Below are 56,264 nucleotides of genomic sequence, written 5' to 3'. Positions count from 1 at the left end.
TTTCCCTCGCGACAAACGCGGGACGCGTTTGCGCGGAGATCATGCTCAAACAAAGAGCTAAAGCGCGATGACGATTCAACCCAATCTCATCGCGCTTTAATGGATCATGAGGGCTGCGGCGATGCCGAACGCCGTGAGCGTTGCAACCGCCAAACTCATCAAGGTTATCGCTACTGGCCTCGGCATGAATATTAAACCCGCTGACGCAGTAAAAGGTTGCCGGTTGCCGGCATTGCCGCGTTCCGCGAAGACGACAACGCACCCCGTAGCGGCCCCGCGAGCAAGGATCCGGATTCCCGGCGGTCAGTGCACGAAAGCCAGCATCAGCGCAAAGGTGACCAGCGCGTAAGTGCTGGTGACGGTGATGCCCAAGTACAGACGCTCCATTGCGGCCTCCTGCCCTCAAGGCGCCGCCCCCGCGCTATCAACCTAGCGCCCGCTCCGGCGCCGGGCAGTTGGAATTCCGGATCATGGTAAATCTACGGGACCGTCCATCCGGGCTAGCCCCTGTAAGCTGCCGGCGCCAACCCTATGGGCTTTGCGTCCGACCGAAGAAGTAACCCTCTCTTTCCAATTGCCGGCCTGTCGGGCTTATCACCGTGCAGAACGTGAAGATGGAGGGCGGCGGCAGCGCCATCGTCGGCAAACGTCATCCGGCATGCGAACGTGGTCGTGTCGGACCAAGAGCCGGCATCCGCGACGCGGGCACTGAGGCCCGCAGGCGCCCGCCGACGGCATGCTGCCGCCGATGGCAGGCGGGACGCACAGGCATGAGCGCTCACAGACATACCGGCCCGATGCCGGCGAGCCCGCGTTGCGGCGCAAAGACCCGGTGCGGCGGTTCATGCCGCGCGCCGGCGGTGCACGGCAAGACGCGCTGCCGCATGCACGGCGGCGCAAAGGGATCCGGCGCCACGGGCCAACCGGAACGCGCGCGGGGACGGCCTTTCACGGGGGATGCGATCGGCGAGCGGAGGCAGGTTCGGGCGTTGTTGGAGGAGGTGCGGAAGTTGCTGAAGGGGATGAAGCGATTGGTTACGGGAACATTTCGCCAGCTCGCGCTGAATGGCTAAGCGAATTATTGGACAGTCACCGTAGTTTCCGCAATTTCGGACCGCCCGAGTGCGGTCCAGGGCATGGTCTGACCCAGCGCCGCAGCTCTGCGATAAATCGGGCAGCCGCATTCAGAAGGGCAGCAAGGCCAAAAAGAGTGAATGGGTCCATGAGCACGCTCCTGAAGGACCACCGCAAATTTCGTCTACGGAAAATGTGGCCCGACGCTTTGTGCTTCGAGTCCTAGTGTGTCCGTGACCTGTTCCGCAAAGAGTTTTTGGTGGGACAGGACCGTCCGTCAGCGCTTCAATCCATTGTTGGAGCCTTGGTGGCTCGCCGGCCACTGGTCTTGAACAACTCTTTCCATGGTTGTTCTCGTCCGAAATCGAGCCATCGTTGAAAATCTGCATCGCTAAGCCACCGCGCCGCGGTGGTTCGAGGAATCCCGGCAAGCAGCTTCAATCTATTTATCGATAGTCGCTCGTTGGGCTTTAGTTCTTGTGCGACCATCATCGCCACATTCTTCTTACGCTCCCGCAGCCGATACTCCGCATCCAGATCGGGTTGTACTCCGCGTAATTGATGCCGGATCAACACGACGAGTGAGGCCGGAACTCGGTAAACATCTTCATTCCAGTCGTAAGCCTCAAAGATGGTCGCGATCAAATAATCAACGGTGGCATCGCTGATCGCCTTGCGACGTCGATCAATAGACCCGGGTCCCTTCTTTGGAAGCTTCTCCCGCTCTGAAAGAAGTTCTAGCAGGCGCACGCACAACGCATCGACACCTGGCTCGACGGCGTCGAGCGCTCCGGCAATCAGATCGGGGTTTATGCCCTGGTCCCTAAAGTCAGCTTCGAGCGCGAATAACGGATCGATTCCTCCAAAGCGAGAGACCTGAATTTCAACCTCTGGAAATTTCTGCCGAATAGATAAGTAATTTTGGATGCTGGCATCTTTTTCATAAGCGACAACGGCATCTACGAACAACTTGAGCTTTTCCGTCGACCAGCTTAGCGACCCGATTCTCGCATGTATCTCTTGTTGTCGCTTTTCCTTACGTCGTGCAAAGGCTTCTGCATCTACTTCGCGCTTAAAGGTCGCTCGTTTCGTGGCGATCAGCTCTTCTAATTCTTCGTCGCGCCGAGACTCTTCGAAAACTGCGATATGAAGCCGTGGCCTGTTTAGCCATTCGAAACGCTCCCGCTTCGCCTTGACAGCCCAAGCATTGAGCAGGCCGCCAGCAAGCGACCTGCGGCCTGAGTTTCCACGCATTCGTCTATTGTCGCTAGTCGGCTCCTCCGGGCCCGCTTTCTTACGATGCACCCGGGTCATATAGAAATCCTCCTCGATTATACGATCGTTGGTTTAGGACCGCATGAGCTTCCAGATTTGAATCCTCCGAAAATTCGAGCAGCACAACCTTCGCACACTGATGCGCCTCCAAACGAAACACCATTGCGACGGTCAACCGGCTAAAATCAATCTCAAGGATCGCTTGGGTGATAGGGCCACTGGACAGCGTTCAACCTCTGCAACAAGTTCTTGGCGTAAGAATGCTCGATCATGTTTGCAAAATCGACTAACCCTCGAATGTGTCGGTACATACCCCAAATCGAATCGAAGCTTCGTTTCTCCGAATGCATTCGCGGACCATATTTTTCCAAGTAAAATAGATGCTGACGTAACGCTGCTCGAAAGCTGCGCGTCAGCCTCGGTTTAGGCCCATCTACCAAGAGACCTAGAACGACCTTTCGACCACCAGGAGGCACAATAGTGGTTTTGGATCGATTCTCCTTCAAGCCAATCTGCCTGAGAGTCCTCGCAACTCGCCGGATCAGTATCCGCCCGTTTTCTCGGCTGAAGTCACCAGTGGTAGAAAAAGTCAGATCGTCACTGTATCGCGTATATCGAACATTCATGGATTTCGCGATTGCTTCAATCTGCTTGTCTGCATCTCGCATGACCAGATTGGAGAGCATCGGACTCGTCGGAGCTCCTTGAGGAAGGTAGCCGATTGCTCCATTCCAATAGCTCGTTATTGGACTTGGATGATTGCGTGCACGCCATGACGGCAACCGATATCGGGAGCTACCGATCGGAGAGTGAGTCGTCAATCGCGCCAATTCAAAGGCGACAAGCGGCTCATAACCAATCTCTTGAAAAACGCGGTAAACTTGAATTTCAGAAATCGAACCGAAGAACGCAGACACATCCATCTTGATGAGCCATCGTGCCCCCGTGTGTCGACTGGCACACTTCAGAATGGAGGCCCCGGGGCTGAATGCAAAACTGCAATGGTGGACCGATTGCTTGCTAAGAATATGCGCGGCGATCCATCGCTGGACCCTCATGAGAGATGGTTCAGGGATGCTAATAAGCCGATGGCCGCCAGAACGCTTCCGGATCCGAAAATGAGTGTAACTTTCTTCGCCGCGGGCAACAATTTTTCGGAGCTTGAAATAGCTTACCCCTACTCGCGTCGCGAGATGATTCAAGCTCAGAACTGCGGGTAGGTCTGGTCTTGCTATCAGTATTCTTTCAATCTGAGCGGCGGCGTTCTGTAGAATTGCGGGATCGACTCCCGCTTCACGGCCGTCCAAAATGAATTGCTGAGAAGACCACGTCATGGGCTACTTTGATGCCGCCGTAGGCGGATGTAAGCACATTCGCCGGAGTCAACGATGGCACTTGGAATGTGTTTACAACCTCCTGCCAAGCGTGAACTGTCTCTTAGGGTAACAGAAATCTGCACCCCGACAGTCATAGCTGATGACTGCCTATGCGTAAGCCTTGCGGCCGACGCGCACTAGCCATGGACGGGTCTCCTCAGCTGTTTTGGATAATACTCGTTTTCGCCGATCATGGGAATCTTTTCGTAGGTAGGGAGCAACGATTTGGCGTAGCTTAGCTCTGCGAGCCCTGCTTTCGTTGGTCGAAGCTTCGGGGTCAAAAACTTCCAATCCACACACAGCTCCAGGATACGAGTACAGTCTCGTGCCGATATGGACGTTGCATGACTGAGGGCAGATCGCGTCCTAACTCCCCTGGCGGCGAGTGCCATTACCGTCAGAACGGCAATCCCAATTGGGCCACGGCGAGACAAGGCACCGGAACCCGCAAGTTTTTTCTGGCCGACGTCGATCATCGTTGCCGTCGGATCTCGCTGAGGGATTCCAGCAGGGAACGCAGATGCTTCGGGTGGCAGGACGGAGCGTTTGGGAAATAGTGGCTCCCAAATGCTGGTAGCAGCTGATGAAGCCCAAAAGATTACGGGGCAATTGTCGGGGCAACCATGCTCGAAGACCAATGTTGCCCCGGTATTGTCGTAGCCACGCGGATCGAACGGATAAGTGGTTCGAGCCGCATACTTGTAAAACACTCGATCAATGGTTTTCCGGAGCGATGACTGCCAGGGTAACGCATTAAATGTCGGACACTCGCGTTCAATGGTAACTTGCACCTTTGCCTTAGTGCTTTCCACCAGCGATCGACCGCCCTCGGTTGCAGAATAGGCTACAGCATGAAAGCGCAGCCATCCAAATGATGTCCATGAACGGATCGTTTTGTTCTTCCATATCGCATTGACATATTCGCTGGTTCGGTGGCCCGACCCGATAAAGTCATCGACGCAAATCAGCGCCGGGCACTTTGCTAGGCGCATCTCTTCGATGCTGGGGTGATTTAAGAATTTGTTCGGTTCCGCACGTGCCAGATTGCGAATTATTGCGGCCACCCGTGCTTCACTGCCTAGGTCATTTGCCGCATCTACGGCTGCCGGCCGCGTAGTGCGATTTACAAACAAGGGCGCCGCAGGATCAACCTCGCGCGTGGCGAAGAGCGCGACCGGACTACGGAATGAAGAAGCGATTCTGTCAATCAACGCAGACAGGCTCCGTTCAAACTCAGTATGAGACACCAAAGTTAGCGCCGCCAAGGCCTTTTCGGCATGTTGCACGTCGGCGACGTCAAACTGATTTAGCCACGCTTTCCCTCGCGGTGTAAATTTTAGCTGGTCTGCGTTGATCGTTGGCGAGGCGGACATTGCAATAGATGCGGTGATTGGCTTCTAATATCTCTTTACAAACTACCCTAGTCTCTCGCAACCACAAGATGCGCGCAATGGTAATAAGGGATTATGCGGCCTCCCGACCCGAAGGGTGATACTGCGCAAAATCAGAATGAAAGTTTGGGGGAAGCACGAAAACAGAAAGAAAAATCAAACCGATGAACGTCCGCATTATGATCCCTACTAGAATCGTCCCCTGTTTCAGCCTTGATGAGCGCTTGGAGCGAAAGGCAGCACCTTGACGCCCGCCCAGTCGAGACAATAGCTGATATGTATCATATAACAGCAACCGCGGCGCCCGGACGGTTTCGAATCCCGGCCATGCCGGTTCGCACGAAGAGCGCGACAGGAGAGCCATGCGTCGAATTGTTGTGACGGTCCTGGGGACGGTGTCTCCGCTCGGCTGTGGCACCGAACTGGTGTGGTCGAGGCTGCTTGCGGGACATTCCGGGCTCACAGCATTGCTGGCGTGGGCGGCCGCGCTGCCGGGGCGCGTTGCAGGTCAGGCCTGACAAGGCCGAGGATGCCGAGGGCGGGTTCGATCCTGATCTCGCAGCCCCGCGCAAGGACCAGAAGAAGATAAACCGCTTCATCCTGTTCGCTCGCCGGACTGAAGCCGTGGCGCAGGCCGGCTGGATGCCGGCCGAGGCGCTGGCGCAGGAGCACACCGCCACCGCTGATCCGGGCTACGCTCGTTGATCGAGATCGCGAACAAAGCGATCGCCGATTTCCGCCGCGACAGCGATTTCAAGACAGCTCCGCGGTGCCGCAACATCGACGGCGAGCACCGCCGGTAACTGAGTCCGCTGGCCTGTCCCGCGCGTCTCAATCCGGAATCCGTTCTATTTTCAGAAACAAATTTCCGGCGGAAATGGCGGCCCGGGTATGCCATCACTGCAAAATTCATTGCTCGATAGACGGCACGACCCAGGATTAATTTCATGATTGTGCGGGGACTTCTTTTTGTCATCCTCGCCGTTTTCCCGGCAGGCGCAATTGCCAGAAGCTGGTTTCTCAACGGATTGGGGAGCAGCGGTATTTATCACATCTGGGAGTTCGGCGACGATGGCCTGGTGTCGAGCCTGACGCCGGCGCTGTCGCCGCCCGATGGCGTTCTTCATTTGGCGTGGCCATCCGCGATCGCGCCGGATGCGCATACCCGGCGTCTTTATGCGTCAGCCTATACGACCGGCTGGTTTCAGCTGCGGCTCTGGACGTCGACAAACGAAGGCGCCTGGATCCCGCAAGGAATCGCCTTCCAGTCGGACGCGTCCGAGCCTGGCGGGATCGGCCCCGCGCAGGTGGTGTATGAGCCCGGAGCATCCGAACCATACATGATCTATTACCTCGACCGCGCGTCGAAGCAGATCAAGCTGGCCACCAGCGTTGACGGCATGACATTCACGCGCCACGGCGCCGTGATCACCCCCTCACTGCCGGAGGAAGCGTCCGGGCTGTCGATCAGCTATGCCTGCCGGCGCGCGAACGGTGAATATGTCATCTTCTATCACGGCTACTACAACAACACGCAGAATGCAGTCGCGCTGGTTGCCACGGCAGATAACCCGCATGGCCCGTTCACGAAAAAGACCGTCATTGCGCGACCCGATGGTTTTGTATCGACGCTTTCCGCCAACCGTCTCAATGCAACCGCCAGGTCGGACGTCGCGGTGCCGCTGGGGATTCCCCTGCTGGTCGGCGGCGGCACGGCAAGACAGGAGGCCAACGTCGCAATCAAGCAGGATGAGACGACGATCTGGTTCGAGCGGCCATTCGTGTTCGATCACGTATCGGATCGCCTGGTTTCGGTCTCGCGAAACAAGGTGGAGCTGTCCTACGCCCAGGAGCAACAGGACGGCAGTTGGCGCGGGATCTTCTCGTTCTATAATCCAGACCCAGGCGTCGCTTCAGAATATACGACGGAGGGCAGCGCCCGATCCCTGACCGCGCCATGGTCGTATTCGAGAACCGGATTTCGTTTCAAGCCATGGTATCGCGGCGGAGAAAATTCGACCGAGAACCCGACGCCGCTTCTCAGCAACGACGCGTGTTCAAGCTAGAATGGCGGCCGCATCGCGGCTCCGACCTTAATGGTCGAGATGACGCCTCCGCTTTCGGCGTGACCGTCCACGGTTCGGCTGCGGCCGACGAGGCAGCCGCTGGGCTGACCGAGGACCATCCGCTTCAGTCCGACTATTCGCGGAGCTGTTCCTGGAGGCCGTTGCGCAATCGAGGGCGATCTGCCAGTTTTCAACCTTTAATAGACGGGCGATCCATATCGCGGGCACAGGATGCGACATGTCTGTCAGCGTGAGGCCAAGACCCGGACACGGAGCGCGTGAAGACGTCTGATGCCCGAAACAGGTGAATTTCAAAAATCCAGTTCGACCGACTTGCAGCGCGCCTTCGCGCAGGCTGTCGCGCTGCATCAGCGGGGTCAGTTGGCGGCAGCAGAGAAGATCTATGAAGACATTCTCCGACAGCAGCCGGACAATTTCGATGCGCTGCATCTGCTGGGCCTGATTTCCGCGCAGACCGGCCGTAGCGAGCGCGGCGTCGACCTGATCCGGCGAGCGATCAGGCTCAACGGCAACGTCGCGGACGCGCACAGCAACCTCGGCAACGCGCTGCGCGCGTTGCGCCGCTTCGACGAAGCGCTCGCGAGCTTCGACAGGGCGATCGTGCTCAGGCAAGACCTTGCGCCGGCGCTCTACAATCGCGGACTTACGCTCGCGGAGGTTGGGCGCCACGAGGAGGCGCTCGCAAGCTACGATCGCGTGATCGCGCTGGTGCCTGACCATGCGGATGCCCATCGAAACAGGGGCGCCGCGCTGAGAAAGCTGGAGCGGCCTGAGGAGGCCCTGGCGAGCCTGGACAAGGCGATTGCGCTCAAGCCCAACGATGCCGGTGCACACAACGATCGCGGCAACGTGCTCAACGACCTCAAGAGGTTCGATGATGCGCTCGCGAGCTACGACCGGGCACCGGGAATCGCCGGCGCGTGTTACAACCGGGGCAACGTGCTGGTCGATCTGGACCGTCTCGAAGAGGCAGTTGCGAGTTACGACAAGGCGATCGCGCTCCAGCCCGACTATGCCGAGGCGTACAACAATCGCGGCTCGGCGCTGTTCAGGCTCAGGCATCATGACGCGGCGCTCGCCAGCATCGACAAGTCGATCCAGCACAAGGGCGACGATGCGGCTGCCTACGCCAACCGCGGCAAGGTTCTATCCGTTCTGGCGCGCTATCCCGAGGCACTCGCCGCCTATGACAAGGCCGTCGCGCTCAAACCGGACCAGGCCGACATCGAAGGCTATCGCCTGCACGCCAAATCTCACATTTGCGACTGGGCCGACTTTGACGCCGAGTGCGACCAGCTTATCGAGTTGATCAGGACTCGGAACGCGACGACGCCGCCATTTCTGTTTTGTAGCGTTCCCTCATCGACCGCCGACCAACTGCTATGCGCCACGCGATGGACCGCGAAGAATCATCCGCCATCTGCAAGCCAGCGCTGGCGGGGCGAGCGCTACGATCACGATCGAATTCGCATCGGCTATTTCTCGTCGGATTTTTGCAACCACGCGACATCGCTCTTGATGGCAGGGATGTTCGAGTGCCACGACCGGTCGAAATTCGAGACGGTGGCAATCTCATGGTCGCCCAACGACCCCTCGGAGATGCGTCGACGGCTGGAGGCGTCGTTCGATCGATTTGTCGAGGTCCGGGACATCAACGACGATGCGGTCGCCGACCTGATCAGACAATTGGAAATCGACATCCTGGTTGATTTGAAAGGCTTTACCGCGGGATCCCGCACCAGAGTCCTTGGCCGCCGGCCTGCACCCATCCAGGTCAATTATCTGGGTTACCCCGGAACGCTCGGTGCCCCGTTCATCGACTACATCATCGCCGATCGCACCGTGATCCCGGATCACCATCGCGAATTCTACAGCGAAAAGGTGGTCGCCCTGACCAACAGCTATCAGGCCAACGACGACAAACGCGTCATTGCCGATCGCGTGTTTACGCGCGGCGACGTCGGGCTGGCACCGACGGGCTTCGTGTTCTGTTGCTTCAACAACAACTACAAGATCACGCCTGACATGTTCGATCGGTGGATGAGGATTCTCGGCCGCGTCGAGGGCAGCATGTTGTGGCTCCTCGAAGCCAATGCCGACTCTGCCGCAAATTTGCGAAAGGAGGCGGCCGCGCGTGGCGTGGCTGCGGAGCGCCTTGTATTCGCACCGCGTATGTCGTTACCCGACCATCTCGCACGCCATCGCCTCGCCGGCCTGTTCCTCGACAGCACTCCCTACAACGCCCACACGACCGCCAGCGATGCGCTATGGGCCGGCCTGCCGGTGCTGACCATTCTCGGCGACACGTTTGCCAGTCGGGTCGCGGCGAGCTTGCTCCATGCGGTCGGCCTGCCCGAGCTCATTGCGGAATCGCCGGACGCTTATGAGCGCATGGCGGTCGATCTGGCGACCCATCCCGAGAAGCTCGCGGCGCTCAAAGCCAGGCTGGCGGCCAATCGGCTAACGGCACCGCTGTTCGACACCAAACGTTTCACCCGACATATCGAGGCCGCCTACACCGCGATGTATGAGCGTCACCAGGCGGGCATTGCGCCGGACCATATCGTCGTCCCGGCGTGATCGTTGCTGCCTATCTGCAGTCGCTCATCCGCGTAGTCGAGGTCGAAGACACCGCGATCCGGATCAAGGGGAGCAGGAATGGGCTCGAAAAGCCGGTATTGGCGACGCGAAAGGGCCGTTCGCGTTCGCGGCCAATGCAAGAAGCACAGCGCTCTTGGCATTCTGGGTCGCCATTCCAGCCAGCCGGTTTGAGACTGTTCGTCCAACCGTCGAGGCGGCCCTGGTCGAATGCCGTGACGAGCTTCTTTCCCGCGTTACTCGATCGCGCGACGGAGGGAGCGTTTACGGTGACAGTGCGCTAGAGCATTTTCGGTTCTGATTGAATCAGAACCGAAGCTCTAGATTCTTGTTTTGACGCGTTTTCTTCACGCGAACCGGTGTCCACTTCGCTCGAAAACGCTCTAAATCGCCGACGAGGTTAAGTGCACGGCCACCGCAATTGTCCCTGAAGGTGCCCCTATGATCGATTGCCCGACGCATTCTGCTCGTCAGCTTGCGCCCGCCATTGCTTGACGAGATCGCGTCTGCGACCGGGATAGCGCTCCTTCAACGGCTTGATGCGCGCGATCCGGTCTGCGCGGAAGGTTCGGAAATCCTTTCGCAGCTCACACCAGCCCGCGATGATCCGCCGGGCCTCGAAAAAGCCGAGCATAATTGGCCAGATGACGCGCGCAGTCTCCGCTCCCTTTGGGTCCCGATAGACAATGCGGAGCTTATGCTGCTCGCGCATCGCCTGGCGGAGCATCTGAAGATCCACGGACGCAGTCCTGGGCGCCCTGCGGCTGACGTGAAAGCTCCTGTCGTCCACCCTGTCGCGCAGTTCGGCAGGAAGCACCGCGCCGATCTTGGAAAGCGCATTGTGTGCTGCGAATGCCAACCCCTCGTCCGTTTGCCGTTGCACCCATTGTACGCCCAGTGCAACCGCCTGAATCTCTTCTTCGGAGAACATCAGCGGAGGCAGGAGAAAGCCGGGGCGCAAGACGTATCCGATGCCCGGCTCTCCTTCGATCTCCGCCCCCAGCGCCTGCAAGGCGGCAATGTCGCGATAGATCGTCCGCAACGAAACACCGGCCTCGTGCGCAAGGTGCATACCCGATACCGGACGCGAATGACGCCGGAGCACCTGCATGAGATCGAAGAGCCGTTCACTTTTGGACATGGAAGCAGTCTAGCACGCTCATGCCAGGAATTGGCAGCAGCCTGTCAGCCGACTGCGACGAGCCCTTTCCCGGCAATCTTCCGGCCTTTTTCGAGGGTCGTAATCAGCGTGATCGCACCGCCGAGCGGCACGGTTTCAGCAATCGGCAGCCTTAACTTCCCTTCTCCGGCTGCATCGGCAATGCCATCGAGAATGTCCGCGCGCGGCGTACACACGATAGGCTTCAGTCGCCGGTTAAAGGCCGATCGGAGAAACTTCATCGGGGTCGGGTCGATGTCCGCGAAGACGCCGTTCCTGCCCGCGAGGCGCAGACCGACCGCTGTCGGCATGATGGCCGCGGTGTCATAGACGACGTCGAACCGATCACGGAGCGTCGACAGTTCAGTCTTGCGATAATCAAACACCTTCTGGAGGCCGAGATCACGAGCCCTTTGCATGGCTCCCGCGCTGCAACTGCCTGCAACAGTAGCGCCAAGCATCCTCGCAATCTGCACCGCGGCCTCGCCAACCGCGCCGGTACAGCCATTGATGAACACCGACTGGCCGCGCCTGAGGTCCGCCTTGTCTATCAGACCATTCCAGGCCGTGACGCCCGGCGTCCCGAGGCAAGCCGCGTCCGCGAAGGACACGGATTCGGGCTTCTTCGCGAGAAAGCTCTCGCTGGTGACGACCCCTTCGCCAAGCGCGCCACTCTCCTTGAGCCGCGCGAGACCAAAAACGGCATCACCCGGTCTGAAGCGGGTCACCCCGCTACCAACCGAAACCACGATCCCGGAGAAGTCACTGCCCATGGCGCGTGGAAAGACCTTGCCCGTTATCATCTTCAGATAGCCGTTGCGTACCTTCCAATCGATGGGATTGATTGCGGCGAAGTTGACCTTCACCGCGACCTCGCCCCTACCCGGCGATTGGGGCGCGACATCCTCGAGCTTCATGGTCTCGGGGCCGCCATATGCGTAGTATTGAATGCGTCTCACGATACGCTCCGTCGACAAGGTCAGTGGGGCTGGACCGTCGCCGCGTAAGCAGCGAACGGTGCCGCATCATAAATCACGCGCGTGGAAGCGATCTTGCCGTTCTCGACCGTGAGGTGCTCGGCCACGATGGCATTCGCCACGGGATGCGTATCCGCGTCATAAACGATCACAGCCTCCGCATCGTCGCCGAAAGCGGCGAGAAGCGTCAGCTTCTTGATCATTCGCGAAAACCCTTGATGAAAGCCGCGAAACGCCGCGCTCCCGTTGAGTTCTCCGCGCGGCGAGTTGCAAACGATGTCGTCGGCGGAGATGGAGACGATCTTGTCCGCATCCCTGCTTGCCATTGCATCGAAGTAGGTGTGGGCTACAGCCAGCGCCTTGCCGTTACGTTCAGTCATCACGTATTCCTTTTCCTGAGGTGATGGACTGAAGCTAACGGGTACCACTGACAGATTTTGTCAGCATGATATAAAACCATGAAATCGCTTATTTTTGCGCCCAATTGCCAATAAATTACGATCATCATATATAAAAGGAGGACCGGCCACGCCGGCAAGAGCGACAGGAGAACCATGCGTCGAATTGTTGTGACGGGCCTCGGGACAGTGTCCCCGCTGGGCTGTGGTAGCGAACTGGTGTGGTCGAGGCTGCTTGCGGGGCATTCCGGGCTCACGGCATTGCCGGAGTGGGCGGCCGCGCTACCGGCGCGCGTCGCAGGACAGGTTCCTGACAAGAGCGACGATGCCGAGGGCGGCTTCGATCCCGATTCCGCAGCCCCGCGCAAGGACCAGAAGAAGATGGATCGGTTCATCCTGTTCGCGCTGCTCGCAGCAGCCGAGGCCGTGGCGCAGGCCGGCTGGATGCCGACCGAGGCACTTGCGCAGGAGCGAACCGCCACCGTGATCGCATCCGGGATCGGCGGATTTCCGGCGATCGCAGACGCCGTGCGCACCGCGGAAAAGAGCGGCCTGCGCCGGCTGTCGCCGTTCACCATTCCATCGTTCCTGGCAAATCTCGCCGCCGGGCACATCACGATTCGATACGGCTACAAGGGTCCGATCGGCGCGCCGGTAACCGCCTGCGCCGCGAGCGTTCAGGCGATCGGCGACGGGGCGCGCCTGATCAGGTCCGGCGAAGCCGACATTGCGGTCTGCGGCGGCGCGGAGGCCTGCATCGATCCCGTGAGCCTTGGCGGCTTTGCGGCGGCGCGGGCGCTTTCGACGTCGTTCAACGACACGCCGGCGCGCGCGTCGCGGCCGTTCGACCGCGACCGGGACGGCTTCGTCATGGGCGAAGGCGCGGGCGTCCTCGTCATCGAGGAGCTCGAACACGCGCTTCGGCGCGGCGCGAAGCCGATCGCCGAGCTCATCGGCTACGGCACGACGGCGGACGCCTATCACATCACCGCGGGCCCGGAGGATGGCGACGGCGCCAGGCGCGCGATGGAGGCGGCGCTCCGGCAGGCTGGCTTGCAGCCCGACGAGGTCCAGCATCTCAACGCGCATTCGACATCGACCCCGGTCGGCGATCTCTCCGAGCTCGAGGCCATCAAGCGTGTGTTCGGGCGCGAGGGAAAAGTTGCCGTCAGCGCGACCAAATCGGCGACGGGACATCTGCTCGGCGCCGCCGGCGGCGTCGAGGCGATCTTCACGATCCTGGCGCTGCGCGACCAGGTCGCGCCGCCCACGCTCAATCTGGAGAACGCCGATTCCGCAGCACAGGGCATCGACCTGGTCGCGAACGTCGCACGGCCGATGGCGATCGAACACGCGATCTCGAACGGCTTTGGATTTGGCGGCGTCAACGCCAGCCTGGTGTTTCGACGGTGGTCCTGAGCCGGTCGCGTCAAAACAAGAATCTAGAGCCCCGTTCCGATTCCATCGGAGCGGGAAAAGCTCTCGAATTGCCTAACCGCCCGCCGCTGCGTTGCGCACGCCAATCCGTTCCCCGTCCTGCTTGCGGACGTAGAGATGACGTTCCAGCACGGACTGCATGTTCTCGAACATCGAATAGAGATCGTCGCAATAGACCGACGGATTGTCGAAACCGTTCTTCGTGGAGAAGCGGTGCGGAAGATAGCCTCCGCCGCAGGCGTTCATGAACCTGCACTGCCGACATTTCTCGCAAAGATTGACTGAAGCGTCGCGCGCGGCTTTCCAGCGAGGCTCGTTCCTGACGTCGTCGATCGCGTGATCGAAGATGTTGAACCTCGTGTTGGTGAAACCGTCACCCGCAATTCGCAGCACGTCGTGGGCCTCCACCGTGCCGTCAGTCATGACCGTGCAAAGCTCGACCGGCTTGTGGCCCACACCTTCAGTCGGCGCGTTGTTGCCGATCAGGGCAGCGACCATGTCGGAAATGATGCGAACATTCGATGTCGGCGTCGTGCGATTGGCTTCGAGCCACAGGTCGAAAAGACCGTTATAGAACGGGGCAATGGACGACGGCTTCTCGTCCACCGTCGCGTCGGGAATCATGATGTCGTAGTTGGAGATGCCGCACGCCGCGAAAAAATCCGCATACTCCTGCGGCGCGTGAGCCGGGTTGCAAACCGCGAGGGCGATCACGCCGATGTCGCGCGAGACCAGCATGCGGGCGGCACGTTCCACGGCGGCATGGGTGCCGGTACCTTGAAACGTCTTGCGATGAGCGTCGTGAATATGTGCCGGCCCATCGATGCTGATCGCCACCGAAATATTGCGTGCCTCGAAGCAGTCGAGCCATTCATCATCGATCAGGACGCCATTGGTCGTCACCGCGATGGGGATCTCACAGCCGGTCCGGGATGAAACGCCCTCGCAGGCCTCCGCAAAACGGTGAAAGTTATCGACGCCCCAAAGCAACGGCTCACCGCCGTGCAGGATCACGGGAAAGTCGACGAGGGAGTATCTGGCGACGTGCTGCTCAAGGCGCAGCAACAGCTGCTGCAGCACCTCCGCACTCATCAGCTTGGGCTTGTCATAGACCGCAGCGTCGCGAAACCAGTAGCAATAGGAGCAATCGATGTTGCACCTCGCCGCTACCTTGACCAGCAACTGCGTGATCGGCTGCTCCTGGAACGCGACGGAATTTGAAGCGTCAACCGACATACGGATACCAGCGAGCTGCGATCGGCCTAGATCATGATGCGTTTCCACGGAATCGCATCATGATCTCATCTTTGTTTGAGCATGATCTTTTCGGAAAACCGGTTTCCACTTTTCCGGATCATGCTCTAGTAGCCCCTGACGAAGCCACCTCGTCGGAACGCGCCTGCTCCGGGATAATATCCGCCGGCCCTGCGAAATGCGCCGGCGCCCGGATAGTAGCCGCCACCCCTGCGAAAGCCGCCCGCATAGGGCCCCCTGGCAAAGGCCCCGCGCCTGAAGTAGACCTGAGTTGCCTGGGGCTGGTCGGAAATCACCCCCAGCTGGAAGCCCTGTACGTCTTGAGGGCTCTGTTCTTGAAAGCTCTGTTCTTGCGGGCTCTGTTCCTGAGCGCTCTGTTCATGAAGGCTCTGCTCGCGCACACCACTCAGCAATGCGTCGATACCCTGATGATCGCTTTCGATTGTCGCACCCGGCCCGTGCAGTTGCAGCAGGCTCGCCAAGACCGTCAGCGTAATCGCCATCGTCGAGCTCCTTTTCGCGATACCACAATCGAACGAAATGTCGGCGCGTGCCTTACGCCGGTCGAGCAACTGAAAGTATAGCAGCGGATTTGCAGCGGAGTCTAGGTATCGCGTCTGCGCTGATCGGTTCGCACGGGGTGAACGACCAAGGCACGCTCTCGCGCGCGCCGGCTTTCGCGCATCGGGCTCGATCCGGATCGACCTGGCGGTCCTCGCGCGATCCCGTTCCGAAAGACCTGCTTCCGAAAGACCTGCGCAATCGCTCATGCGTTTGATCGCGGCCAACGGCGCCGCAATCTGAAGCGGGAGCCGTAGGCATGCGCTCGCAATGGCCGCTTTTGCAGGCCGAAGCGGGTCAGTCCGGGTTTGCGGATGAGGGCTCAAATGGCGCTCCCTAGGGATGGGGCAGAAATGAGTGATTTCAGTGGGTTAAAGAAAAGTTTGGGCAGCAACTGCCTTATTGCTTTTCAAAGCGCTTCAGAACGGCTGCCCAAACGTACCCTATAGGCGATGAAAGCCGCGCCTCGCCGCCAATGCCGCAAACTCAACGGCGACGGCAGTTGAGCACCTCGCCGCGCCTCATGGCGTCCAGGCGCCGTCGTTACGACTGCAAATCACTTCAAGCGGAAAACTTCACTCATCCAATTTCTTGCTCAGTTCAGCATCGAGCTTGTTCCGGTCGACAGACTGAAAGAACGTGATGGGTCTGCATTTTCCTTCGAAATCCGCGAGGACGACGGCTGTCCACGGACTCGTGGTCTCGCCCGAACCGTCGCGGGTGTCCGGCATGACCTTGCGAGCAGCGATCACATACCAAGCGCGACCAGCCGTTGCCGCCTTCGCAGCCGCAGCGAACTCATCCAATATTCCACGCAGATTTTTGCGCATTTCTTCTTCAGTGTCACCGCGGAGGTATTTTCGAGCCGACTTTCCCGCCTCCCCGTACTCATGATGAATGTTCAACTGCAGTCGGGCATCGTCCACTTCGATCTTGGTCACCCGTGCCACCGCTCCGCCTTCGCGAAGATAGTCTCGCACCCGGACGTCGCAGGCAAAAAATCTGTCCGTGGGAGCGGCGCTGGCAGCAGGGGAGACCGCGGCAAGAGCCCGGGTGCTCCTTTTTCTAGAAGCAGCATCCGCAGGCATCGCGGCGATGGCGGCGCTGATGAGCGCCACGGCAAGCACGACTGGAAGAGGGGCATTCATGGGTGCGCTGCCAATACGGACTTTTTAAAACGCGCTGGCCGCAGCGTTGGTTCCGCGGCGCGGCCGGTCGGAGCAGTGCTGAGGGCCCGGAGAAGCGGGCGGCGGCGCCTCGGGAACTTTTTCCTCAATACAGGCTTATTCAATATTGTTCGGGACCTTACGGGGGCGGCTTTTCGACCGTCGGCAGGTCATGGACTCGATTCTCATCAAGATCTTCGCCACGGCGCTTGCCTTCAGCCAGGTCACTACCCGGCCGGATGGGGTCAAGACTGAGTTCGATGCGGTGCGCGACCGCGTCGAGGTGGCGCAGCTTTTGAGTGCCGGCTGCGTCCACATGCGCAAGGCTTTCGACATCGAGGACATCAACCTGGACGATCTGATTGCCACTGCCATGGATGACAAGGAGGCGTTGAGCAGCGAGATCAGGGCACTCAAAGGACTGAATCTGGCCGACCTCCACGTAGCCTACAGGCAGTTCTGCAAGGTCGAAAAAGTTGAAGGCTCTCCGGTCGATCTCGGTCAGGTCATCGCTTTCTACAACAGCGCGGTCAAGGATCTGCCCGACGCCGTGCAGCTTAAAGACCTCAGGCTTCCTGTCACCAGCGTCATCCTCGACAACAAGAGCCAGCGCCTTGCCGAGATTTACGCGCCGAACAATCGCCGCATCTGGGTCAAGCTTGCGGATATCCCAGAAGCGGTGCGCAACGCTTTCATCGCCGCCGAGGACAAGCGCTTCTTCCAACACACCGGCATTGACGAGCGCGGACTGGTCCGCGCCTTCATCGGCAACTTCACGCAGCCGGGCCGGCCGCAGGGCGGCTCGACCATTACGCAGCAGGTCGCGAAGAACCTGCTGGTGGGCAACGACATCACCTACGAAAGAAAACTGCGCGAAATGATCGTTGCCTCGCGGATCGAGCGCGCCCTGACCAAGGCAGAGATCCTCGAGCTCTATCTCAACTCGATTTATCTCGGTCGCGGAGCCTGGGGCATCGAGATGGCGGCGCGCAGCTATTTCGGCAAACCAGCCAAGGCGCTCTCCGCAGTCGAGGGCGCCCTGCTCGCCGGGCTCGCCAAGGGACCGAATTACTTCAATCCCGACCACCACCCTGAGCGCGCGCGCGAGCGCCTTGCCTATGTGCTGAGCCGCATGCAGGATGACGCCATGATCGACGCCGCCGCGGCGCAAGTAGTATTGCCGCAATTCGTGGAGTACCGGCCGACGCGACGGGACTTCGGCTTTCACTTCGTCGATCACATCGGCCGCGAGGCAAAGATGGTCGCGGGCCTCGATACTCTCACCAATTCCTCCTACACGGTGCGCTCGACCGTCAACTCTGCCTTGCAGCGCGTAGTCGAAGCGACATTGCAGGAGGGCCTCGCGCGGTACGAGCTGAACACCGGTCGTTACAAATTTGAGGGACCCGAGGCGAATATTTCCGATGCTGTCCGTCTGATTGCGGCAGACCCGAGGGCCACCGAACCGGCTTGGCGCGTGGCGTTGAAGACGACGCGGCTACCTCTCTATGACGTTCACTGGGAAGCGGCGGTCATCCTGGAGAATACGCGTGGCAAGCGCGGCCATGCGATCAACGTCGGTCTGACTGACGGAAGCATCCTGCCGCTGAACACCTGGAGCGATGCGATCCGGCGCGGTCTCAAGCCGTACGACGTGGTCTACGTACAGGTGCGCGAAGCCAAGGGTAAGCAAGCGGCGCTTGCCGATCTGCGCATTCGACCGGCCGTGCAGGGAGCGGCGCTCGTACTCGGGAACGAAAGCGGCCGCATTCTCGCGATGGCGGGCGGCTTTTCGTATCCGGCAAGCCAGCTCAACCGCGTCGTCCAGAGCCTGCGGCAGCCCGGCTCCACCTTGAAGCCGCTGACCTACCTCGCCGCCCTTCGCAAGGGATTGCAGCCCAACACGCTGGTGATGGACGAACCCATTACGCTGGCGCCGATCGGGGCGACGGTTCACGCGCGCCAGCGCGATTTCTGGTCGCCGAAGAACTACGACGGCGGCGCTATGGGCCCCATTACACTGCGGCATGCGCTGGAAAACTCTCGGAATCTTGCCACCGTGCAACTGCTCGCGACCGGTCTCGACGACAGCGCCGAGCGAGGCCTCGACCGGGTCTGTGATGTCGCGATGGAAGCGCAACTCTACAAAGAATGCACGCGCCACTATCCGTTCGTGCTCGGTGCCCAAGCAGTGCGGCTCATCGATCTTGCGGCGTTCTATGCAGCGATCGCCAACGAAGGCGCACGACCCCAGCCCCATGCGATCGAAACGATCGAACAGGACGGTCGCCCAGTCTACCAGCACGATCCGCATGCGGTCTCCTGGATCGGCCCCGCCGACCGCGCATCGTTTTACCAGCTGAAGTCAATGCTGCAGGGCGTGCTCGCGCGCGGAACCGCGCGCGTGGTAAAACATCTCTCGCCCTATGTCGGCGGCAAGACTGGTACCACTGATAATTCGGCAGATGCCTGGTTCGTCGGTTTCACAAATGACGTCACCATCGCCATCTGGGTCGGCTACGACAACGGCGACGGCGGGCGCCGCACGCTTGGGCCCGGCCAGACCGGAGCGAAAGTAGCGCTGCCGATGTTCGAGCCGATCGTGCAGGCAGCCTGGGACCTGCACGCTCCGAGGACGGTGTTGAACGGCCCTTCGCGCGAAGCCATGCATCAGCTCGTTGCTCTGTCGATCGATCCTTATACGGGCGATCCGGCATCGGCCGGCTCCGGGCGCGCTTTCACCGAGTACTTGAAGAGGGATCCATCGGGCAGAATCAATGATTCGCGATTTCGGATTGTCTCGCGTGCAGAACGCTACGCCTATCGTGGCGGTCAGGACGAAAACGACGGGCCATTCCAGCAGTGGTCCCACGATAACCGCCTTTACGGCGATAACCGGCCGCCATTTCCATTCCCGACCTGGCGTCTTGGCCCGCGCGAATATCCCTCCTCGCGCGGATATCCCGATGACGAGGACCGCCTCCCGCGACCGCCGCTTCGAGTCGATCCCGATTATTTCTGGCGGCGGCTGAATTGAGCATTGACGCCATGAGACTCTACCGTGCCGCTGCCCTCATCGCCGCCTGCGTGGCCGCCTGCACGGGCGCGGAAGCGCAGGAATTCCAGTTGGAGGACGTGCCCGGAGCCGCCAGCGTTCCGATCACGCAGATCAAACCGCTCACGGTCATCTTCGCCGACCAACGCAACGACAAGCTCGCCGATTCCTCGACCGGGCTCATTCCTTTCGACGATTGGGCTCGCTCACGTCCGGTTCAGCGGCGCTTCCTCTCACTCTTCCCGACCTTCGTTGAGCCCACGCTCAACCAACAAGCGAAGCTAAAGCTCTCGGTCTACCAGGCGGAGGCGCGGTTTCGACTTCCAAGATCGGCAGCGGCAATGGATCTGTCGCGGTATGCGAGTGTCGCGTTCCTCGAGCAGATCGATCCGGCAGTCAAGCACCGGCCGATCACGACGGGCGATGCTGTTCCCAACAAGGACGCGGGCGCCGCGCACAACCGTCCGCCGAATCGCCGCTGGTGCGAGGACGCGAAGGCGATCTGCGTGCAGTCCCGCTACATGTTCGAAGGGAAAATTCCGTCGGGCATTCAGCTTGCCAACAAGCTGCGCGAGGAGAGCAAAAAGCCCATTCCGGATTTCATCGAGTTCCAGAGTGAGATCATGTTGGTCACGCAGCCGCTCCTTGCCGAGCTGCCGAGCCTGACAGGGCTCGATTCCACAGTCACCAGCGCGCTCGAGCAGAACATCTTTTGGGTCAACCAGGTCATCCAGTTCGGCAAGCTTCTCGCGGTTCTGCAACAGCATCCGACCGAGCGGGAAGCCGCCATCGCAACGGTCTATATCCTGATTGCGGTCAGGAACGACGTGCTGAACAAGCAAAGGGAATACAGCAATACACCCATTCTGCGGAACCTCGTGCCCGCGCAACTGCTGATGGGCAAGAGCTCCTTCAACAGCGGCGATTCGCTGAGCGCCGGCCTGCCGAAATACGCCAGAAGCCGCATCAAGGCGATCGCCGACATGATGGAGCGGGAATGAGCAAATCGTGTGTGGCGACGAATGGACGCCGGTAGATGGACAAATCGCGTTGCAGTCGACAGGCGTCTAAGAAACCCCGAAGAACTGGCAAACAGTCACCGAGCCGGGGTAAGACTGCTGCCCACCACCGCTTGCAAGATCAGTCGATCGACGGGTTGACACTCCCGATCGGGACTCACATCGCAAAATGTCGTGGAATATCGCGTATTTGGCGCTCCCTAGGGGAATCGAACCCCTGTTTCAGCCTTGAGAGGGCTGGAAACAGTTTCCGCCGGAGTTCGCAGTCGTTCGTCATAATATAGCCTTTTCAATAGTTTAGATAGACATCGTTCTTCGTTGTTCGGCTTTGTACGCCGATGCTTATTCGACGGATATTCGACGACTCCGGGTTCGTATGCCATGACAAAGACGCTCACTGAGGCTCAGATCACGACTGCCAAGGCGCGCTCGAAACTGGAACTTGGCGTACATTGGCGCCGCCTCGATGCCGGGGCGCATCTTGGCTATCGCAAGGGCAAGCGGAGCGGCGTTTGGTTCGTGCGCTGGCGCAATCACCATGAAGGAGCCAACTACAAGCAGGCGCCGGTCGGCATCGCCAACGACGTCAACGACAAACTTGCCGAAGGCACGCTGACTTTCGAGCAGGCGGTGACACAAGCGCGGGAACACGTCACCCGGTCCAGAACAGAAGCGGCGGCCCAAGCCGCCGGACCGGCACCCACCGTGCGGACGGCTGTAGAGACATACATCAGGGAACGTAATGCCCGTGATAGCCGACGGGCCGGTCGCGAGGTTCGATCCGATGCTGGTCACCGCTTACGGCGTTACGTTCTTGGTCAAGAGCAGCGTGGTAGCCAGGAAGCCGTTGAGGCCGCCTCTCTCGCCGCAGTCCATCTACACGCGCTACAGGAAGATGATCTTTTGACGTGGCGCGAGGGCCTTCCTGTAGAATTAAAGGCGACGACAAAACAGCGGCTCATAAACGACCTGAAGGCCGGGCTGAATGCAGCATGGCCTCGCCTGTCGGCGGAACAAAAGAAGCTGAACCCGACATTCCCTTCGATTGTGAAAGACGGGTTTAAAGCTGAGCGCATCGATGATGATGATGAGGCATCAGTCGCCCGAGATAACCAGGTCCTTACGGATGCGCAAATCGGCACCCTACTTCGAGCCGCGCGCGAGATCGACGATGAGCAGGGATTTGAAGGCGACCTACATCGCATTGTCGTGTGCCTTGCAGCCACGGGTGCGCGATTTGCGCAGGCGAGGCGGATGCGCGTCAGTGATGCACAACGGGAAGAGCAGCGCTTGATGGTACCAGGTTCCTACAAGGGACGTGGTGGCAACGGTGGCTCCGTTCCAGTTCCGGTGGGCGAAGATGTCATCGAACTCCTGTCGCCAGTCATTTTAGATCGCCCAAAAGAGGCGCCGTTGTTCGAGCGATGGAGCTACGAGCAGGAGGCCGGCAGCATCGTTTGGAGAAAGTCAGAACGCGGTCCTTGGAAGACGGCAGAACTTACTCGTCCGTGGCACGCCATCCGCGATCGCGCAGCGCTACCAGGGGCCATTCCCTATGCGTTGCGACATTCCAGCATCGTTCGCGGCTTACGAAACCGGCTCCCTATTCAACACGTTGCTAAGCTGCACAACACTTCCGTGAAAATGATCGAGCGACATTACGCGAAATATATCTCAACGGCGTTGGAAGATCTCGCGCGGGCGGCAGTTGTCCCCCTAGTACCGCGGCACGCCGAAAATTCGGTTGGGCGTGGATGATCAATGAGACGCGCTCGCCGGCGAACGCTCACTCTTAGTGGCTTCCACCACACGCCTGATAGTATCAGGCTTCAAGACTCGCGGCTTTTCGGACTGAGCCAGTGTAGTCGTCCGTGAAGATCGGCTAAGCGATTGAGGCAGAATCGCATTTGCTGGTGTGGACTGTTTTTGGATTGCAAGGTTTTGATGTTTCGAGCCTCGGAACCTTGCAATTTCATTTTCAGGATTCAGTCGAATCGCCAGTCATGATTCCGTGGTCGCGTCGGAGGTGACGATGCGACCGAAGAAGCAAAGGACGACGGGATCTGGCGATCTGTTCCGGGCCAGGCTGGACCAGATCATCAACATGAAGCACGAGCTGGTTCAGCTCGCCGGCAAGGTCGATTGGGACTGGATCGACGGCGAGATCGCGCCGCTCTACAGCGAGAACGGTCGGCCGGGGATCGCGACCCGCTTCGTGATCGGGCTGCTGCTGCTCAAGCAGATTTACGGCCTGTCCGATGAGGGGGTGTGCGAGCGCTGGGTCCACGACCCGTATTTCCAGTACTTCACCGGCGAAGAGTTCTTTCAGCACGCGTTTCCGCACGAGCGCTCGGACCTGAGCCACTGGCGCAAGCGGCTCGGCGACAAGCTGGAGCTGTTGCTGGCCGAGAGCCTGCGGGTGGCGCACGAGGCCGGCGCGTTACGCAGCCAGGACCTCAAGCGGGTCACGGTCGATACCACCGTGCAGCCGAAGGCCATCGCCTTCCCGACCGATGCCAAGCTGCTGCACGCGGCGATCAGGGGGCTCAACCGCCTGGCGAGGAAGCACGGGGTCAGGCTGCGGCAGTCCTATCTTCGCATTGCCAAGACCGCGGCCATGATGGCGGGACGCTACGCCCATGCCAAGCAATTCAAGCGGCATCAGCGGCAGTTGCGTATCCTGCGCAGCCGGCTGGGCCGGATCATCCGCGATATCCGCCGCAAGATCGAAGGTCAGGCCGTGCTCGAGAACGCGTTCGCCCTCCCGCTCGGCCGGGCCTCGCAGATCCGCTCGCAGCAGCAGCGCCAGCGCGGCTGGAAGCTCTATTCCTTCCACGCCCCGGAGGTGGAGTGCATCGGCAAGGGCAAAGCAGCCGCGCCTTACGAGTTCGGTGTCAAAGCCTCCATCGTCACCAACAACCGCCGTGCTCCCGGTGGCCTGTTCGTGCTGCACGCCAGGGCGCTGCCCGATAACCCCTACGACGGTCATACCTTGCGCGACGTCATCGACCGCACCGAGACACTCACCGGCTGCGCGATCGAGCGGGCCTATGCCGACAAGGGATATCGCGGCCACGACGCACAGAACCCGCGCCGTGTCTTCATCTCCGGCCAGAAGCGCGGGGTCTTCGGTATCATCAGGCGCGAGCTGCGCCGCCGCTCCGCCATCGAACCCATCATCGGACACCTGAAGACCGATGGTCACCTCGGCCGCTGCTACCTCAAAGGCCGCGCCGGAGACGCCGCCAACGTCATCCTCTCAGCCGTCGGCCACAACTTCCGCCGCATCCTCGCCTGGCTGAGGGGTCTTTGGCGCCTCTTCCTGGCCACCCTCATCGCAGCCATCAGCGACCGTTCACCGCTGCAATCGGCTTCTTAACGGACGACAGTGTAGGAGCCAATTCGCGATCGATACGGTAGCCGTGCCATAGTATCAGCTTCCGCACCTGCTCGCGTGGCCGTCATGAGGAGCTGCGAACCTGTCCAGTGTCGGCTGGTATCGTATCGACACCCACCAGAGCCAACAGAGATTGCACAATGACCAGACGACGGCGACCGACCGTCGTCGTGGTAACTCGACCATCCCCGATTAGTTCATAGATCTTGGTCCGCCCAAGACCTGTCGCTTCACAGGCCTCCGCGACGGTGCAGGTCAACCGCTGCGCAAACGGGAGGCGACGCAGATGGCTAGGCGCCGGCATATCTGCGACCGCACTACGTTCAACTTGGACACTGCTTTCGAAGTCCTGACCACGCCGTATCAAGATTACGTCTCCTCCATAATAGAACGAGCTAACCTGAGGCGCGCCGCATTCCACGTCAACGGAAGCAAAGGAGCAGAAGGGAGGGCATTAGCGAACGTCAGGAAGTGTCAGAAAAGACTCGGCTACGAAAGGCAACGTAGACTTTTTTCGTAACTAACATTGCAGGAATCAGTGGCGGCGACGGGTCGCATCGCCCAGTTCTTGCTTGCTCGACACGGCGTCCTTTTGCGCGACGGCGCGCAGGTGAGCGCGGGCAAAGGTACCATCGTCACTCCGCGGCTTGCGTAGGGCCGCATCGGCGAACGTGCGCAGACTTTTTGGCGTGATCGCGGGGCCGATACGCTCGATATGCGCGAGAGCGCGACCGGCGTCGCCGCTCGCCCTATCCCGTACCGCCTTTAGCTCGGCGATTCAATCCTTGAGCGACAGATCACTCACGCCATTCTCGATCCCGTCATAGAGGCGCTTCAACTTCGCTTCGGCCTCGGTCGCCCGCCGCTCCATTTCAGCGACGTGCTGACGGAGCCGCTCAAACCTACTTTCCCGATAGCTGGCGGCCCCTAGGCCTCGTCTCGGTGAACGTGTCCGACCGCCGATATCGGATCGGCGGTCGATTTCAGGAGCGAGGAATCAACGCCGAGGGCGCGAAGTGCTCGCGCGGCCACGCCATGCGACATTCCAGCGACGATTCCGGCGACATGAGCACCAGCAACGGACCATGGTTTTTCCGGATTGCGGCCAGCTCTTGCATGATCTCCCGACCAGAGGGGGCGGCATCATAGATACCGGGACTTGCCGGCATCGGCATATCGCGCGGGGCATCCGCTTTCAGACCGATTGAACGAAGGGCTTCGCCGTACTGCCGTTCGATCGCGCCCTTCAGGGCATCGGGCTCCCCCCGCCCAGGTGCCGTCCGGAAGATCGAGTGAGGCCAGCAAGAAGTGTTCGGCCCCAGGCTCCCGCTGCTGATCCTGCAAGGCGTAAGTTTCCGCCCTCTCGCAAAGAAACTTAATGGTGCCCATGTCGTTGAGCTTCGATCCGATGCCTTTGAACATGACAATCCTCTTATATAGAGCTGTTGCGTGTCGCCACGTCTGAAAGTCGTTTGTCGGCGGCCTGTTTGGTGATCCCTAAAGCTTGGGCGATCGTCGACCACGACAAACCTTGGCGTAGGGCCGAGCGGACGGCTTGGCGTTCGATCCTGTCCGCCAGTCGGCGCAAAGCTACGACACCGGCGAGCGCTTCCTCAGGGTCGGTCGGGAGAGAGGGAGGGAGATGTCGCGGCGATGTAGCCACGCGATTTCAAAAGATTCTCTGCCGCCGCACGGACTGGGGCGTGGTTGTCAACAACGGAAATCACAGGCATGGGTAAGACGAGCCTCCTGAAGGAGGAATAGCGGCTGCAAGCATTAGCCGCCTTCGGCGAAAATGGGCTCGACTGATGAAATTGTAAAATCATACTTCGGTTTGTTCAGGACGATTGGCGCGAATTCCCAACGTCCCAGTCATTCTGATCAAGTCGGCCAGCGACCGTGCACGCATCTTCCTCATTACGTGTCCCCGGTAGATCTTGACCGTAATCTCGGCGAGCCCAAGCTCGGCGGCTGCCTTGTTCATCATGCCGGTAGCGACCAGTTTCATCACCCCCTGCTCGCGCGGGGCTTGAGCTCTCAAATCGAGACTGGAGGTTCGCGACGATCTGCTGAGCCTCTCGTCTTTTGCGATCGCGTTCGGTCGCTGCAACCACGGCATCAAGCAGTTCCTGATCGCGAAACGGTTTGCTGAGAAAATCGACCGCTCCTTCCTTCATGGCCCTGACGGTCATGGGAATGTCGCCATGGCCGGTAATGAAATGATCGTAATATGTATGTTCAACCTCGCTAGCTCGGTCTGGTAGTCAAGGCCGCTCAAGCTCGGAAGCCGGACATCGAGAACTAGACAGCTAATAACGTCCGGAATTGTGCTCTGCAGCATTTCGCGCACCGATCCGAATGCAAGACGCCTAACCCTACCGATTGAAAAAGGTTCGTAAGCGAGCGACGCATGGAGATGTCATCCTCGATGATGAAGACAACCGCCTTTGTCGAGGACTCGGCATTGCTGACTTCACCCGGCGAGTCAAATCGTCCTGTCACGAGACGGCCTCCTTATGCAGCGGTAGGGCAAACTGGAAGGTCGCGCCCGGTCCATTTTTGTGGACCATTGACAGCCGTCCGCCATGAGCTTCCACGATCGACCGGCAGATCGAAAGACCCATTCCAAGGCCACTCGATTTAGTGGTGAAGAAAGGATCCAAGACGCGGTCCGCGTCGATCTCGGCGATGCCGACGCCGCAATCGGTCACTGCAAGCTGGATGTGCCCCAGATCGTCCTTTGATGATTGAATCAGCAGGGCGCGTCCGGTCGGTAACTGCGTCCATGGCTTCGATTCCGTTCATCACTAGGTTGATGATCACCTGTTGTAGCTGAATCCGGTCGCCGAGGATCGTAGGCAACCCTGCCGTCAACTCGGTGCGTAACGTCACTCGGTGGCTCACCAGCTCTCGTGTTACCAGCGCAATGACCTCCTTAACGAGCTCATTGATGTTGAGCGGCACCATCTCAATGTCGCCTTTCTTCGCGAGCGCGCGAATACGACGGATCACCTCGCTTGCCCGGATTGCGTCTTCGATGATCCATTCCACCGAAGAGCGCGCAGCGGAAAGATTAGGAGCTTCCCGCCCCATCCAACCGAGGCACGCATCGGCGTTGCTGATAATAGCGGCGAGTGGCTGGTTTACTTCATGGGCGATGGAAGTTGTTAGCTCTCCTAAGGTCGTTACACGCGTTACATGCGCAAGCTCCGCTTGTGCCTTTCGTAGTTCTTGTTCGGCTTGATCGGCGCGAATGGTCGCGGTGATGTCAGTGCTGACGCCCCGATAGCCGAGAAAGTTCCCCTTTCCATCGAAAAAAGGCTTGCCACTCGTGCGGACGTAGATCGGAGAACCTGTCCGATTCACGGTGCGGTAGACGAGATCCCGAAACGGAAGATGGGCCTCCAATGTCGCCCGATGCTGCCGCCGCTTCTCGGGCTCCTCTTCGACGTCGCACGCAAGGTCACAGCGAAGCAGGCCGATCAATCCTGTCGCCAAAAGTCCCGCAGCGCTGGTGTGCTCGGATAAGCGAGTGACCTGAAGATCCGGCCCAGTTTCCCAGAGCCAATCGGAAGCTGTTTCGGCGTAGTCGCGAAAGCGCTGTTCGCTTTCGCGCAGCGCGGCAAGTGTGTTTTCCAGGCGTTCCCTAGCTGCGTGTTGCCCGGTGACATCCATATGTGTTCCGATCAGCTCGCTGACTTTACCATCGCTGCCGACCACCACGTGCGCAACGGAGTGTATGCGTCGTATCCCGCCATCTGGTAGAAGGATACGAAAATCATATTCGAACCGCCCCTCCTTGTGCTCAATCGCCTGGCGCTGCACCTCCTCCAGCCGTGGCAAGTCGTCCGGATGGATGCGCGATCGGATGGTCTCGATCGATACCGGCTCTTGTGGGCGAAAGCCAAACAGACGATCGACCTCGGCGGAGCGATACACGAAATCTAGACCGTAGACGTCCCAGGACCAGCTGCCCGTGTGACTGAGATGCTGAGCTTCGGCTAGATAAGCCTCGTTGCGGCGCAGCTGTTGTTCTGCTCGCCTAGCCGCCGTAATATCCGTAGCTGCCCCAACAAACTCGATCTCACCAGAGGCTGTTCTCGTCGCTCGCGCCTGCGCATGGATGTGCTTTACCGAGCCGTCCGGTAGCAGAAGCCGGTATTCGTGCTCGAAATCGCTCGGGTCTCGCATCGCGCGATCAATAATTTCTTGAACCGAAGCCCTATCATCTGGATGAGTGCGCTCAACGACGAGCTGCGGCCCCAGCGGCACTGTCTGGCGATCTAATTGGAAAATCCGAAATGTCTCCTGTGACCAGAAGGCTTCGCCCGTAGTGGGGTTCCAGCTGAAGCTGCCTGTGTGACTCAACTCCTGCGCCTGGGCCAAATGTGCTTCGCTCCGCTGCAGGGCAAGTTCGGTCCGCCTTCGCTCCGTGATATCTTCGCAGGCGATAAGGACAATGGGCTGCTTATCCGCCCAGAGCATAGCTTTGGCGCTTTCACGTACCCACAAGACCGAGCCGTCCTTCCTGACCTTCTGGACGTCCCAAGTGCGCGTTTGTCCGACGTCCTTCAGGCACGTCCGAACGCACGCGCGATCCTCCTCGAGAAATACCTCCAGCACGGACTGACCGATCAGTTCAGCACGAGCATAGCCGAGTTGTGTCGCGCCGAATGTATTGACGTCGAGGACAGTGCCGGCTTCATCGACCATGAAGTACATGGCTGGATTGTGCTCGAAGATGGCGCGCCACCGCTTTTCGCGATCCTCCAAATCGGCCGCACTCCGCTGAAGCTTGGCCGCAATCACACGCGCAGCCTCTCTTTCCTGACGGAGCGTACCGATCAAGTGCGCTCCCACAATCGAGGCAATAAAGAATGCAACAACCACGGGCAGATCTCGGGGGGCATCGATTCGCAGGCTGAACGCCGGCGGCGCAAAGTAATAAGCGAGAGCAGCAATGGCTACGATGCAAAGCGCGGACGACGCGACGAAGCTGCCCATCAGCGAAAACAGCAAGACCACTAACAAATAGGCGAACGCCGTCGCGGCGAAATGCGCCTGAAGGTACAAGCAGGCTAGTGTTACCACGGCGAGCGTTATGCTGCCGGAGGTAAACTGAAGGGCTGAACGTTCTAAACTGCTGATTTGGCTACGCATTGTGATACGTCCGGCCTATTCTCCGGCGGGAGAGCTATAAGATTTTAGGGCGCGTACTCATAAAGCCGGGACAATACCGGGCGTCAGGTCGGTTGTCCGCGCAGTTCCGGTTCAGGTGATTAAGCGGGTTTGCGGCGCAACCATCCCTTCATTTTGAGACCGTCCCGCCCGTTGAGAGCAAGAAGTGTAATGTTTGTTGCGCCCGCGATGAGCTCGATCGCCTGCACAGCATAGAACATGGCATCGAATTCTGCCGCCTGAGCCTTCGACGCAAGGAAGAGCGCAGACGGAATAAGAATCAGGATGCCGTTTCCTGCAATGAATGGCATGCGCTTGAATTTGGCCCCGATCGGTCCGGCCCGGCGCCCCATTGCCAAGATGACACCTGTACCGCCGGTGGCAGCGAGCGCCGGAATCAGCAACAAGAAGCCCCACGGTATGGTGCTCTTAACCGCGGCAACTGTGGCATGGGACGCGAACAGCTCGCTGAGTACCGTCGATAGCCAAAATGTGCCGATCGTTGCGATAGCCAAGGCACCAGCGATAGGATGGATCAACTTGATCATGAGTATCTTCCCTTCCTAAAAACAGCAGGGCTAGGCAACGCAGATGCCGCGCACGGCAACTTTCTGGAACAGATGAGGGGAAGCTATCGCGGAGGCCGGATAGCTGGCTATTTTTGCTAGAAAGTCAGGATGGGTGAAGGCCGCGCGGAAGTGTGCGGTGGATTCCCAGACGGCGTAGTTCAGATAGGTCGAGCTGTCGCCGAGAGCTCTGTGCAGCTGAGTGGAAATGAAGCCCGGCTGTCGCTTCATGAACGCTGCGTCGTCCTGCCAGGTTTTGAGAAAAGCCGCCTCATCGGCTTTGTCGAGAGTGAATGGGTTCACCAGGACGACCGAATTTGCCTCAATAGCGATCTGGCGGTCGATCGGGAAGGAAGGGTCGAGTGCGCGTAGCAGCGACATGAGTGGCTCCATTGCTATTTAGCATGCGATACCTAATTGGTATTATGCCTACATGACAGATTGACATTATAATGTCAATATAAAACAATGGTGACAAATGAAAAGAGCCAAGCGAACCCCCGAGGGTGACGCCCTGACCGACCTTGTTCTCGATCTCTTCAGGCTCGACAGCCTACTTCTGACGGCCGGCGACCGTCTGGTCGCGCCGCTTGGCCTAACAAGCGCACGCTGGCAGGTGCTTGGCGCCATTGTGTCCGCCGAACGTCCCCAACCGGTCGCTTGGCTCGCACGCGACCTCGGCGGCAATCGTCAAAACGTGCAGCGGATTATCAATGATCTACACAGGGAGGGCCTCGTATCTTTTGAGGTCAACCCGCATCACCGACGGGCGCAGCTCGTCGTGCTCACTGCGAATGGACAGCGCGCCTTCGAAGCCGCAATGGAATTGCAGGCTCCCTGGATCAACGATCTTTCAGAAGGGCTGTCGGTCAAGGATATAAGGATTGTCCATCGCGTGATCACGGCCTTGCGAGATAAGCTTGAGGGCGGCCGTGAGGACAAGTTGGCCTGACATGGCAAAAGCATTGTGCTCGGCCCGGCGCCCGTGATTCAACTTCCCAAACTGGGGCTTCGAATCATTGCGCCATGACCTAAGGGACTACGAATGGGCACTTATCAAGTCTATGCTACCAAACAAGACGCGTGGAGTTCCTCGGGTAAACGACTGACGCGTCCTCATCTTCTGCGTCGTGCGATCTGGGGCACCTTGGCGCGATTTGCCGGATCATTTTGGTCCTTACACTACCTGCTATAACCGCTTTGTTCGCTGGCGTGGGCCGGTCTCTGGAGCCGAATCATAGATACACTCGCCGCTGCTCACGATGCGGCGGTCCAGATGATCGACACTTCTATTGTCCCCGTTCATCAGCACGGAGCGTGCATCGCCAAGAACCAGAGGCAATCGATAGGACGGTTACGGCAGACCAGCAAGATTCGTGCGCTTGTAGATGGCAATGGCCTCCCCGTACGGCTGCCACTGACGCCTGCCGTCGTATTCGGTGGCCGGCATGACGCCGTATCCGCCCCTGCCGGTGCGGAAGATAACGACGCAGACCATGAGGGTGGGCGAGGTTCTATGCATTGGCGAAGGCAAGGCTTTGAGACATCTATCCGGCTCCTGTTCTTAGGCGGGGACCATCCCCGCCCGACAGGCACCAGTCGCGTGGTTGTCAGGGCTGCATGGCTCTCGGCTGGAACGTCGTTGCCGTCACAGTGCGGTGGCTGATCGGCTAGAATGGATTGTAAGTCGATGTGCGGTTGGGAGGTCGACACGGCGGAGTTCAAAGGGCCGCCGACCGTTCACCGATCGCACCACCATGCTGGACATTGGCCTGTAGGAGCGGTGGATAGGAAGTTACTGCAAAATCTATTTCGATCGGACCGAGGTCTATGGCGCAAAGTCCGTCGTTCCCGATCATTTCTGCGCTCTTCTAGGAAAGCGACCGAGCCATCAGGCCGTCGGTCGATGAAGAGGCGGAAAGTTCCAACGTCGTCTACAAGGCGCCCAGAGCGGTCTTGTCGCGTTTGGATCTCTTGGGCTGCCACGGCCAGTACGGCGCGTGAACGGCTGGAGGCTTAGCTCGCAGCGACGCGCGAGACTGGGACGAATACTGCGCCGATGGCGATTGGGCAGAGGAGACGGCCGCGGCACTGCGCTCATTCTTTGTCGAGGATTGGTATCGGCGCGGGCACCCGAAGTGCTGGCGACCCTCTACACGCGCGAGGAGGCGACGGACGAGATCGATCGCCGGATGCGTGATCGCGACGGCGAAGGCCGGCTTTGGTTCGACGGCTATGGATCCTTGATGAGCCTTCGGGCTTTGTTGGATGCCTGCGCTGACGTGCGGCACGTCATCACGGCGCTGATCGGCGGCGGTTGGATCTAGTCGGGCGCCAGCATTTGCGCTGACAAGAGAGCTTCCGCTCCCCTTGATCCCCGTCGGCTGGCAACAACGGTCATTCTTGCCGAGGGCAGCACGGACATTCGGATATTACAACGCTCGCTCACGGCGCTATTTCCAAGCGAAAAGATTACTTCTCGTTCTTTATCCATGCCAAACTGAGCGTGGATGGCGGCGCTGCCTATCTTGTGAAATTCCTAAAGGCATTTGCGGCAGCGCGGGCACCGTTGGCCTCGTAGCCGTATTCGAGAACGACACCACTGCACGTTAGACGTATCGGCAGGCCACCGCCTTGGGACTGCCAGACAACATGATCGTGGTGCTCCCGGACACGGAGCGGAAGAGATACGCTCTTCCTGCACGAGGCCTTCGCCTAGAGAATCGCCCCAATGCCGATTTTTTAAGATCACGTCGCGCGCCTTCTATTGCGCGGCGCATACTCAATTGGCAGCTTGGGCCAATGGCGATTTCCTGGTAGCAGCAGAATTCGTCGGCTCTGGTCTCGACAGCCTTTAGTCGGGAGTCTTTCAATCACTCGGGATCGATCCCGACCACAGCGGCTGCTGACGTTGGTTCTGTAGGAGACGCTGCGGCGATCGAGCACGTTGCTGTAGTCGGAGTAGGCGCGCGCCAATGAGCGAACGGAATGTCGCCGTCTGATCGTCCGGTGCGCTTTGGAGGACGGCGTAGAGCTCCTACGAGGCTTTGATTACATACCGATGTACTTGCGGTGCATCTTTGTCGTGCCCCACCAAATATGGATATCTGGCATCTTCGACGAGGTCGGAACGGTTTAACTTGCCTGCTTTGGCGTGAGACTTTTTCGTAGCCATCGGCTGCGCCCTCGGGACCTCTAACCTTCGGCCGAAAATCCTTTCGGACCCAGATCTTTCATATATGGCGACAGGCATCGCTATCTCCTCGACAGGCCAATTCTCGCTCGTCCCAGGCTATCAAGGAGCCGTTAAAAAGATTTTTCCGGAGCTCGATTCATAAGGATAATTAATTGATCTGATTATATTTTTCTAGTCTAGGCACAAACCTGCGCGTGTTACCGAACGATGACATTTTCAAAAGTCGACGTTCGCTGACATTTTCAGTTGTCGCCGAACGGTGACATATGGTAATGTAAGCGAACGTCAACATTCTGAATTGCCATGCTCATACGCACGTCGGCCGATCTCGGGGCCATCATTCGAGGCACACGCAAACGCCTCAAGCTCGACCAGTCGAGCCTCGCCAAGCGCATTGGCGTCAGCCGTCAGTGGGTTATTGAGGTTGAGCGCGGCCACGCGCGCGCTGAACTCGGCCTAGTGCTCCGCGCTCTTGACGCACTCGGCATCCGTCTAGACGCAGGCAGCGAACAACCCCATGGCCGCGGTTTAGAAAAGCCAGTCGTTGATATCAACGCAATCGTGTCAAAAGCCAAAAAGAGCAGGCCATGACCAACGAACTCATCGCGCTTCTGGACGGCAGGGAAGTCGGCCGCGTGCACAACGACGCTCGTGGCCGTCTCACCTTTGTCTATGACAGCGATTGGCGGCAAACGAGGGACGCATACCCCATTTCGCTCTCCATGCCACTCGCGGCCGAGGAACACGGCCCCGCCGCTGTTCAGGCCTTTCTATGGGGACTGCTCCCGGACAATGAGCGCGTTCTCGATCGTTGGGCGAAGAAGTTTCAGGTCTCGGCCCGCAATGTGTTTGCCCTGATTTCTCATGTCGGCGAAGACTGCGCCGGCGCCATTCAATTCGTCACGCCCGATCGTTTGGAGAAATTGCAAAGCGGTACGGACGACAAGGTTGAGTGGCTTGACGAAGCAGCCGTCGCAAAACGTCTGCAAGCATTGAGAGAAGATCATGCCGCGTGGCGGCTGCCGCGTGATACGGGGCAATTCAGCCTCGCCGGTGCACAGCCGAAAACCGCACTGCTTCTGCAAAGAGGACAATGGGGTATACCGTCCGGACGCATTCCGACAACGCATATCCTGAAGCCGCCGACCGGCTATTTCGACGGCCATGCCGAGAACGAACATATCTGCCTCAATCTCGCGCGTAATCTCGGCTTGCCTGTCGCCGAAACAAAGGTCATGCGGTTTGAGAATGAGGTCGCCATTGTCGTCGAACGCTACGATCGGCAGTTCAGTGGCAATCACGTCATTCGCGTCCATCAAGAGGACGTGTGCCAGGCACGCGGCATCATGCCAACCAGGAAATATCAAAGCGAAGGCGGCCCGTCCGCCACGGATATTATCGAACTCTTACGTACCCATTCCACCGAGAGCGTTGATGATATCGATACGTTCATCGATGCTCTCGGCTTCAATTGGCTCATCGGGGGGACCGATGCGCACGCCAAGAACTACTCATTACTGCTAGCCAACGGCCCAACGGTGCGGCTTGCGCCACTCTACGATATCGCCAGCATCCTTCCCTACGACGATGTTGATCTGCAAAAGATGAAGCTCGCGATGAAGATTGGTGGGGAATACAAGCTTGGTCAAATAGGTGCGCGTGAATGGCGGAAATTCGCCCGCGAAATCCGTTTCGATGCGGAAAAAGTCATTGCGGGACTGAACTCCTTGGCCGATCTGCTTCCGGACAGCGTAAGCGGCGTGTGCGCTACCGCGCAAGCGGAAGGGCTAGATAACGCCGTTATCCAGCGCCTTGCCGCAAAGCTGATCGAGCGAACCAAAGACTGCCAACGCCTTCTGAAAGGCCTCTAAGCTTGCACAACTCACGGTTCGCGGTCGACTAGCGACGGTAGGGAACGGTATTTCCGAGCCTGTGGAGTGCAGGCCGCGAGGCTTTACTCTCCGCCCTCGTAGAACAGTTCCAACGGCAAGCCGACCAGCGCCTTGCCGATCCAGTCGCGTGCGATCACATTGGATGGGCCCATCGCGATCGCGGCGCGCGCGTCTCGATAGGAGCGCTCGATCGGACCGCGATGGTAGCCATAGCCCCCGGTCACGGTCAGCGCGGTGGCCGCGACCTTGTTGGCGACCTCGGCGGCGTGCACCTTGAATTCGGTCAGCGGAATCAGGATCTCGCTCTGCGGCCTGCCGGCGCGCCACAGCACGTCGAGTCGCGCTGCGAGCTCGTTGCGCCACGGCCGCAAGGTCTCGACCAGCACCTTGGCGGCGCCGAGCTCCTGCCGGATCGCCTGGTAATCCGATAGGCTCTTATTCCGATCCTTGTGCACGAAGCTCGTGGTGTGCGCCACCGCCGCGTTCAGCGCTCCGCGCGCCACGCCTTCCCAGACCGCGCCGAGCCCGATCAGATAAACCGGCGACACGCCGTCATAGATGATCTCCTTGCCCTGCCCCTCGGTGCCGAGCCGGTCGCGCTGTGGCACCCGCACATTGCTGTAGCGGATCGGACCTGAATGATTGGCCCGCACGCCGAGCGCATCCCAAGGCCGTGATTCGATCCCTTGGGCCTTGCCGTCGACGATGAAGAACACGATATCGGCCTGGTCCTTTGCGCCGGGCGTGCGCGTCTGTACCACATAGTAGTCGGCCTGACCCGAGCTGGTCGTGAACGACTTCTCGGCATTGACGAGATAATCCTCGCCGTCGCGCGAGGCTTCCGAGAGATTGTACCACCAGTGCCCGCCGGTGGCGCGCTCGCTGGTCGAATAGGTGCCGAGCAGACCACCATTGTTGGATTTGAGCCAGCGCTCCTTCTGGTCGGCGCTGCCGAACAGATTGATAGTTTGGGCCGCGCCGACATGCATCACATAGACGAGGCCGGTCGAGGCATCGGCTTGCCCGATGCGATACGCGGCTTCGGCGAAGTCGACGTGAGCGAGACCGAGCCCGCCATGCTGCACCTCGTTCAGCACGCCGGTCCATCCGGCCTCCGACAGCGCGCGCAGATTCTCGCGCGGAAACCGGCTCTCCTTGTCGTTGCGATCGGCGTTCACCTTCACGGTGGCGTCGATCGCGGCGTCGAGTCTTGCATAGACGTCGTCGTCGATCTTTCGGGCGAGATTTTCTTGGGCCATGGTCGTTCTCCTGTCCGGGTTGATGTCAAGCGACAGCCTGGGTCGGCTGCCGGCTCGGATCGACTTGTGACGATCCGCCGAGATAGAGCGTCTTGATGTCGCCGCGCCGCCGCAGCTCGGCGGCGGCACCCGCGAGCACGCTGCGGCCGTTCTCGAGCACGACAGCGTGGTCGGCGAAGCGTAGCGCCACCGTCGAGTTCTGCTCCGCGACCAGGATCGACAGACCCTGCTCGGCATTGAGCTGTTTGAGCGCGCGAAGAATCCCCTCCACGACGAGCGGCGCCAGCCCCATCGACGGCTCATCGAGCACCAGCAGCCGCGGCCGCGACATCAGGGCGCGGCCGATCGCTGTCATCTGCTGCTCGCCGCCGGAGGTCAGCCCGGCCAGCGAACGGCGCCGCTCCTTCAGCCGCGGAAACAGCGTGTAGACGCGGTCGAGATCATCTGCGGTCTCGGCGCGGGTCGCATCGCGCCCGATCGCGCCGGTGAAGAGGTTCTCCTCGACCGTCAGCGACGCAAAACAGTGCCGCCCTTCGAGCACCGGCACGATGCCGGCCCGCACTAGCGCGGCGGCCGATATGCCGGCAAGATCGTGGCCCTCGAACAGGATGCAGCCCGCAGTGATCTGGCCGCGACGGGCGGGCAGCAGCGCCGACACTGCCTGCAAGGTGGTCGATTTGCCGGCGCCGTTGGCGCCGAGCACGGCGACAATTTCGCCCGGCCGCACCACGAGCGACACGTCGCTGACGGCGCCGATGGCGTGATTGTAGGTCGCGGCCAGGCCGTCGACTGAGAGCAGGACTTCACTCATGGTTCGATCCGTCGAGTTACCGGCTGCGGGAGGCACAAGGCTCCCGCAGCGGCGCGATCGATTACTGGCTGACCGGATCGTCGCCGGAGGTGCGGGGCGTGATGCCATGCTCCTGGGCATAGGCGGCCGCGGACTTCTCGATGATCGGCCGCAGGGACGCCCAGTCCGGCGCGATCCAGTCCGACACCACCTTCCACTTCGCGCCATCCCACTGCTGGAAGGTGACGCGGCCGTCGCCCTCGTGATTGTCCCAAGTGACGTTGATCGAATGGAACAGCCCCTTGGCGCCGAGCGCCTCGACCCGCGCCGGATTCAGTTGCAGATGCTCAAAGCCCCAGCGCACCTCGTCGCCGGTCAGCGTGCGCTCGCCGAACTTGGCCTGCGCGATCCTGATCGCCTCGACGTTGAGGATGCCGTTCACGATGCCGAGGTTGTGGTAGACGCTGCCGATCCGCTTCTTGTCGTCGAGATTGCCCTTCCCTGCGCCATAGACGGTCTTGATCACCTCTTGCAGCACCGGATATTCGGCACCGGAGGCTTGCGTGGTGATCGCGATATAGCCTTTGGCTGCGTCGCCCGCTGGGATCACGTCTTCCTCGGAATTGGACCAGACATTACCGATGATGTGGTCGGCCGGGAAGCCGACCTTCTGCGCGGTCTTCAGCGCCACCGGATTCATCACGCCCCAGCCGCGCAGCACCACATAGTCGGGCTTGGCGCGCCGGATCGAGAGCCACTGCGACTGCTGCTCGTTGCCGGGATGCGGCACCTCGATCTGCTCGACGCTGAAATGATACTTGTCCGCGAGGAGCTTGTAGATCGGGATCGTCTCCTTGCCGTAGGGCGAGCCGTGATAGAGCACGACGATTTTCTTGTCCTTGAGCCTGTCGACGCCGCCTTCGCGGCTCGCGATGTAGTTCACGATACCCGAGGTCTCGCTGTAAGGATTGAGCAGCAGCGGGAAGACGTAGGGAAAGACGCGACCGTCGGTCGAATCGGTCCGGCCATGGTTGACGGTGATCAGCGGCACCTTGTCCTTGGTGATGCGGTCGATCATGGCGTAGGCGATGCCGACCGACAGCGGATTCCAGGCAGCGACGCCGAGCCGGTTCTTCAACCGCTCATAGACTTCGACGCCGCGCTCGACCTCGTACTGGGTCTCGCCCTCGTCCCAGGTCAGTTTTACGCCGTTGACGCCGCCGTCGCGGATATTGATTAGGTTCAGATAGTCGATGAAGCCGCCGAAGAAGCCGGTGCCGCCGGCGGCATAGGGGCCAACCCGATAGCTTTGCAGCGGAAAGAACTGCTCGTCGGCGTGGACCGCCGGTGCTCCAGCAAATGCAAGGACGCCCACTACCCCCAGCGCGAATTTCAAGTGTCGAAACCTCATCGTCAGCTCCTTGATGTGTCAGTTGCAGGAAACGTCTTGCGGAGGCCGGTCCACGCGGCCGACGCCGCGCGAAACCGGTCCCACAGCGCGATCAATCCGCGCGGCTCCGCGATCAAAAAGGCGATGATCAGCGCACCGATCACGATGCGCTGGCTCATCTCCAGCACGCCGGAGTCGAACACGCCACCGAGCAGAGCCGCGCCGAGCCGCGACAGGATCAGCGGAAACACCACGATGAAGGCCGCGCCGAGGAACGCGCCGCGCAGCGATGCCAATCCACCGATGATGATGATGAAGAGGATCTGGAACGAGCGATCGAGATTGAAGCCGGCCGGCTCGACTGTGCGCAGGTAGGCAAAGGCCCACAGCACCCCAGCGACCCCGATCAGGAACGAGGATACGCCGAACGCCAGCAGCTTGGTCCGTAGCAGCGGCACACCGATCACCTTTGCCGCGATCTCGTGATCGCGGACCGCGATGAAGTTGCGGCCGGTCTGCGATTGCAGCAGCAGCAAGGTCAGGATCGTCGCCACCGTCACGACGGCCAGCGAGAACAGGTAGCGGCCCGCCGCGCTGGTGAAGGAATAGCCGGCGATGGTCAGCGCTGGCGCATCGATCACGCCGGACGGATTGTCGTTGGAGAACCAGCCGAACTTGGTCAGCGCCCATTGTACGAAGAACTGCGCCGCGAGCGTCGAGACCGCGAGATAGAACCCGCGCAGCCGCAGGCTCGGCAGCCCGAACACGATGCCGATCGCGGCCGCGACGAGGCCGGCCAGCACCAGGTCGAGCAGCAGCGGCAACTCGGGCAAACGGAGATGCAGATTGTAGGCGGCATAGGCGCCGACCGCGAGGAACGCGGCCGAGCCGAGCGACACCTGCCCGGCATAGCCGGTGAGGACGTTGAGCCCGACCGCGGCGAGCGCCAGCGCGAGGAACGGCGTCAGAACCGCGTCCATCAAATAATCCGAACCGGCGAGCGGGATCACGCCGAACGTAATCACTGCGCCGATGCCGATCAGGATGCGGTCGATGACGGGGAGGGTCTGGCGCGGGTTCGAGGTTGCGTCCATGTGCTAGACCCTCTCGACCAGCTTCTGCCCGAACAGTCCCGAGGGCCGCACCAATAGGAATACCAGCGCGACGACATAGCCCGCCCAAGCCTCGATGCCGCCGCCGACCAACGGGCCGACATAGACCTCGGCGAGCTTCTCGATCGCGCCGATTAGGAGGCCCCCGACGATGGCGCCGGCGATCGAATCGAAGCCGCCGAGCACGAGCACCGGCAGCGCCTTGAGCACCACCAGCGACAGCGAGAACTGCACGCCGAGCCGCGCGCCCCACAGCAATCCGGCGACCAGCGCAACGATGCCGGCGACCGTCCACACGATGGCCCACACCCGCGGCAGGCGAAGGCCGACCGCAAGTGCTGCAAACGGATCGTCGGCGACGGCGCGGAACGACAGCCCTGTCCGCGTGGTGCGGAAGAACAGCGCGAACAGCGCAACCAGGCTGCCCGCCACCGCCGCCGCGAACAGATCGAACCGGCTGATGAAGACGCCGACGATATCGAGCGGCACGTCGCTGATGCCGATGTCGAGGCCGTGGACTTGGGTGCCCCACAACAGCTGCGCCGCGCCTTCGATCACATAGGACAGCCCCAGCGTCGCCATGAACAAGGTGATCGGCGGCTGGTTGACCAGCGGCCGCAACACCGTGCGCTCGACCGCGACACCGAGCGCGACCATGATCGCGAGTGTCGCCAGCAGCGCAAGCGGAAGCGCGACGCCGCGCTCGACCAGACTGACGAAGGTCAGCGCCGCGAACAGCAGCATCGCGCCCTGCGCGAAGTTGAGCACCCCCGAAGTCTTGTAAATCACCACGAAGCCGATCGCGACCAGCGAATACATCACGCCCGACAGCAGGCCGCCCACCAGCACTTCGATGAGGAATTGATAGTCAAACATCAAAGTGCGAGCTCCGTTTCGTCCGCATGCGCGACGCCGAGATAGGCATCGACCACCGCCTGGTCGGACCGCACCTGGTCCGGCGTGCCGTCGGCGATTTTGCGGCCATAGTCGAGCACCGCGACGCGATCGGACAGCCCCATCACCACACCGATGTCATGCTCGATTAGGACGATGGTGGCGCCATAGCTGTCGCGGGCGTTGCGGACATGCGCGGCCAATTCGTGCTTCTCGCCGAGCGTGACGCCCGCAAAGGGCTCGTCGAGCAGCAAAAGCGACGGCCGCGCCACCGGCGCACGCGCCAACTCGACGCACTTCTGCAAACCATAGGGCAAGGTTCCGGCGGCGCGGTCGCACACCTCGCGAAGGTGCAGGAAGCCGATGACGTCTTCTGCGGCGGCGCGGTTCTCCGCTTCGATCCGCCGTGCCAGAGGCGAGCCGGCGATCTGGCGCAGAAAGCCGGCGCGGACCCGGTGCGCCACTCCCATCAGGACGTTGTCGCGCACCGAGAGGCCCTTGAACACAGCGAGATTCTGGAACGTCCGCGCCACACCATGCTGCGCCAGCCGCGCCGTAGGTACATGGCCGAAGGAATGCTCGCCGAGCCAGACCCGGCCCCGGTCCGGCCGGTAGAGCCCGCTGATGACATTGAGCAGCGAGCTCTTGCCGGCACCGTTGGGGCCGATCACCGCGCGGATCTCGCCTTGTGCGACCTCGAGATCGATGTCGCGCAGTGCGGCGACGCCGCCGAACGAGAGCGAGATGTCAGCAAGCGCGAGCACCGGCTGGATCTCGCCACTGCCTCGTTTCACGAGCGCACGGTCCGCGACGTCCGCGCGCGCGGACAAGGGCGCAGAGAGAGCCGGCTCGACAAGGGCGCCATCCAATGGAAGCACACCCGCGCTTGCTGCGATCATGGTCACGCCAATGTTTCCCGAATCACTCGGCGGCCTGGACGTGCCGCGCCGCGTCCGCTTCCAGTGCACGCACCAGCGGAATGACGCGGCGGCCGAAATACTCGACCTCTTCCTGGAAATGGAGGAAGCCGAGCAGCACCAGGTCGACCCCGATCTTCTTGAGCGCGATGATGCGCTCGGCGATCTGCTCGGGCGTGCCTATCAGGTTGGTCTTGAAGCCGTCATTATACTGGACGAGATCCTCGAAGCTCGATTTGGCCCAATTGCCCTGACCTTCCGGTGAGGCTTTGCCGGCGTTCTTAACTCGTGACCGAAGGCGTTGACGGCCTCCGGATCGGCCTTGGCGATGATCTCGTTGAGGACGCTGCGCGCCTCAACCTCGCTGTCGCGCGCGATCGCGAACGCATTGACGCCGATCCTGACCGAATGGTTGTTGGCCCTTGCCTTGGCCCTGATGTCATCGACCTGCTTCTTGATCTCATCGACCGAATTGCCGTTAGTGAAGTACCAGTCCGACACCCGCGCGGCCATGTCGCGCGCCGCGCGTGAGCTGCCGCCCTGGAAGATCTCGGGCAGCGGCTGGGCCGGCTTCGGCTTCAGCGTGTAGTCGCTGAAGCGATAGAAATCGCCGCGGAAGGTGAAGCTGTCCTGGGTCCAGATCCCGCGCAGCGACCGGATGAACTCTTCCGAGCGCCGGTAGCGTTCGTCGTGATCGAGCCAAGGTTCGCCGATCGCGGTGAACTCGCCACGGAACCATCCAGAGACGATATTAACCGCAACGCGGCCCTCGGTGAGCTGGCTGATGGTGGCAATCTGCTTGGCGGCAACCGCCGGATTCCAAGGCCCGGGCAGCAGCGCCGCGATCACCTTCAGCTTCGTGGTCGCCGCGAGCAGCGCGTGGCTGAAGGCGACCGGCTCGTGCTGGAACTCGGCGCCATAGCCGGCCGTGAAGCGGATCTGGCTCAGGGCATAGTCGAACCCCGCCTGTTCCGCGATCTGCGCCAGTCGGCGATTGTAATCGATATCCCAGCCGGTTCGCTGCTCGAGCTTGCTGATCACGAGGCCGCCGGAAACGTTCGGCACCCAATAGGCGAATTTGATCTGATCATGGTTCGCGGTCATAGGAATGTCCTTCTGAAGTTTGGATTTGCAGTGTGACGCAAGCAGCACGATGCATTCACGCTGCGGCTGGTCAGCGGGTTACGACACAGCTCGTTCAAGCCGTCACTGAGATCGGGATGATGGGAAACTTTGCGCGATCAGCCCTGATCCGCGCCGGCGCGCAATCGGTGCGTCAACAACACGGTGCGCGATACGACATCAGCTGCGCAACGCAGGTTCGAGATCGGTCAAAGAGGCCCCTGAAAGTCATCCGCGTTCCCCTCGCAAGCATCATCGGCGAGCAACCAATACTGTCAGAGAAAGTTGGGACCAGCGAGTCCAAGCCAAACTCTTTTTCAGCGCGTCCGGGAAAGCGGTATTCTTTTGTTGACGCGAAACGCGACGATTGTTGCCATGCGGGCGAAAACTCGGCTGCGAATACTCACCTGCTGAAGTTAATGGCAAGCGGTTTTGATAGCAAAATCGAGAGCCGTCCAACAAGTGTATCGCTGGACCTCCATTGCATCAGCAGTTGAATTTCCTGCCGTCGGAATAACACAAGCGCGAAGACTGTGGTTATCCATTTGCCAAATCCAAGCAGTTCCTTGCGATGCGGTGTCGCTGGCATAGTTTATCCAATAGGAGGTTGCGGCCGCCGTCGATCGATAGGTTGGATTGGACAGATTACGTTGCCCCCCTCTATTCAGAAACGAAATGATCGGCGCCGTCGGGCAGCGAGGGTCTACTTCGCCGCTGAGTCTCCCTCATAAAGCGAGGCACGTTTGTTTTTCATTTGGTATGCTATCTCGCGGTGAGATCCTTCTCCGTCGAGGCTGGTTCGAAGAACGCCTTTGCCTTTAGATGATTTCGCAGAGCGACTGGCCTGTACGGGCCAAAGCTCGTAAAGTTGCGGACCGAGCTCATCGCAAGCCTTTGATAGGCCGTCTCGTGAAGTAGCGCGTTTTCTAGCACGTCGCGGATCACTTTCGACCAACGGAATGCGGTTCGGTGTTGAATTCCACCATCCAGTCGAGTGTGATGTCAGACAGCCGAGAGGAAAGCTTCGGCTGTCACAGGTTGTTGAGATTGCAGAACCTGCGATAAGGCGGCGCCACCTCAAGCTCGAATAAGATCCTCCCGCCTATTGAGCTGCTCCCCACTGTCCCCGGAGCAAAGGGCCGCCGCCACTCCACTGCGCTTCAGGGCTGCAAGCAAAATTGTCCGATTCGCAGTCGTAAGCCGCCGATTACCCCATCCACGCGCCGGTAGGACTGCTCGACGAGTGGTTTTCGTCTACACTTAGGACCTAACGCTCTGATCCAAAGGCAGCGCCCCCCCACGAGCAACGCGTTCAAGGAATGCCGAAGCGCAAGATCGACAAGCTCGCTCGCGCAAAAGCGCGGCCCGATCCTGCCCAATGGGGTGAGGATGAAGTAATGACCCTTGTCGAGGCCGCGGCAGTGTTCTTCCCACTCGGTCCGTTGACAATATCATCGTTGCGCAGAGCCGCGGCCACCGGGACTCTTGAAATCGCCAAAGTTGCGGGCAAGGATCTGACAACCCCTCGAGCGATCTGCAAATTGGTCAAGCCGTCATGCCGGGCCGCAGAGCCAAGCCGCCACGACTCTGGTTTAGAGAGGACGATGAAACCTGGATCATCCTCGATCGTGGCCGGCAAATCCGCACAGGCTGCAGCCGCGACGACATTGACGGAGCTGCGAAGGCGCTCGAGACCTATATCGGCGAGCGACATACCAGCACCATCGGGGCAACTGACCCGAACGTCCTCGCGATAGCCGACGTCCTCACAGCCTACGAAATTTCAAAGCGGCCCAAGGACACGAGCGATGAACGCGCGTGGGCACAACATGACCTGCTGCTCATTCGCTTGCTCGATCTTAACAACTTTTTTGGCGATAAAACCGTCAGTCAGCTCAAAGCTCAGCTTTGTCGCGACTTTGTCGATTGGTCCACCGGTACTGCGAACGACAATCATAGGAAAGCCGGCATCAAGCCACGCAACGGGACAGTCTCTGATCAAACCGCACGACGCCGACTCGAAGATCTACGCGCTGCCGTGAACGCCTACCACGCCGAGCATACGCTCACCGTCGTTCCAAAGGTCACTCTTCCTCCTAAAGCCGAAGGACGACACCGATGGCTAACGCGCAACGAGGCAGCGCGCCTACTCGGAGCAACAATCGGCTACGTGTGGGACACGGAGCAGGAAACGTGGAAGCGCAGCGAGGATGGCGAGCTCGCGCGCCGGGAGCGGTGGATCATTCGTCGTCGCTATCCCGCGGCGCGCTTCTGCCTGATCGGTATCTACAGTGCTCGTCGCGAAGAGACCATCCGGCGCACCCAGTGGCTGCCAACAACGACCCATCCATGGATGAACCTTGACGCGATGGTCTACCAGGGCAAAGGGACGCTGGAGCAGTCGACCAAGAAACGGCGGCCGCCGGCAAAGATCGCTAGCCGCCTGCGTCCGCATCTGATTCGATGGCGCAGGATCGACCAAGCTCGATCTGCAGAACTCCGCGCCTCAGGGGTTATGAGAGACGGTGAACAAATCCGGTTCGTCGTGAACCGCCTGCACGACGGCCAGCCGCTTGCCGGCAAGATCAGGTCAGCCTGGAATGGTATTCTGGAGGACGCCGGGCTGGGCGACGACGTCGTCCGGCATTCACTGCGCCATACAGCGGCGACATGGTTGATGCAGGCGGGCGTCGACATGTGGGAAGCCGCTGGCTGGCTCGGCATGACCGTTGAGCAATTAGAGGCCAACTATGGCCATCACCACCCGGACTTTCAGGAAGAGGCGGCGGAAGCTTTTGGGGCAAGGCGCTGAGCTGACCACTACTCTGCGCGAGCTATTCGTGCTTTGATATCCGCCAAATCAGCTCGTAGGTCCGAAGGGAGGACTTGTGGTGCTCGATGGTGTTCGATGTAACATCCCGACAGGGGCTAGTTCCCTCGCACTTCCCGATCGTCTTTTTTCCGATTTAGAACAGTACAAGCCCGCCGCGGACCGCTGTTCGACGTCCTTGACGGGTGCTTCGAGGGCGACAGACATGGCTGCCGAGCTTCAAATCGTTGCGCATTTCGTTGCGCACAAAAAACACAGAACCTATAAGTGCTTGAAAGAATGGTCGGAGTGGCAGGATTCGAACCTGCGACCCCTGCGTCCCGAACGCAGTGCTCTACCGGGCTGAGCCACACTCCGACTGAGAGCCGGGCTTATAGCGTCGGGTTTCGGGGACCGCAAGGGACCACAGGGCACCCAATTGAGGAATCTAGTCACAGTGGATACAGGTCTGAAAACGCACGTTTTGTCCGCCGGCGCCGCCGCCACGGCAACCGCCGCCGGGGTCCTGGCCGAGGGCGGCCTGGTGGCGTTTCCGACCGAGACGGTTTACGGCCTCGGCGCCGATGCCGGGAACGCCGCCGCGATCGCCCGGCTTTACGAGGCCAAGGGCCGGCCGGCCTTCAATCCCCTGATTGCCCATGTCGCCGATCTCGGCGCCGCCCGCCGGATTGCCCTGTTCAACGGGCAGGCCCTGCGATTGGCGGACGCGTTCTGGCCCGGTCCCCTGACCCTGGTGCTGCCGAAGGCGCTCTCCTGCCCGGTTGCGGAACTCGCGACCGCCGGGCTCGATACGGTCGCCATCCGCATCCCGGCCCACAAAGTGGCGCGCGACATCATCAAGGCTTTCGGCGGTGCCGTGGTAGCGCCGTCGGCCAATCTCTCCGGCCATGTCTCGCCGACCACTGCCGAGCATGTGAACGGCGATCTCGCCGGTCGCATCGACCTGATCGTCGACGGCGGGCCGGTCGAGGTCGGCGTCGAATCCACCATCGTCGGCTGCTTCTCCGATCCGGTGCTGCTGCGGCCGGGCGGGCTGACGCGCGCCGAGATCGAGCGCGTGCTCGGCCACCCCTTGCAGTCGCCGCCGCAAGACGCGGAAAGCGACGCCCAGCCGGTTGCCCCCGGCATGCTCGCCTCGCACTACGCGCCACGGACACCGGTCCGGCTCAACGCCGGCGACGTCCATGTCGGCGAAGCCTTGCTGTCGTTCGGGCCAGCCAAGGTCGCGCGGCGCGAATGCGCCTCGGTGGAGATGAACCTGTCCGAGCGCGGCGACCTGGCCGAGGCCGCCGCCAATCTGTTCGGGTACCTTCGCACCCTCGACAAGAGAAACGCGGATGCGATCGCGGTGACGCCCATTCCCGAGGACGGGTTGGGCGAAGCCATCAATGACCGGCTGCGCCGCGCAGCCGTTGGGCGGTAACAAGCATGACCCGGACCGGAACGGCCGCGTTAGCGCCAAATGGGAACCGGTTTTCCCTCGCGACAAACGCGAAGCGTTTGCCCGAACGGCATGCTTAGGCAAAGATCCCCGACTGAGTGAAAGACCAAGAAAAAATGAACATCGTCCAATCAGCGGTGCCGCCGCTTCCGCCCGAATTGCTTGAAAAATTCCGCGCCATCGTCGGCGCGAAATATGCGGTGACCGACGCAGCCGACATCAAGCCTTACGTCACCGAGGAGCGCGACCTGTTCCACGGCCGCTCGCCGCTGGTGCTGCGCCCCGGTTCGACCGCCGAGGTCGCCGCGATCTGCAAGCTTGCGACCGAGCACAGGATCGCGCTGGTGCCGCAGGGCGGCAACACCGGCCTGGTCGGCGGCCAGACGCCGCACAATGGCGAGGTCGTGGTCTCGCTGCGGCGGCTGGACAAGATTCGCGACATCGACGTCGAATCCAACACCATGACCTGCGAGGCCGGCGTGGTGCTCCAGATCGCGCAGCAGAAGGCGGCCGAGGTCGACCGGCTGTTTCCGCTCTCGCTCGGCGCAGAAGGCAGCTGCACCATCGGCGGCAACCTCTCGACCAATGCCGGCGGCACCGGAGCGCTCGCCTACGGCGTGGCGCGCGAAATGGCACTCGGGCTCGAGGTCGTGCTGGCTGACGGCCGCGTGCTGAATGCGCTGTCGAAGCTGAAGAAGGACAACACCGGCTACGATTTGCGCAACCTCTTCATCGGCGCAGAAGGCACGCTCGGCATCATCACCGCGGCGACGCTAAAGCTGTTTCCGCGGCCGCGCGCGGTTGAGACCGCCTATGTCGGTCTGAAGTCGCCCGCGGCTGCACTCAAGCTGCTGTCGATCTCGCGTGATCAAGCGGCCGGTGCGTTGACGAGCTTCGAGTTGCTCGCCGACGTCGCGGTCGACTTCTCGATCCGCCACGGCATCGATATCCGCGATCCCCTGACCAGCAAGCATCGCTGGTACGTGTTGATGGAATTGTCGTCGTCGCGCGACGATGCACGCGACACGCTCGAGGCGATCCTGGCTCAGGGCATGGAGGACGGCATCGTCGACGACGCCGTGATCGCCGCCAATCTGAGCCAGCGCCAGGCGTTCTGGAAGCTGCGCGACGAGATGTCGGCGGCGCAGAAGCCGGAAGGCGGCTCGATTAAGCACGATATCTCGGTGCCGGTCGCCGCCGTGCCCGCCTTCATCGAAGAGGCCAATGCGGCGGTGGTGAAGCTGATCCCGGGTTCACGGCCGGTGCCGTTCGGCCATCTCGGCGACGGCAACATCCACTACAATGTCAGTCAGCCGGTCGGCGCCAATGCGGCCGACTTCCTGGCGCGCTGGCACGACGTGAATGCCGTCGTGTTCGAGATCGTGCTGCGGATGGGCGGCTCGATTTCGGCCGAGCACGGCATCGGCGTTCTCAAGCGCGACGAACTGCCTGACGTCAAGGACAAGGTCGCGATCGAGCTGATGCGACAGGTCAAGGCGATGCTCGATCCGCTCGGCATCATGAACCCGGGCAAGGTGCTGTGACCGCGCAGGCGACGATGCCCTCCCCCTCTGCCTCCCTCGCCATTGCACCGATCACCGATAACGACATCGCCGATGTCGTCGCGCTGTGGCAGGCCTGCGGCCTGACGCGGCCGTGGAACGATCCTGCCGCCGACATCGCGCTGGCGCGGCGCGGACCGAACTCGGCCGTGCTGGTCGGCCGCGACGCCAATGCGATCGTCGCGACCGCGATGGTCGGCCACGACGGCCATCGCGGCTGGGTCTATTACGTCGCGGTCGATCCCAACCGCCAGGGCAAGGGACTTGGCCGCACCATCATGGCGGCGGCCGAGGACTGGCTGCGCGCCGCCGGCGTGCCGAAGCTGCAACTGCTGGTGCGGCGGGAGAATGCCAAGGCCGGCGCGTTCTACCAATCGCTCGGCTATGACGAATCGACCTCGGTGATGCTGGCCAAATGGCTCGACGGTCGCGAAGCGACGCCGTGAGAGGGTTGAGGATCAACGCATGAGCATCGCCGACCGCGTCCGCGTCAAGGACGTCGAGCTGCTTTCGAAGCGCCGCTACGAGCTGAAGAGCGCGACGTTCGACTACAGGCGCGCCAACGGCGAATGGCAGACCCAGGTGCGCGAGGTCTACGACCGCGGCAACGGCGCGGCGCTGTTGCCCTACAATCTGACGACCCGCAGCGTCGTGCTGGTGCGCCAGTTCCGCTACCCCGCCTTCGCCAACGGCTATGACGATCTCCTGATCGAGGCTGCCGCCGGCATGCTCGACGATGCCGAGCCGGAAGTACGCATCCGCGCCGAAGCGGAGGAAGAGATCGGCTACCGGCTCGCGCATGTGCGCAAGGTGTTCGAGGCTTTCACGTCTCCGGGCGCGGTGACCGAGAAGCTGCATTGTTTCGTCGCCGAATACGACGCCGCGATGCGCATCGGTGACGGCGGCGGGCTCGCCGACGAGGGCGAGGACATCGAGGTGCTCGAGCTCCCGATCGACGACGCGCTCGCCATGATCAGCGACGGGCGCATCGTCGACGCCAAGACCATCATGCTACTGCAACACGCCGCGCTGCATCTGTTCAGGTGAACGCCGCCTCGCCCCGAGGCTTGCCGGGGCCTTGCGGCCTCGCGCACTCAACGCTTTAGACTAGCTATCCCCGTCATCCCTGCGCAATGGCTATGTCATTGTCGCTGGAGGTGCGAGCCTCTTCGGCGAACCTCGAGGATGAATCGGCCACCAGCCGGGCCATGCATCCTTCGAGACGCGCGAAGACGCGCTCCTCAGGATGAGGGGATAAACTGAACGAAATGCTCTACCGCATCGTGATCGCAAGGCCGCTCAGATCGGCGTTGGCCATCAGACCGACCTGGTGTCCGGTCAATTCCAACACCGCGCCCTTCTGATTGGTCAGCACGATCGCGCGCGCGCCGCGTCCGACGGCAAGCCCCGCGCCGGCCGCACCGTAGACGCCGGCAACGTCGGACGGACGGTTGATGTTGCTGACGCGGCCGCGCAGCACTGTCTTGGAGCCGCCGAACACCAGGCCGTAGTCGAGGCCGCCGGTGGAGAGCCGGTAGGAGCGGCCGCGGAAGGTCAAGACGCCGCTGCCGCCGGAGCCGCCGATGATCCATCCGGCCTTGTAGATCGTGAGCGTCACGAAGCCGCTGTCGGCACGGGCGGCGGAAGAGAACGCAAGGCCGGTGAACGCCAGCAGCGCCACCAGCGCGGCGCGAAGGGTGAATGAAACTTTCATGTGCGGTCTCCCCAGGATCTGCTCTCGTCGATTTGCTTGCGTCGATTTGCGCGCGTCGCGACACGGCTGCGAATCGCGATGCTCCGACTGTAACAAGCGCGTAAACAGGCGCAATTTGGCACAGCGATGGCCGATTTGCTGACGGGCGCTTTCGCACAACCGGTGTTGAACCTGTTCCCGGGGTTGCAACACTCACTGCATGTCCGGGGCGATCGGCCCCTGAGCTCCAGGATTGCCCCGTGGAGCATTCATTTTTCAAACCGGAGATTTCCCATGCGTCGTCTTGCGATTACCTGTGCCGCCATTGCCGCCACCGTGTCCGTGCTCGCCGCGGCAAGCCCGGCCAGCGCCACGCCCTATCACCTGATCCGCTGGCAGGACACCGGCTTCTGCCAGATCTGGGACCAGAGCATCCCGACCACGCCGTGGCCGGCGAACTTCTCCATCGTCAGCGAGGAGCTGCCGACCTTCGACGCCGCGTTCAGCTACAAGACCGGCCTCCTGAACAACGGCACCTGCTCGTTCTGAGCGAACGCCATTCGATCACGCACAGGGCGGACACCCGGCAACAGCGCGGCGTCCGCCCTTGTGCTGTCAGGTAGTGACGCGATCCAGCGTCAGTGATGCTTGATCAGGGCGTCGCGCGCGGCGGCGAGTTCGAGGAACGCCGCGCCGTTGCCGCCGCCGTCGGGATGCACCGTCTTGGCGGCGCGCTTGAAAGCCTGCTGGACTTCGGTCGCAGCGAGGCGGCGGCCCAACGGCAGGCCGAGCAATTGCCGATACTGCTCCTCCTGCGTCAGCGCCTTCGGCGCCAGGCCGCGCTGGCCAAACCGCGGTGCCGACAGCATGTGCAGTGCATCGCCGATGATGCCTAGACGGCGCAGTGCCATCGATTTGGTGCGGCGGTCAGCCGATTTCAGCGCCGCCTGACGCAAGATCGGCAGCACCTGTGCGGCCGCATGCCGCAGCGTCTCGTCGATGTCGGTCGCGGCGATCTCCGCGACCATTTTGGCCATCTCGCGGTAGTCGGGATCCGGCGCCGCGCAAAAGCGCTCGATCGCAACTTTCCAGTGTCTGATATTCGGGTCCATGTCCGCGGTCCGTAACTGTCATCCGAATCCGGATAACAGCAACGCGCAAACGCGGCTTGGCGTTTCGGTTGGCGCAGTTTTGAATAGTGTTGTCGACAACGCTCACAAATCAGAACAAGGAAACGCCATGGCCCTTCTCGACAATCACATCGCCGTCATTACCGGGGCAGGCTCGGGCATCGGGCGCGCCATCGCATTGGGCTACGGCCGCGAGGGCGCGCGCGTGGTGCTGCTCGACATGAACGGCGATGCGGCGGCGGAAGCGGCCAGGGAGATCCAGAGCGCCGGCGGCAAGGCGGAGAGCTTTGCGCTCGACGTGACCAATCGCGACGCCTGCGTCGCGATGGCAAAGCAAGTGGCCGACAAGGTCGGGCCGGTCTCGATCCTGGTCAACAATGCCGGCATCGCGCGCCGCAACGGCATGCTCGGCACCGACGAGGCCGTGATCAAGGATTGGGAAGACATCATCTCGATCAATCTCACCGGCGTTTTCAACGTGACGCATTCGTTCCTCGCGCCATTGCGCAAGAACAAGGGACGCATCGTCAACATCGGCTCGATCCAGTCCTTCGTGCATCTGCGCACGCCGAGTTCGCCGGCCTATACCGCCTCCAAGCACGGCGTGCTCGGCTTCACCAAGGCGTTGGCCGCCGAGCTCGGCAAGGATGGTGTGCGCGTCAATGCGATCGGGCCGGGCTTCATCGAGACGCCATTGAACGAGAAGGTGCGCGCCACCAATCCCGACCTCGTCAAGGTCTTCATGGACCACACCCCGCTCGGCCGCGCCGGCAAGCCGGAGGACATCGTCGGCCCCGCCATCTTCCTCGCCTCGGACCTGTCGGCCTATGTCTCGGGATCGATCGTGATGGTCGATGGCGGGTACCGCACATTGTGACGGATGGAACCGCAATCGTGGCGATTTCTGGGTATTTTGCTTACAGAGCAGGGAGTTAGGGCCACGTTAAGGACTTGTTAACCAAACCGGCACACCGTGGATCTACGGGGTAGTTGGTTCTCGATGTCTTCGCTTCACCGACGAAGCGGGCGTTGATCGGGAGGAGTTCATGTCTTACGCGTCCACCGTACCGTCGCCGGAAGCGCTGCTGCCGTCGCTGGCTCCAAATGAAATCGTCCCACTGCTGATCGGCGCGACCGTCGATGAAGTCGAGCGCGAGCTCGTGCTGCAAACGCTTGCGCGCTGCGACGGCAATCGCACCCGCGCCGCGCGCGTGCTCGGGCTGTCGGTTCGGACCTTGCGGAACAAGATTCGCGAATATTCGGCCGACGGCATCGACGTGCCGATGAGCGAGCACGCCGCAGCCTAGAGCAAGATCCGGAACCGTGCGAAGCGGCTTTCCGGGAAGATCATGCTTGGACAACGAGCTAAGCGTGATGACGATTCAACCGGATCTCATCACGCTTTAGCGGCACGTCGACGCTAGATCGGCAGGTCGATCGCAAGCCGCCGCCAGCGCGATAATAGCTCGCTGCCGTCGGCATCGAGGCAGCGAGCGAGACGCACCTCGGTCGTCGCCGCCCGTTGCAGCGTCTGCGCGACCAGCGCCGTCGCATAGTCCCAATAGTCGCGCCGCCCCTTCGGATCGTCGTCGACCAGGGATTTTGCGAGGATCTCGACATAGATCGCAGCGACGGCCCTTTGCCAGAGCTCACCCGCGCGCGCGCCCTCCGCCGAGGGCGCGCCGGTCCGCGACTGCCAGGCCAACCAATAATTTTCCTCCGCGCCGCCCCAAGCGGATGGCAATAGCGATGGATCGAGGCATGGCGAGCGACACTCAAGCGGCTGCATGCCGCGCGCGTCGCAGAAGAAGCAATAGCCGAGCTTGTCGTACCAGTTGACGCGCAGCAATCTGCGAATCTCGGTCTGTTGATCCGCTGCGAGCTGCCTCACGCCGGTCCGTTCGAGATCGCCGATGATCGCCACCAGGCGATCGCGATCATACGGCTCGACCTCGAGCACCACGCCGATATTGCGCGGAAACAGCCCGTCGAGCATCTCGATCATCTCGCGATAGAACCGGCCCGCCAGGCCGCCGCCGCGCCACGCCTTCGCGACGCCGACATAGTTGCAGTAGATCAGCTCGCTTGCGTGATCGTAGGTGAAGAAGCCGAGGCCGATCGCGCGCCCTTCCGCGCGCAGGATAAAGCAGCGCGAGTCGAGGCAATATGACAGCTGCTGATCACCGACGCTGAACTCTCGTCGCTCGCCGACATCATCTGACAGCACCCAGCGCACAATGTCGTCGGGGGCGTCGCGCTCGTTCGGAGGAAACAGCAAGGCATACAGATCGAGGACGCCGGTGTTGCGAAACGCCGCTTCATCGCGCAGATCGTGCCGCGTCACCACGATGTCGAACGTCAGCGGCCCTGTTGCGTCACCTGCAACTGCCCCGCGCCTGTCGTTCAAAATCCGCAACGCGTCCTCCCGTCACAATCTTCGCATCGAATTATGACTGTTGATCGCTTGCATCAGCGGCGTCGGGCAGAATTGAAGCCGTCATCCAACCTCTGTTACAAGCGGCTTGAAATCGCGACGGAGCATATCAGTGGCTGACGAGACAATCTCCCGCCAGGGGTCACGAGGGGCGCAGGGGCCGCAGGGCCGTCAGGGCGAGCCGGGTCGGCCCGGTCCGCAAGGACATCCGGGGCGGCCGGGGCCGGAAGGTGCGCGCGGCAAGCCGGGTCCACAGGGCAAGCCCGGACTGGTTGGAAAGGCAGGCCCTCAGGGCAAGCCGGGAGCGCAAGGCAAGACAGGCGTACAGGGTCCGCGCGGCGAAGCTGGTCCACAGGGACCGCAGGGACCGGCCGGCCCGCGCGGTGAAGCCGGCCCGCCCGGACAATTGCCGTCGATCGAGCAGGTGATGCCGTGGCTGCACATGATCTTCGACGCCTGGGAAGACTACAAGCGCACCAAGGAGCGTGAAGCCGCCGAGTTCGCCGAGCGCGATGCCGCCGAGCGCGCGGCAGCGGAAGCGATCGCGCTTGACGTCGACGCCATCGACTTCGCGGAAGATGACGACGAGGACGACGATCACAAGAAAAAGAAGAAGCACCGCAAGAAGGACAAGAAGTAATCCTTCTTGTCCTCGCGACGACACGGCCAGCTCTGTCCGTGTCGCACCCGACGCCTACCGCTCCGCGCCCGGATTGGCCGGAGGATCGGAGGGCCGAGCGAGGTGCATGAGCTGGAAGACCCAGCGCATGGCGTAGTACCAGGCAACGCCCGCGAACGCCCCGCAGGCCGACAGGATGATGACGTTGGCTAGGTCGATTGTCCCGCTCGACCACAGCATGCCGCAGGTCCAGAGCACGGCGAACGCAATCGAACAGAACGTGAGCAGGGCGGCAGGCTTCATGGCGTTGCTCCGGGATCGGGTGAACGGCAACGATGCCCGGACGCGTGGCGCGGTACCGTGATCTGCATCACGGTACGCCCCGTCCTCAGCCAAACCGCAGGCGCGAACGCTCCCTCGCCTTCTCCGCCTCCACCTCGCGATCGCGCGCCGGTGCCGTGGTCTGCAACGAGATCAGGAGCTTGCGCGCGGCGGTCGAGACCTCGGCCACGGCCAGGTTGAAGGCGGCCTCATTGGAGTGCGACGGCTTGTTGAAGCCGGACAGTTTGCGCACGAACTGCAGCGCCGAGGCGTGAATCTCGTCTTCGGTGGCGGGCGGCTCGAAGTTGAACAGCGTCTTGATATTGCGGCACATGTCGGTCTCCCTCACCCGCGGCAACGGGGCGGCTCTCTCAAAGACGATCGGCTGCTGCAAAATACGACATCGTGGTCTATTCTGGCAGTCTCATCGTCCACGGTGGAGCGAGGTTCCGGATGAGCCACGTGATCTACAAGGTCGTCCAGCACGACGGCGGCTGGGCCTATACCGTCAACGGGGTGTTCTCGGAACCATTTCCTACCCGCGCCGCGGCACTCGCCGCTGCCCGACGCGCCGCCAACGAGCAGCGCGTCCCCGGCCGCACCGAGGCGATCCAGTACGAGACGTCGGACGGCAAATGGCTGACCGAAACCGCCTCCGGCAACGACCGCCCGGAGACCGAGGTCGAGGACGGCCGCTAGTTCACCTCTCGCCTTCAGAACGGAACCTGGACGCCAAGCCGGTCGAAGAACGCCCGCCCCCGATCGGTGATCCGCAATGCGCGCGGAATCCGATGCGGCGCAACGCCGCGCATCTCGACCAGCCGCGCCAGCACGGCATTGGCAAACGGACCGGCGAGATGCGGCACGCGCTCGGTCCAGTCATTGCAGAGCCGCAGATGCGGCTGCCGCGCCGGATCGAAATCGATCGCCTCGGCCCGGCACCAGGCCAACCCCTGCTCGGTCACGCGACCATCGCGGCCGTCGATCAAGACGAGGCGGCGGCGGATCAGCGCATTCGACAGCAGCACGCCGAGCTGACCCGCAAGGTGGTGGTAGCAGGTGCGCGATTGCCTGAGCTGCTCGGCCGGCATCGCACGCCGCCGCCCCACGGTGGCCCTGGCCGCAAGATCGACGAGGTTCTCGATCAGCGCCGCGACGTCGTCGTCCCTGATCCGGTAATATCTGAACCTGCCCTGTGCCCATACCGACAGCACGCGGGCGTCGACCAGCTTCTGCAAATGCGCGCTAGCGCCTTGCGGCGAAATGCCGGCAACCGCAGCAAGCTCGCCCGCCGGCAACGCCTTGCCGTCGGCCAGCGCACTGACCATCGCCTCGCGGACCGGATCGCCCAAGGCCTCGGCGATCCGCGAAAATCCTGTCTGCAGGGCTTGGGATGATCCCACCGCATCGTCCTCCGGATCGCGCCGAAACGTCCTACCCGCATTCGCCGTGCCGCGCAGCTCATTTCAGATTTTCCTGAAACGTCGCGGCGGTCTCTTCCGCTCAAATGGGCAGCAGTCGACCAAACACAAGGGAACAATCATGACAGCTGGCAGCAACGACGCGGAACGCATCTACAGGCTCTGGGATGAAGCGCTCGGCAACAAGGACCTCGAGGCGGCGCTCGCGCTCTACGCAGCCGACGCCTCGATCGAGAGCCCGCTGGTGCAGCATTTGATGCAGACCAAAGACGG

General features: G+C 61.1%; 51 protein-coding genes, 2 tRNA genes and 4 pseudogenes (1 of these 57 cut by a window edge). 27 read left to right on the top strand and 30 right to left on the bottom strand.

Translation table 11 applies throughout. The annotated features are described in order from the left end of the window. Window positions 1-614 precede the first annotated feature (614 nt). On the top strand, window positions 615-1,073 hold the full coding sequence (locus tag IF803_RS08975; protein ID WP_461191908.1) for an HGGxSTG domain-containing protein: 459 nt from the start codon (window positions 615-617) through the stop codon (window positions 1,071-1,073). Window positions 1,074-1,359: 286 nt separating this feature from the next. On the opposite strand, the gene IF803_RS08970 is transcribed toward IF803_RS08975, so the two are convergent. From IF803_RS08970 to IF803_RS08960, 3 genes are all read right to left on the bottom strand, one after another. Next, on the bottom strand, window positions 1,360-2,388 hold the full coding sequence (locus IF803_RS08970; RefSeq protein WP_461191905.1) for a hypothetical protein: 1,029 nt from the start codon (window positions 2,386-2,388) through the stop codon (window positions 1,360-1,362). A gap of 152 nt (window positions 2,389-2,540) precedes the next feature. Next, window positions 2,541-3,683 carry a reverse transcriptase family protein gene (locus tag IF803_RS08965; RefSeq protein ID WP_461191904.1) on the bottom strand — a complete coding sequence of 381 codons (1,143 nt, stop codon included), beginning with the start codon at window positions 3,681-3,683 and terminating at the stop codon, window positions 2,541-2,543. Between the two features lie 179 nt (window positions 3,684-3,862). After that, window positions 3,863-5,098, bottom strand: a complete 1,236-nt coding sequence (locus IF803_RS08960; RefSeq protein WP_461191903.1) for a phosphoribosyltransferase-like protein — start codon at window positions 5,096-5,098, stop codon at window positions 3,863-3,865. Between the two features lie 380 nt (window positions 5,099-5,478). On the opposite strand from IF803_RS08960, the gene IF803_RS08955 reads away from it, so the two are divergent. The 4 genes from IF803_RS08955 to IF803_RS08940 all read left to right on the top strand — a co-directional run bounded on the left by IF803_RS08955 (window position 5,479) and on the right by IF803_RS08940 (window position 9,783). After that, window positions 5,479-5,634, top strand: a complete 156-nt coding sequence (locus IF803_RS08955) for a hypothetical protein (protein WP_461191902.1) — start codon at window positions 5,479-5,481, stop codon at window positions 5,632-5,634. After that, window positions 5,618-5,821, top strand: coding sequence for a hypothetical protein (locus IF803_RS08950; RefSeq protein ID WP_461191901.1), 204 nt, complete (start codon window positions 5,618-5,620; stop codon window positions 5,819-5,821). The genes IF803_RS08955 and IF803_RS08950 overlap by 17 nt, the downstream gene beginning before the upstream one ends. Before the next feature lie 242 nt (window positions 5,822-6,063). Then, a complete protein-coding gene (locus tag IF803_RS08945) occupies window positions 6,064-7,182 on the top strand; it encodes a glycoside hydrolase family protein (RefSeq protein WP_461191900.1) in 1,119 nt (372 codons plus the stop codon). 291 nt (window positions 7,183-7,473) lie between these two features. After that, window positions 7,474-9,783: a tetratricopeptide repeat protein gene (locus tag IF803_RS08940; RefSeq protein ID WP_461191899.1), complete on the top strand. Its 2,310-nt coding sequence runs from the start codon at window positions 7,474-7,476 to the stop codon at window positions 9,781-9,783. 457 nt (window positions 9,784-10,240) lie between these two features. On the opposite strand, the gene IF803_RS08935 is transcribed toward IF803_RS08940, so the two are convergent. Genes IF803_RS08935 through IF803_RS08925 form a run of 3 tightly spaced genes read right to left on the bottom strand, consistent with a single transcriptional unit; the run spans window position 10,241 to window position 12,317 of the window. Then, window positions 10,241-10,942: a helix-turn-helix transcriptional regulator gene (locus IF803_RS08935; RefSeq protein ID WP_461191898.1), complete on the bottom strand. Its 702-nt coding sequence runs from the start codon at window positions 10,940-10,942 to the stop codon at window positions 10,241-10,243. 44 nt (window positions 10,943-10,986) lie between these two features. Further along, the gene (locus IF803_RS08930; protein WP_461191897.1) at window positions 10,987-11,919 is read right to left on the bottom strand and encodes an NAD(P)-dependent alcohol dehydrogenase; all 933 of its coding nucleotides are present in this window, start codon (window positions 11,917-11,919) and stop codon (window positions 10,987-10,989) included. Between the two features lie 20 nt (window positions 11,920-11,939). Then, window positions 11,940-12,317 (bottom strand): nuclear transport factor 2 family protein, encoded by a 378-nt coding sequence (locus tag IF803_RS08925; RefSeq protein WP_461191896.1) that lies wholly within the window; start codon window positions 12,315-12,317, stop codon window positions 11,940-11,942. Window positions 12,318-12,491: 174 nt separating this feature from the next. Between IF803_RS08925 and fabF the strand changes: the two genes are divergently transcribed. Next, window positions 12,492-13,754 carry a beta-ketoacyl-ACP synthase II gene (fabF, locus tag IF803_RS08920; RefSeq protein ID WP_461191895.1) on the top strand — a complete coding sequence of 421 codons (1,263 nt, stop codon included), beginning with the start codon at window positions 12,492-12,494 and terminating at the stop codon, window positions 13,752-13,754. Window positions 13,755-13,826: 72 nt separating this feature from the next. Here the strand turns inward: fabF and IF803_RS08915 are convergent, their stop codons facing one another. From IF803_RS08915 to IF803_RS08905, 3 genes are all read right to left on the bottom strand, one after another. Next, a complete protein-coding gene (locus tag IF803_RS08915; RefSeq protein WP_461191894.1) occupies window positions 13,827-15,008 on the bottom strand; it encodes a radical SAM protein in 1,182 nt (393 codons plus the stop codon). 125 nt (window positions 15,009-15,133) lie between these two features. Then, window positions 15,134-15,529 carry a hypothetical protein gene (locus IF803_RS08910; protein ID WP_461191893.1) on the bottom strand — a complete coding sequence of 132 codons (396 nt, stop codon included), beginning with the start codon at window positions 15,527-15,529 and terminating at the stop codon, window positions 15,134-15,136. A gap of 633 nt (window positions 15,530-16,162) precedes the next feature. Next, entirely contained in the window at window positions 16,163-16,735 is a 573-nt protein-coding gene (locus IF803_RS08905; protein WP_028343337.1) for a hypothetical protein, read from the bottom strand. 190 nt (window positions 16,736-16,925) lie between these two features. Here IF803_RS08905 and IF803_RS08900 point away from each other — a divergent pair, with 190 nt between their 5' ends. Both IF803_RS08900 and IF803_RS08895 read left to right on the top strand, forming a co-directional pair. Further along, on the top strand, window positions 16,926-19,790 hold the full coding sequence (locus IF803_RS08900; protein WP_461191892.1) for a penicillin-binding protein 1A: 2,865 nt from the start codon (window positions 16,926-16,928) through the stop codon (window positions 19,788-19,790). Window positions 19,791-19,801: 11 nt separating this feature from the next. Further along, window positions 19,802-20,809, top strand: coding sequence for a hypothetical protein (locus IF803_RS08895; RefSeq protein ID WP_461191891.1), 1,008 nt, complete (start codon window positions 19,802-19,804; stop codon window positions 20,807-20,809). A 209-nt stretch (window positions 20,810-21,018) separates the two neighbouring features. Here the strand turns inward: IF803_RS08895 and IF803_RS08890 are convergent. Then, window positions 21,019-21,090 (bottom strand) — tRNA-Glu (locus tag IF803_RS08890). Window positions 21,091-21,208: 118 nt separating this feature from the next. Between IF803_RS08890 and IF803_RS08885 the strand changes: the two genes are divergently transcribed. Together IF803_RS08885 and IF803_RS08880 are read left to right on the top strand one after the other, a co-directional pair. Beyond that, window positions 21,209-22,585, top strand: a complete 1,377-nt coding sequence (locus IF803_RS08885) for a site-specific integrase (protein WP_018273347.1) — start codon at window positions 21,209-21,211, stop codon at window positions 22,583-22,585. A gap of 274 nt (window positions 22,586-22,859) precedes the next feature. After that, a complete protein-coding gene (locus tag IF803_RS08880; RefSeq protein WP_026191834.1) occupies window positions 22,860-24,206 on the top strand; it encodes an IS5 family transposase in 1,347 nt (448 codons plus the stop codon). Between the two features lie 82 nt (window positions 24,207-24,288). Here IF803_RS08880 and IF803_RS08875 read toward each other — a convergent pair whose 3' ends face one another. The 6 genes and pseudogenes from IF803_RS08875 to IF803_RS08850 form a co-directional block, all read right to left on the bottom strand. Next, entirely contained in the window at window positions 24,289-24,528 is a 240-nt protein-coding gene (locus IF803_RS08875; protein WP_035632478.1) for an excisionase family DNA-binding protein, read from the bottom strand. Between the two features lie 679 nt (window positions 24,529-25,207). After that, the gene (locus tag IF803_RS08870; RefSeq protein ID WP_256438780.1) at window positions 25,208-25,342 is read right to left on the bottom strand and encodes a hypothetical protein; all 135 of its coding nucleotides are present in this window, start codon (window positions 25,340-25,342) and stop codon (window positions 25,208-25,210) included. A gap of 704 nt (window positions 25,343-26,046) precedes the next feature. Then, a pseudogene (locus IF803_RS08865) lies at window positions 26,047-26,726 on the bottom strand (response regulator transcription factor). Continuing rightward, window positions 26,723-29,384 (bottom strand): annotated as a pseudogene (locus IF803_RS08860) (PAS domain S-box protein). Before IF803_RS08860 ends, IF803_RS08865 begins: the two co-directional pseudogenes overlap by 4 nt. 119 nt (window positions 29,385-29,503) lie before the next feature. Then, complete coding sequence (locus IF803_RS08855; RefSeq protein ID WP_016848243.1) at window positions 29,504-29,950, bottom strand: hypothetical protein; 447 nt, start codon at window positions 29,948-29,950, stop codon at window positions 29,504-29,506. A 30-nt stretch (window positions 29,951-29,980) separates the two neighbouring features. Further along, complete coding sequence (locus IF803_RS08850) at window positions 29,981-30,361, bottom strand: antibiotic biosynthesis monooxygenase family protein (RefSeq protein ID WP_016848244.1); 381 nt, start codon at window positions 30,359-30,361, stop codon at window positions 29,981-29,983. Window positions 30,362-30,446: 85 nt separating this feature from the next. Here IF803_RS08850 and IF803_RS08845 point away from each other — a divergent pair, with 85 nt between their 5' ends. The 5 genes and pseudogenes from IF803_RS08845 to IF803_RS08825 all read left to right on the top strand — a co-directional run bounded on the left by IF803_RS08845 (window position 30,447) and on the right by IF803_RS08825 (window position 35,035). Next, the gene (locus IF803_RS08845; protein ID WP_016848245.1) at window positions 30,447-30,920 is read left to right on the top strand and encodes a MarR family winged helix-turn-helix transcriptional regulator; all 474 of its coding nucleotides are present in this window, start codon (window positions 30,447-30,449) and stop codon (window positions 30,918-30,920) included. Window positions 30,921-30,987: 67 nt separating this feature from the next. Continuing rightward, window positions 30,988-31,403 (top strand): annotated as a pseudogene (locus tag IF803_RS08840) (IS5 family transposase); the annotation flags it as partial. Between the two features lie 703 nt (window positions 31,404-32,106). Continuing rightward, window positions 32,107-32,295, top strand: a complete 189-nt coding sequence (locus IF803_RS08835; RefSeq protein ID WP_016848248.1) for a hypothetical protein — start codon at window positions 32,107-32,109, stop codon at window positions 32,293-32,295. Between the two features lie 1,172 nt (window positions 32,296-33,467). Continuing rightward, window positions 33,468-33,755, top strand: a complete 288-nt coding sequence (locus IF803_RS08830; RefSeq protein ID WP_016848250.1) for a helix-turn-helix domain-containing protein — start codon at window positions 33,468-33,470, stop codon at window positions 33,753-33,755. After that, on the top strand, window positions 33,752-35,035 hold the full coding sequence (locus tag IF803_RS08825) for a type II toxin-antitoxin system HipA family toxin (protein ID WP_016848251.1): 1,284 nt from the start codon (window positions 33,752-33,754) through the stop codon (window positions 35,033-35,035). The genes IF803_RS08830 and IF803_RS08825 overlap by 4 nt, the downstream gene beginning before the upstream one ends. 83 nt (window positions 35,036-35,118) lie before the next feature. Here IF803_RS08825 and IF803_RS08820 read toward each other — a convergent pair whose 3' ends face one another. From IF803_RS08820 to sfnG, 7 genes and pseudogenes are all read right to left on the bottom strand, one after another. Continuing rightward, the gene (locus IF803_RS08820; protein ID WP_016848252.1) at window positions 35,119-36,315 is read right to left on the bottom strand and encodes an acyl-CoA dehydrogenase family protein; all 1,197 of its coding nucleotides are present in this window, start codon (window positions 36,313-36,315) and stop codon (window positions 35,119-35,121) included. 25 nt (window positions 36,316-36,340) lie between these two features. Beyond that, complete coding sequence (locus IF803_RS08815; protein ID WP_016848253.1) at window positions 36,341-37,126, bottom strand: ABC transporter ATP-binding protein; 786 nt, start codon at window positions 37,124-37,126, stop codon at window positions 36,341-36,343. Window positions 37,127-37,187: 61 nt separating this feature from the next. Continuing rightward, window positions 37,188-38,516 (bottom strand): ABC transporter substrate-binding protein, encoded by a 1,329-nt coding sequence (locus tag IF803_RS08810; protein ID WP_035632474.1) that lies wholly within the window; start codon window positions 38,514-38,516, stop codon window positions 37,188-37,190. 2 nt (window positions 38,517-38,518) lie between these two features. Next, entirely contained in the window at window positions 38,519-39,589 is a 1,071-nt protein-coding gene (locus IF803_RS08805) for a branched-chain amino acid ABC transporter permease (RefSeq protein ID WP_016848255.1), read from the bottom strand. Between the two features lie 3 nt (window positions 39,590-39,592). Continuing rightward, window positions 39,593-40,483: a branched-chain amino acid ABC transporter permease gene (locus tag IF803_RS08800; RefSeq protein ID WP_018273351.1), complete on the bottom strand. Its 891-nt coding sequence runs from the start codon at window positions 40,481-40,483 to the stop codon at window positions 39,593-39,595. After that, window positions 40,483-41,400, bottom strand: coding sequence for an ABC transporter ATP-binding protein (locus tag IF803_RS08795; protein ID WP_018273352.1), 918 nt, complete (start codon window positions 41,398-41,400; stop codon window positions 40,483-40,485). Before IF803_RS08795 ends, IF803_RS08800 begins: the two co-directional genes overlap by 1 nt. 22 nt (window positions 41,401-41,422) lie before the next feature. Continuing rightward, window positions 41,423-42,522 (bottom strand): annotated as a pseudogene (gene sfnG, locus IF803_RS08790) (dimethylsulfone monooxygenase SfnG). A 32-nt stretch (window positions 42,523-42,554) separates the two neighbouring features. On the opposite strand from sfnG, the gene IF803_RS08785 reads away from it, so the two are divergent. Further along, on the top strand, window positions 42,555-43,037 hold the full coding sequence (locus tag IF803_RS08785; protein WP_125459244.1) for a hypothetical protein: 483 nt from the start codon (window positions 42,555-42,557) through the stop codon (window positions 43,035-43,037). A gap of 1,058 nt (window positions 43,038-44,095) precedes the next feature. After that, window positions 44,096-45,352, top strand: a complete 1,257-nt coding sequence (locus IF803_RS08780) for a site-specific integrase (RefSeq protein ID WP_018273353.1) — start codon at window positions 44,096-44,098, stop codon at window positions 45,350-45,352. A 298-nt stretch (window positions 45,353-45,650) separates the two neighbouring features. On the opposite strand, the gene IF803_RS08775 is transcribed toward IF803_RS08780, so the two are convergent. Further along, window positions 45,651-45,727, bottom strand: a tRNA-Pro gene (locus IF803_RS08775). A gap of 79 nt (window positions 45,728-45,806) precedes the next feature. On the opposite strand from IF803_RS08775, the gene IF803_RS08770 reads away from it, so the two are divergent. The 4 genes from IF803_RS08770 to IF803_RS08755 all read left to right on the top strand — a co-directional run bounded on the left by IF803_RS08770 (window position 45,807) and on the right by IF803_RS08755 (window position 49,420). Further along, entirely contained in the window at window positions 45,807-46,793 is a 987-nt protein-coding gene (locus tag IF803_RS08770; RefSeq protein ID WP_304496856.1) for an L-threonylcarbamoyladenylate synthase, read from the top strand. Between the two features lie 134 nt (window positions 46,794-46,927). Continuing rightward, window positions 46,928-48,355, top strand: coding sequence for an FAD-binding oxidoreductase (locus tag IF803_RS08765; protein ID WP_304496857.1), 1,428 nt, complete (start codon window positions 46,928-46,930; stop codon window positions 48,353-48,355). 14 nt (window positions 48,356-48,369) lie between these two features. Next, window positions 48,370-48,819: a GNAT family acetyltransferase gene (locus IF803_RS08760; RefSeq protein ID WP_304496858.1), complete on the top strand. Its 450-nt coding sequence runs from the start codon at window positions 48,370-48,372 to the stop codon at window positions 48,817-48,819. Between the two features lie 19 nt (window positions 48,820-48,838). Beyond that, complete coding sequence (locus IF803_RS08755; RefSeq protein ID WP_304496859.1) at window positions 48,839-49,420, top strand: NUDIX hydrolase; 582 nt, start codon at window positions 48,839-48,841, stop codon at window positions 49,418-49,420. 226 nt (window positions 49,421-49,646) lie between these two features. Here IF803_RS08755 and IF803_RS08750 read toward each other — a convergent pair whose 3' ends face one another. Beyond that, window positions 49,647-50,087: a hypothetical protein gene (locus IF803_RS08750; RefSeq protein ID WP_304496860.1), complete on the bottom strand. Its 441-nt coding sequence runs from the start codon at window positions 50,085-50,087 to the stop codon at window positions 49,647-49,649. Between the two features lie 273 nt (window positions 50,088-50,360). On the opposite strand from IF803_RS08750, the gene IF803_RS08745 reads away from it, so the two are divergent. Continuing rightward, window positions 50,361-50,615, top strand: coding sequence for a hypothetical protein (locus IF803_RS08745; RefSeq protein ID WP_304496861.1), 255 nt, complete (start codon window positions 50,361-50,363; stop codon window positions 50,613-50,615). A gap of 89 nt (window positions 50,616-50,704) precedes the next feature. Here IF803_RS08745 and IF803_RS08740 read toward each other — a convergent pair whose 3' ends face one another. Continuing rightward, window positions 50,705-51,178 carry a hypothetical protein gene (locus IF803_RS08740; protein WP_461191890.1) on the bottom strand — a complete coding sequence of 158 codons (474 nt, stop codon included), beginning with the start codon at window positions 51,176-51,178 and terminating at the stop codon, window positions 50,705-50,707. Window positions 51,179-51,305: 127 nt separating this feature from the next. Here IF803_RS08740 and IF803_RS08735 point away from each other — a divergent pair, with 127 nt between their 5' ends. Both IF803_RS08735 and IF803_RS08730 read left to right on the top strand, forming a co-directional pair. Beyond that, window positions 51,306-52,073 (top strand): SDR family NAD(P)-dependent oxidoreductase, encoded by a 768-nt coding sequence (locus tag IF803_RS08735; RefSeq protein ID WP_304496863.1) that lies wholly within the window; start codon window positions 51,306-51,308, stop codon window positions 52,071-52,073. 169 nt (window positions 52,074-52,242) lie between these two features. Next, on the top strand, window positions 52,243-52,503 hold the full coding sequence (locus IF803_RS08730; protein WP_304496864.1) for a helix-turn-helix domain-containing protein: 261 nt from the start codon (window positions 52,243-52,245) through the stop codon (window positions 52,501-52,503). Between the two features lie 113 nt (window positions 52,504-52,616). Here the strand turns inward: IF803_RS08730 and IF803_RS08725 are convergent, their stop codons facing one another. Continuing rightward, complete coding sequence (locus tag IF803_RS08725; RefSeq protein ID WP_304496865.1) at window positions 52,617-53,612, bottom strand: hypothetical protein; 996 nt, start codon at window positions 53,610-53,612, stop codon at window positions 52,617-52,619. A gap of 130 nt (window positions 53,613-53,742) precedes the next feature. On the opposite strand from IF803_RS08725, the gene IF803_RS08720 reads away from it, so the two are divergent. Further along, window positions 53,743-54,270, top strand: a complete 528-nt coding sequence (locus IF803_RS08720) for a collagen-like protein (RefSeq protein ID WP_461191889.1) — start codon at window positions 53,743-53,745, stop codon at window positions 54,268-54,270. A 54-nt stretch (window positions 54,271-54,324) separates the two neighbouring features. Here the strand turns inward: IF803_RS08720 and IF803_RS08715 are convergent, their stop codons facing one another. Continuing rightward, window positions 54,325-54,552, bottom strand: a complete 228-nt coding sequence (locus IF803_RS08715; RefSeq protein WP_038386087.1) for a hypothetical protein — start codon at window positions 54,550-54,552, stop codon at window positions 54,325-54,327. 85 nt (window positions 54,553-54,637) lie between these two features. Further along, the gene (locus tag IF803_RS08710; RefSeq protein WP_026193246.1) at window positions 54,638-54,904 is read right to left on the bottom strand and encodes a DUF2277 domain-containing protein; all 267 of its coding nucleotides are present in this window, start codon (window positions 54,902-54,904) and stop codon (window positions 54,638-54,640) included. Between the two features lie 119 nt (window positions 54,905-55,023). Here IF803_RS08710 and IF803_RS08705 point away from each other — a divergent pair, with 119 nt between their 5' ends. Beyond that, window positions 55,024-55,269 (top strand): DUF2188 domain-containing protein, encoded by a 246-nt coding sequence (locus IF803_RS08705; protein WP_304496867.1) that lies wholly within the window; start codon window positions 55,024-55,026, stop codon window positions 55,267-55,269. A 14-nt stretch (window positions 55,270-55,283) separates the two neighbouring features. Here IF803_RS08705 and IF803_RS08700 read toward each other — a convergent pair whose 3' ends face one another. Beyond that, window positions 55,284-55,973 (bottom strand): ArsR/SmtB family transcription factor, encoded by a 690-nt coding sequence (locus tag IF803_RS08700; RefSeq protein ID WP_461191888.1) that lies wholly within the window; start codon window positions 55,971-55,973, stop codon window positions 55,284-55,286. Window positions 55,974-56,112: 139 nt separating this feature from the next. Between IF803_RS08700 and IF803_RS08695 the strand changes: the two genes are divergently transcribed. Next, window positions 56,113-56,264, top strand: partial view of a nuclear transport factor 2 family protein gene (locus IF803_RS08695; RefSeq protein ID WP_461191887.1) — the 5' portion only. 250 nt of this gene lie beyond the right edge of the window; the window shows 152 of its 402 coding nt (coding positions 1-152); it begins with the start codon at window positions 56,113-56,115; its stop codon lies beyond the right edge, outside the window.

The sequence above is a fragment of the Bradyrhizobium sp. UFLA06-06 genome, assembly GCF_054820065.1.
Note: the sequence above shows the minus strand (reverse complement) of the source record. Positions and strands in the feature narration are given on the sequence as shown.

What these genes read in the sequence shown, in the direction of transcription:
- IF803_RS08780 (WP_018273353.1), top strand. Translation starts at nt 44,096, where the DNA reads ATGCCGGGCCGCAGAGCCAAGCCGCCACGACTCTGGTTTAGAGAGGAC.
- IF803_RS08815 (WP_016848253.1), bottom strand. Translation starts at nt 37,126, where the DNA reads ATGAGTGAAGTCCTGCTCTCAGTCGACGGCCTGGCCGCGACCTACAAT.
- IF803_RS08730 (WP_304496864.1), top strand. Translation starts at nt 52,243, where the DNA reads ATGTCTTACGCGTCCACCGTACCGTCGCCGGAAGCGCTGCTGCCGTCG.
- IF803_RS08795 (WP_018273352.1), bottom strand. Translation starts at nt 41,400, where the DNA reads ATGATCGCAGCAAGCGCGGGTGTGCTTCCATTGGATGGCGCCCTTGTC.
- IF803_RS08960 (WP_461191903.1), bottom strand. Translation starts at nt 5,098, where the DNA reads ATGTCCGCCTCGCCAACGATCAACGCAGACCAGCTAAAATTTACACCG.
- IF803_RS08870 (WP_256438780.1), bottom strand. Translation starts at nt 25,342, where the DNA reads ATGCAAGAGCTGGCCGCAATCCGGAAAAACCATGGTCCGTTGCTGGTG.
- IF803_RS08895 (WP_461191891.1), top strand. Translation starts at nt 19,802, where the DNA reads ATGAGACTCTACCGTGCCGCTGCCCTCATCGCCGCCTGCGTGGCCGCC.
- IF803_RS08710 (WP_026193246.1), bottom strand. Translation starts at nt 54,904, where the DNA reads ATGTGCCGCAATATCAAGACGCTGTTCAACTTCGAGCCGCCCGCCACC.
- IF803_RS08830 (WP_016848250.1), top strand. Translation starts at nt 33,468, where the DNA reads ATGCTCATACGCACGTCGGCCGATCTCGGGGCCATCATTCGAGGCACA.
- IF803_RS08705 (WP_304496867.1), top strand. Translation starts at nt 55,024, where the DNA reads ATGAGCCACGTGATCTACAAGGTCGTCCAGCACGACGGCGGCTGGGCC.
- IF803_RS08915 (WP_461191894.1), bottom strand. Translation starts at nt 15,008, where the DNA reads ATGTCGGTTGACGCTTCAAATTCCGTCGCGTTCCAGGAGCAGCCGATC.
- IF803_RS08900 (WP_461191892.1), top strand. Translation starts at nt 16,926, where the DNA reads ATGGACTCGATTCTCATCAAGATCTTCGCCACGGCGCTTGCCTTCAGC.
- IF803_RS08885 (WP_018273347.1), top strand. Translation starts at nt 21,209, where the DNA reads ATGACAAAGACGCTCACTGAGGCTCAGATCACGACTGCCAAGGCGCGC.
- IF803_RS08760 (WP_304496858.1), top strand. Translation starts at nt 48,370, where the DNA reads ATGCCCTCCCCCTCTGCCTCCCTCGCCATTGCACCGATCACCGATAAC.
- IF803_RS08905 (WP_028343337.1), bottom strand. Translation starts at nt 16,735, where the DNA reads ATGAATGCCCCTCTTCCAGTCGTGCTTGCCGTGGCGCTCATCAGCGCC.
- IF803_RS08845 (WP_016848245.1), top strand. Translation starts at nt 30,447, where the DNA reads ATGAAAAGAGCCAAGCGAACCCCCGAGGGTGACGCCCTGACCGACCTT.
- IF803_RS08810 (WP_035632474.1), bottom strand. Translation starts at nt 38,516, where the DNA reads ATGAGGTTTCGACACTTGAAATTCGCGCTGGGGGTAGTGGGCGTCCTT.
- IF803_RS08800 (WP_018273351.1), bottom strand. Translation starts at nt 40,483, where the DNA reads ATGTTTGACTATCAATTCCTCATCGAAGTGCTGGTGGGCGGCCTGCTG.
- IF803_RS08820 (WP_016848252.1), bottom strand. Translation starts at nt 36,315, where the DNA reads ATGGCCCAAGAAAATCTCGCCCGAAAGATCGACGACGACGTCTATGCA.
- IF803_RS08970 (WP_461191905.1), bottom strand. Translation starts at nt 2,388, where the DNA reads ATGACCCGGGTGCATCGTAAGAAAGCGGGCCCGGAGGAGCCGACTAGC.
- IF803_RS08745 (WP_304496861.1), top strand. Translation starts at nt 50,361, where the DNA reads ATGCGTCGTCTTGCGATTACCTGTGCCGCCATTGCCGCCACCGTGTCC.
- IF803_RS08975 (WP_461191908.1), top strand. Translation starts at nt 615, where the DNA reads ATGGAGGGCGGCGGCAGCGCCATCGTCGGCAAACGTCATCCGGCATGC.
- IF803_RS08715 (WP_038386087.1), bottom strand. Translation starts at nt 54,552, where the DNA reads ATGAAGCCTGCCGCCCTGCTCACGTTCTGTTCGATTGCGTTCGCCGTG.
- IF803_RS08755 (WP_304496859.1), top strand. Translation starts at nt 48,839, where the DNA reads ATGAGCATCGCCGACCGCGTCCGCGTCAAGGACGTCGAGCTGCTTTCG.
- fabF (WP_461191895.1), top strand. Translation starts at nt 12,492, where the DNA reads ATGCGTCGAATTGTTGTGACGGGCCTCGGGACAGTGTCCCCGCTGGGC.
- IF803_RS08740 (WP_461191890.1), bottom strand. Translation starts at nt 51,178, where the DNA reads ATGGACCCGAATATCAGACACTGGAAAGTTGCGATCGAGCGCTTTTGC.
- IF803_RS08875 (WP_035632478.1), bottom strand. Translation starts at nt 24,528, where the DNA reads ATGCCGGCGCCTAGCCATCTGCGTCGCCTCCCGTTTGCGCAGCGGTTG.
- IF803_RS08940 (WP_461191899.1), top strand. Translation starts at nt 7,474, where the DNA reads ATGCCCGAAACAGGTGAATTTCAAAAATCCAGTTCGACCGACTTGCAG.
- IF803_RS08935 (WP_461191898.1), bottom strand. Translation starts at nt 10,942, where the DNA reads ATGTCCAAAAGTGAACGGCTCTTCGATCTCATGCAGGTGCTCCGGCGT.
- IF803_RS08925 (WP_461191896.1), bottom strand. Translation starts at nt 12,317, where the DNA reads ATGACTGAACGTAACGGCAAGGCGCTGGCTGTAGCCCACACCTACTTC.
- IF803_RS08825 (WP_016848251.1), top strand. Translation starts at nt 33,752, where the DNA reads ATGACCAACGAACTCATCGCGCTTCTGGACGGCAGGGAAGTCGGCCGC.
- IF803_RS08945 (WP_461191900.1), top strand. Translation starts at nt 6,064, where the DNA reads ATGATTGTGCGGGGACTTCTTTTTGTCATCCTCGCCGTTTTCCCGGCA.
- IF803_RS08965 (WP_461191904.1), bottom strand. Translation starts at nt 3,683, where the DNA reads ATGACGTGGTCTTCTCAGCAATTCATTTTGGACGGCCGTGAAGCGGGA.
- IF803_RS08805 (WP_016848255.1), bottom strand. Translation starts at nt 39,589, where the DNA reads ATGGACGCAACCTCGAACCCGCGCCAGACCCTCCCCGTCATCGACCGC.
- IF803_RS08750 (WP_304496860.1), bottom strand. Translation starts at nt 50,087, where the DNA reads ATGAAAGTTTCATTCACCCTTCGCGCCGCGCTGGTGGCGCTGCTGGCG.
- IF803_RS08850 (WP_016848244.1), bottom strand. Translation starts at nt 30,361, where the DNA reads ATGGAGCCACTCATGTCGCTGCTACGCGCACTCGACCCTTCCTTCCCG.
- IF803_RS08855 (WP_016848243.1), bottom strand. Translation starts at nt 29,950, where the DNA reads ATGATCAAGTTGATCCATCCTATCGCTGGTGCCTTGGCTATCGCAACG.
- IF803_RS08765 (WP_304496857.1), top strand. Translation starts at nt 46,928, where the DNA reads ATGAACATCGTCCAATCAGCGGTGCCGCCGCTTCCGCCCGAATTGCTT.
- IF803_RS08910 (WP_461191893.1), bottom strand. Translation starts at nt 15,529, where the DNA reads ATGGCGATTACGCTGACGGTCTTGGCGAGCCTGCTGCAACTGCACGGG.
- IF803_RS08735 (WP_304496863.1), top strand. Translation starts at nt 51,306, where the DNA reads ATGGCCCTTCTCGACAATCACATCGCCGTCATTACCGGGGCAGGCTCG.
- IF803_RS08955 (WP_461191902.1), top strand. Translation starts at nt 5,479, where the DNA reads ATGCGTCGAATTGTTGTGACGGTCCTGGGGACGGTGTCTCCGCTCGGC.
- IF803_RS08880 (WP_026191834.1), top strand. Translation starts at nt 22,860, where the DNA reads ATGCGACCGAAGAAGCAAAGGACGACGGGATCTGGCGATCTGTTCCGG.